Origin of the sequence: Pseudomonas putida W15Oct28, from assembly GCF_000708715.2 — a bacterium.
In the GTDB taxonomy this organism is placed as follows: domain Bacteria; phylum Pseudomonadota; class Gammaproteobacteria; order Pseudomonadales; family Pseudomonadaceae; genus Aquipseudomonas; species Aquipseudomonas putida_R.
The window spans coordinates 1-56,686 of sequence record NZ_JENB01000033.1; the positions used below are offsets into that span (position 1 = coordinate 1).

Here is a 56,686-nt window from a genome sequence, read left to right on the forward strand (position 1 = left end):
ATCCAACTGTTCGGGCTCTCGCCAAAGTGGAACGGTGAATGGCAGCTTTTGCTCCCACACGTGCTCTGGGCACCTCGGGTTATCAGCTTGCCATTCACCGCTCTCACTTCAGATTCTATTCCCTCTCCAAGACACAAGCGGGTTTACCCGCGAAGAGGCCAGCACAGGCATCATCAATCTTCTTTCTTGGTTAGGGCGAACCGGCACACCTGCCCGCCCCTGAGCATGCATTCCTCATGGCTCACCTCGGCCCCACCCAAAGCCCCGATCAGCGCCAAATCCAGCTCGCACACCACCGGGTGCGCCTTGGCCAGGTGATGGAACACGCAATTGTGCGCGACGATCTGCGGCTCCCCGGCCGAACGGAAGAACACCTGTGCCTCGTACCCGGCATTGTTCATATGCGCGACGATGCGGGCTTCATCCACCACCTCATGCTCCAGGTCTGCGGCCAACTTGCGCCCCAGCTGCCGCATCAGCGCCAGCAATGCCTCTTGGCCCAGCAAGCCCGCCACTTCACCGATCAGCAGGTTGGCCAGCAGCGGGTACTGGCGGGGGGAATGTGGCGCCGCCCGGTAGGCCGGGTAGCGCCGCGTTTGACCAGGCCATCACGCGCCAGCGCGGCCAGGTGCTGGCGCACGGCCGTGCGGGTGATGGCCAGGCCCTGCGCCAGGTCGTCGATGCTCATACCGGCTGGCTGATGCAACAACGCGTGGAGCAGGTCCTGTTGGGTACGGCCCAGGCCTTCGAGCATCAGAACTTGTCCGGGAACTGTTTGACCAGCGCTGCGGCCAGGGCGTCGGACAAGGTCAGGATATGCTCACGCATCATCCCCCAGGTACGCGCCTCGCCCGCGTAGTCCCCCGCCGCCAGCTGGTCGATCTGCGCCACATGGTGGCCGCCATGGGCACTGAGCAGCGTCAGCAGGGTCGGTTCGGGCAGGTTCGGGTTGGCCTTGGCCAGAAATGCCGCGAGGGCCTTGGCATTGCTGGTCAGCTCATCGACGGCGGCCTGTTGGCCCTGCTTGTCCTTGCCCACGGTGGCGTCGCTGTAATGCTTGATGGCACCCCAGTGGCCAGCCAGCAGTTTCAGCAACTGGTCGGCGGCGGGTTGGCCATACAACGGCGCGATGCTGTTGGCGATTCGGGTGGCGTCGCTGACGACTTCATTGGCGGCGACTTCCGCCTGTTTGGCGTTGCCGGCCTGGTTGGCGACAGCGTAGTTGCGCACCCAGAATATGTGCTCGACCCACAGGTCGCGCAGGGCCATGCGGGTGGTTGATGCGGCGGCTGATGCGGGTTGGGCGGCGGGGCTTGAGGTGGAGTAGCTCTGGCTCCATGCCGGCTGGGCGCACAGGGCGAGCAGCAGTAAGGCGGCAATCTTGATGTTCATGACGGCACCCTCCTGGAGGGGATCGACTGACAATATTAATTTAAGCATCAAAATATGTTTTTATTGCCCTGGTTTGTAGTTTCTGATCAGTGGTTTCCTTTGCCGGCCTCTTCGCAGCACAAGGCTGCTCCTACAGATACAGCACGAACCTGTAGGAGCAGCCTTGTGCTGCGAAGAGGCCCGAGCAGGCAACAAAAAAGCCACGAGGTTTCCCCCGTGGCTTCTGGTCACAACAATGGCCGATTACAGCGCCATGTCGTTCTCAGGCTTGCTTTCAACCGGCTCGCTCGCCGCGCCACCGAAGTCAACGCTGGCGTCGATCACCGGCGGTTTCTCCAGCTGCAGCACTTCAGCGGTGTAGTTCCACTCTTTCTGGGTGGCCGCCGCCGAATCGTTCAGCTTGGTGCCGTAGCTCGGCACGATCTCTTTGATCTTGGCCTGCCACTCTGGGGTAGCGACCTTTTCCTTGAACACGGTTTCCAGCACGGTCAGCATGATCGGCGCAGCAGTCGAGGCACCTGGCGATGCACCCAGCAGGCCGGCAATGGTACGGTCTTCGGACGCGACCACTTCGGTGCCCAGCTTCAGCACGCCGCCCTTCTCGGCATCACGCTTGATGATCTGCACACGCTGGCCGGCCTGCCACAGGCGCCAGTCTTCCTTCTTGGCATTCGGGAAGTAGGTACGCAGGGCTTCGAAGCGGTCATCGTCAGACAGCATCAGTTGGCCAGCGAGGTACTCCACCAGCGGGTACTGCTCGATACCGACCTTGGTCATCGGCCACACGTTGTGGGTGGTGGTGCTGCTCAGCAGGTCCAGGTACGAGCCGTTCTTCAGGAACTTGGTCGAGAAGGTGGCGAACGGGCCAAACAGGATCACGCGCTTGCCGTCCAGCACGCGGGTGTCCAGGTGCGGTACCGACATGGGTGGCGCGCCGGTCGAAGCAATGCCGTAGGCCTTGGCCATGTGCTGCATGGCCACGGTCGGGTTCTCGGTCACCAGGAACGAGCCGCCCACCGGGAAGCCTGCGTATTCCTTGGCTTCAGGAATGCCCGACTTCTGCAGCAACTTCAGTGCGCCGCCGCCGGCACCGATGAACAGGAACTTGGCGTCGGTAGCCGATTCGGTACCGTCCTTCAGGTTCTTGTACTCGACGTGCCAGGAGCCGTCCTTGTTGCGGGTGATGTCCTGCACTTCGCTGGACAGCTTCAGGTCGAACTTGTCCTGGGTCTTCAGGTGGCCAACCATCTGGCGGGTGATCTCGCCAAAGTTGACGTCGGTGCCGATTGGCGTCCAGGTCACGGCCAGCTTCTGGTTCGGGTCGCGGCCTTCCATCATCAGCGGGACCCACTTGGCGATCTGCGCGTGGTCCTCGGAGTACTGCATCGGGCGGAACAGCGGGCTGGTCTGCAGCGCGTCGTAACGCTTTTTCAGGAACTTGATGTTGTCATCGCCCCACACGAAGCTCATGTGCGGCGTGGTGTTGATGAACGAGTGCGGGTTCTTCAACACACCCTGGCGGACCTGCCAGGCCCAGAACTGACGGGAGATCTGGAAGGCTTCGTTGATTTCGATGGCCTTGGTGATGTTGACGTTGCCGTCTTTGTCTTCCGGGGTGTAGTTCAGCTCGGCCAGCGCGGAGTGGCCGGTACCGGCGTTGTTCCAGCCGTTGGAGCTTTCTTCAGCCACACCGTCCAGGCGCTCGACCATTTCCATCGACCAGCTTGGCTCCAGCTCGTGCAGCCACACAGCCAGGGTGGAGCTCATGATGCCGCCGCCAACCAGCAGCACGTCTACTTTTTTGGTTTCTGCGGCATGCGCTTGCATGAAGCTTGCAGCGACAGCCAGACCCAGCAAGGTCTTGCCAGCTTTCTTGAACATTGATCAATTCCAGTCAGGAGAACGGAGGGAGGGCCTGTGGCTGGCCCAGGTGTTCCTTGTTCTTCAGCGCAGGCTTGTTGTTGATCATTGTTCGGCAGCCAGAGAACCAGAAAACGATTCGGCCTTTTGTCGAATTGACCGACAGGGCTGAATCGTTTTTCTGATTGTATCCGAAATGCCAGCGCAAACAAATTGCCGGCCCTCGCGTCAACGTGACGGGTTGTCCCAGGGAATACCGGCAAGCTTTGCAGTGATTGCAGTATTTTCCCGGCGCCCCTACTATCGCGATCATTTCTCATTCGCACCAGTATGCGTTCGCGCCGGATGCCGCCGTGGTTTCGATCCCAGAGTTGAACACCTCGCTCCATACCCTGTACCACAGCCACTCGCGCTGGTTGCTCGGCTTTCTGTACCGCCGCCTGGGCAGCCGCTGCGATGCCGCGGACCTTGTGCAGGACACCTTCGTGCGCATCCTCAACCGCCCAAGGCAGTTCGATGGCGAACGCGGCGAGCGCTCGTACCTGGCCACCATCGCCCGCGGCCTGTGCGTGGACCACTGGCGCCGGCAGAAGCTGGAACAGGCCTGGTTGCAGCAGCTGGCCTTGCAGCCCGAGGCACTGCAGCCCTCCCCCGAACAGCGCGCAATCATTGTCGAGACCCTGCACGAGGTGGACGCCATGTTGCTGCGTTTGCCGAGCAAGGTGCGCCAGGCATTCCTGCTGGCGCAGGTCGATGGCCTGGCCTACCGCGATATTGCCGCACACGTAGGGGTGAGTGAACGCATGATCAAGAAGTACCTGGCCCAGGCGTTTCTGCATTGCGCCATTCTCGAAGCCGAACTCGACGGCTTGCTGGTGGAGTGACGCCATGACCGCGCCCGCGCAAAAACTCAGCCACGCCAGCCTGCAACAGGCCGCGCACTGGTACGTGCAGTTGCAGGACGAAAACGCCGCACCGCAGTTGCGCACACAGTGGCAGCACTGGTTTGACCAGCACGGCGACCATCAGGCGGCCTGGCACTATGTGCAACGGGTCGGCCAGCGTTTTGCCCCGCTGCAGGCCGAAGGCGCAGCGGCGGGCCGGGCATTGCGTGAGCACGACGCCCGGCGCTTCAGCCGGCGCACCGGGCTCAAGTCGCTGCTGGTGCTTGGCGCCAGCGCCCTGCTTGGCTGGCGGGGGTGGCACGGTGCCCCGTTGTCGGGCTGGGATGCCGACATGGCCACCGGCATCGGTGAAATCCGTGAAACCCGCCTGGCCGATGGCAGCCAGTTGTGGCTGGGGGCGCAAAGTGCTGTGGACATGGAATTCTCCACACTCAGCCGGGTACTGAAGCTGCGCTTTGGCGAACTGCTGGTGGAAACCGCCCACGACCCGCGCCGCCCCTTCTTCGTCGACACAGCGCAAGGGCGCATGCAGGCGCTGGGCACGCGCTTTGCGGTGTGCCAGCAGGGGGAACGCACCCGGCTGGATGTGTACGCGGGCGCCGTGGAGGTGTGCACGGCTCAAAGCGGCGAGCGCTGCATCGTGCCGGCGGGCCAGCAGGTGGACTTCAGCGCCCGGGGCATCAGCAATGCCCGCCCGGCGCAAAGCGCGGGCGAATCGTGGATTCACCGACGGCTCAATGCCGAAGACATGCCCTTGGCGCACCTGCTGCAAACGCTTGGACGCTACCGCCATGGGCACCTGGGTTGGCACCCGGACGTTGCACAGCTCTCGGTGATGGGGGCCTTCCCGCTCAACGATACCGACCGGGCACTGGAGTTGTTGCAAGCGGCGTTGCCGGTGCGGGTACAGCGGCTTACGCCGTGGTGGGTAACCGTCGAGCCAGCTTGATACCTGAACACCGGTAAAGCCATTGCCATTCACCGTGTCGCCTGATTCGCGGGCATGCCCGCTCCCACAGATCAAGCGTGAACGCGAAGGCGGCGCAGTACCTGTGGGAGCGGGCGAGCCCGCGAAGCAGGCGACGCAGTGTATGACCATTAATGAAAATTACTGCCAAGCCAGTTCCCTTTTTCCAATCTCGTTCGGTTAACCCGGCATAGCGCTTCCAACTCACCCTACCGATTCCAGAGACCCGCATGCCGACGCCCTTCCACCCCGCGTTCCGCCTGGCGCTTGCCGCGCCACTTTCGCTTTTTGCCGCCGCGCCACTGATGTTGCCGGCAACCCTGGCCCACGCCGAACAGGCGGCCAGCGCCGAAACCCGCTTCAACATCGCACCCGGCTCGCTCACCAGCGCGCTCAACCAGTTCAGCAGCCAGGCCGGCATCTACCTGGCCGGCAGCAACGAACTGGCCGCCGGCAAGGCCAGCCAAGGGCTGCAAGGCCGTTACAGCGTCGCCCAAGGCCTGGCCCGGCTGCTACAGGGCAGCGGCCTGCAAGCCGTGCCCCAAGGCAGCGCGGGTTATGTGCTGCAACCGCTTGCCGATGGCACCGCCCTGCAACTGGACGCCACCTCGATCAACGCCGCTACCCTGGTCGCCAGCAACGGCCAGGGCGATAGCGGCTACCGCGCCGTCGCCAGCGCCACCGCCAGCAAAACCAGCAGCGCCCTGGCCGACACCCCGCGCTCGGTTTCGGTGGTGACCCGCCAGCGCATGGATGACCAGCAATCGCAAACCCTTACCGAGGTGCTGGGCTATGTACCGGGCATTTTCTCCCCACCGTTTGCCGGGGGGGATGGCCAAGCGGGTGACCTGTTCTTCATCCGTGGCTTCAACGCCACCGACTATGGCTATGGCCTGTTGCGCGATGGCCTGCGGGTGCAGGGCAACCGCTACGACACCAGCAGCGAGCCCTACGGCCTGGAGCGGGTTGAAGTGTTCCGCGGCCCCACTTCGATCCTGTATGGCGAAAACGCCCCGGGTGGCGTGGTCAACCTGGTAAGCAAGCGGCCTACCGCCGAAGCGCGCGGCGAAGTGCAACTGAGCTACGGCTCGCACAACCGCCGCCAGTTGGGTGTCGACGTTTCCGGCCCGCTGACCGACGAGGGCAATGTCCTCGGCCGCCTGGTGATGATGGGCCGCAAGTCCGACACCCAGGTCGACCATCAGCCCGACGACCGCATGTACATTGCGCCGTCGCTTACCCTGAATTTCGACGACTTCAACAGCCTGACCGTGCTGGCCACCTACCAGCGCGACCGCACCTTGATGGAGCTTGGTTACCCGGCCGCCGGCACCCTGCTGCACAACCCCAACGGCAAGATCGACAAGGACCAGTTGTCCGGCAACCCGGACTGGGACAACTTCGAACGGGAAACCTGGAGCCTGGGCTACGAGTTCAGCCACCGCTTCAACGACACCTGGCAATTCCGCCAGAACTCGCGCTACATGCAGTCGCGCATCGACCGCCAGGAAATGTGGCCAGGCAGCCTGAACAACGGCGGCTTCGGCACCACCCTGGGCAACACTGCCTACGACCGCTACAACAAGTCCATCGCCTACTCGCTGGACAACCAGTTCGAAGGCCACTTCATCAGCGGTGCGTTCGACCACACCTTCCTGGTAGGGGCAAGCCTGGATCGCACCTCGTTCAACCAGGATTGGGACGCGGGCAACGGCGGCACCATCAATGTGTTCGACCCGGTCTGGAACGGCAAACCAAGCACGCCCCTGCATGTGCAGAACGCCTTGCTTGATCAGACCATGTACGGCCTCTACAGCCAGCTGCAAACCAAGGTCGACAACTGGGTGCTGCTGTTGGGCGGGCGACTGGACCGGGTCAACAGCCAGTTCCGCAACAAGGCCGGTACCCTTAACGCGCAAGCCGACATGGACAGCTGGGACAGCAAGTTCACTTGGCAGACCGGGGTGATGTACCAGTTCGAAAACGGCCTGTCGCCGTACTTCAGCTACTCCACCGCCTTTGCCCCGACCCAGCAGACCGAAAGCAAGAGCGGCCCGCTGGACCCGACCACCAGCGAGCAGTACGAAGTGGGCATCAAGTACGAACCCAAAGGCTGGAACACCGCCTTTACTGCGTCGGTGTACGACCTGCGCAAGAAAGACGATGTGCTGTTCGATTCCGCCGTGGGTGACTATCGCCAGATCGGTGCCAGCCGGGCCAAGGGCGTGGAGTTGGAACTTAACAGCGACCTGAGCGAAAACCTCAACCTCACGGCTGCCTACACCTACACCGATTCGCGCATTACCAAGGACGTGGCCGGGTCGCTGTATGAAGACCACCAGATGACCGGCGTGCCACGCAACCAGGCCTCGGTGTGGAGCACGTATCGCTTCCGTGACGGCCTGCTCAAAGGCCTGCAGATCGGTGGCGGCGTGCGCCACTTCGACAGCACCTTCGCTTATACCCCGGCGAGCCTGTACGGCAAGCTGGATACCGGCGATGTGACGCTGGTGGATGCCAAGGTCGGGTATGAGATCGACGAAAACTGGTCGGTCGAGGTCAATGCCCGCAACCTGTTCGACAAAGAATATGTAGCAGGCTGCAACAACGCCGGCCGCTGCTACTGGGGTGAAGAGCGCACGCTGCTGGGAACCGTGTCGCTGCGCTGGTAAGTGGCCCACAAACAAAAGCCCCCGGCCATTTACATGACCGGGGGCCTTGGATCACGTCGCAAGCGTCGGGATCAGGGTACCGCCAAGATTACTGCTGCTGAGGCAGTTTATCGATTGGGCCGCAGCCACCGATGATCTTGGAGATGGAAACCGAAGGGTGGAACAGGTAGTCGTAAGTGCAGTTTTTCGGTTGGTTGTAAACTTGGCCAGTGCAACCCGACAGCAGGGCAACACCCGAGACAACAGCAACGGCTACAGTGGCCTTGAACAGCTTTTTCATACAAAGTCCTTTAAATGAATCATCTTCGGCCATCTTCTGATGGCCGCGGGATGATACAGACTCCATGCATTGGATCCAAGCCACACCTGGCACAAGTTCTTTGCAATTGTGCAACAACAGGTTGAAAACCGCGCCTTTGGCGACGATAGTTCAGGGCACTGCCTTCGTCATGCCCAACAGGAACTCACCATGCTCGGCGTCACCGACTACGGCGCATTCGTCGTCGCCTTCATCATTCTTCTGGCCATCCCCGGCCCCGGCAATTTTGCCCTGATCACCGCCACCGGCAAGGGCGGTATCAAGGCAGGCCTTGCCGCGACATTCGGGGTGATCGTGGGTGACCAGGTGCTGCTGTGGCTGGCGGTAGCCGGCGTCGCCACCCTGCTGGCCACCTACCCCACGGCCTTCCACATGGTGCAATGGGCCGGCGCCGCGTACCTGGCCTACCTGGGCCTGCGCATGCTGCTGAGCAAACCGGGCGACGCACCGCGCGCCAGCCGCATGGACAACGGCCAGTATCTGCGCCAGACCATGTTGATCACCCTGCTCAACCCCAAGGCGATCATGTTCTACATGGCATTCTTCCCGCTGTTCATCGACCCGGTGAAGCATCAGGGGCTGGTGACCTTCGGCTTCATGGCCGCCACGGTGGCGGTGGTGACGTTCCTGTACGGGTTGATTGCCGTGGTGCTGACCCACCGGCTGGCCGAACGCATGCGCGCCAACCCTCGGATCACCAATATTTTCGAGCGGCTAGCCGGGGCTTGCCTGGTAGGGTTCGGCATCAAGCTGGCGGCAATGCGCTGAAACCCCTGATACGCAGAATTGAAAAAGCCCCCGGCAACTCATCGTTGCCGGGGGCTTTGTTTATCAGCGATCAACCCGTCAATTGGTTTCCAGCTGATACGCCTTGCTCACGAACAACGCCGCAAACAGGCTCTTGCCTTCCTTGAAGGTGTACTGCTCTTCAAACTTGCCATCCTCGACCAACTTCTGCCCGATGGCACATTCCGAGTCGCTGTGGTTCTTGCCCTTGGCACCGAAGTCACTGCTCCACGTCGACAGCCCGACCTGTTCACAGAAGGCGGCGAACTTCGCCTTCGGTACATTCTGCTGGTAGTCGCTGTAAGCCTGTTTTAGCGGTTTGAAGCCACTGTAGCTCAAGGTGTAATTCTCCACCTTGGCCTTGCGTGCAAAACCACTCACCGCCTCGGCCAGCACAGCCTGGCCGCTGTACGAGCTGTAGGCCCCGATCAGCATGGCGCTCAATGCACTCTTGAGCTGGGTTTCGACATCGTCGAGCTCCGGCAGGGACTGGAACTTGGCCTTGCGCACGATCTCACCCACCTTGGAACCATCGTTACGGTGGGTCACGACGAACTCCATCGAGCCCTCGCCGTCGCTGGAACGTTTGAGGGTGAAGTCCACGTCTACCGTGGTGCCGAAATCACCCGTGCTACTGACCAGAAACGCGCCGGTCATTGGCTGGCGCACCGCCATGTTGCTACCCCAGTCGAAGTCCGACTGGGTGGCCCGGCCATTGGCGGCCAACTCGGCACGCGGCTGGATTTCGTCGCTGACATCTGACACCAGCACCACCTCGGCGCCCTTGTTGGCAACGAAGGGGTTGGCCATCTGCATGCCGAGCAGCTGAATGTGAATGGTACCGTCCTTGCTGTCACCGTCGTGGGACAGCTTCAGCGCATCGGCCTTCAGGTAGATGCCGGCAACATTGCGGCTGACGTTGAGCTGGTACTTGGCCCAACCCGCAAGGCCCTCTTCGGGCGAGCCACCGCGCGCCGATTCCATCAGGCTCGTCAGGCCGCGCATGAACTGCTGGGCGCCATTGGTCTGCGCCGCAGCGACGCGGATCTCGGGGTCGGCGACGGTCAGGTTGCCCGAGAACGCCGAATAGGAAATGTCGCCCTCAGACAGCACGTCCTCGAGGAAGTAGCGCTCCTTGAAGTCGTCGTAGTAGGCCAGCGCAGCCTTCTTGCCCGAGCTGGACAGCATCGCGTAACCACCGCCGAGCACCAACACCGCTGCGGCCACACCGCCAATCAGCAGCTGCTTCTTGTTCATCTGTTTGATCATGGTGTTTGCCTCACTGGACCATGGCGGAAGCGTTGTTCCAGTCGTTCACGTACTTTTGGGAGACCTCGGGGGTCCAGCTGAAATCGATACCGGCGTTGGGGAATTCCTTGGCCAGCACGGCGCCGAACGACACGAGGTCGGCGCACTTGTCCTGCTTGCACGCCTGGGGCTCGCCCGCGTTGTAGGCGCGGTAAGTCGGCACGGCGCGGCCATCGTCCAGCGGGTAGTACGGCGTGGCGTTGGCCACTTGGGCCACGTACCAGCCTTCGCTGTATTCCTCGTCCGCCACCAGGCGGCCTTTGCTCGGGAAGTCGATGGCGTAGAAGTCGCCCTTCTTGCCGGTGACATGCACCATCATCGGCGCCACGCGGGCCGAGCTTGCCGGGTCTTGCTGTTCCAGCGGCGAAGCGAAGCGCACCTTGATGCCGGCCATTTGTGCAAGGGCTTCGGTTTCGCGCCCCTTGAACTCGCTCATGCCGTCCTGCAACTGCTGGTAACGCTCCAGCACCCGGGTGTGAACGCTGGCCAGTTCTTGCTGACGCCGGCGCGCCTCACGTACGCGTTGCTCTTCGCGCTGAACGGCCCAGTTCGCGCCTTCTCGCACATCGAAGAACAGGCCTTGGCGACTGATGCCAATGCGGTTGCGGGTGATCTTCTGCGCGTCGTTGCCCCACATGTTGCTCGTAATCGCCGAAATATCTTTGACGATGAGCAGGTTGGCCACATCGGTGGTGGTCGGCGAGGTGGTCTTGATCAGGTCAAAGATTTCCAGCGCAGCGTCCTTGTACTTGGCCGCATCCAGGGCGAACGACTCGTCCGGGGTTACTGCCACGTAGTAAGGGTCGCTGCCGAACGGGCGCAGCACGCCGTAGCTGCCGCGGGTGAAGGTCAAATACACCTTCATCTGCCGGCTGGGGATCTCGCCAACCAGGAATGCGGCTTGGCCAGCGTCTGCCGTGAGGTAGGAAACGGCCTTGTCCTTGACCGCAGGCTCTAAGGTCTTGTTGAAGATCAAGCCACTCGGGTGAACGTATACGCGGTTCCAGTTATCGCCACGGTAAGTACCCACGGCCTTCCAGCTGATTTTTTCGAAGTTGCCTTCGCCAAAGCCAGACGCCGGGCATGGCATGGCCGGGGTGGTGCCGAACGACAGGGTGTCACCGTTGCTGATGACCTCGCGGCTGAGTACCCATTTGCAGCCTGAACCGTCCGTTACCTGCATCAGGTTGCGGTTTTCCAGGACCACGGCGCGGCCGAAGTCCGAGGTGGGGGCCGCGGCTACAGCGGCGGCAGGGGCCGGGACGGGCGGAGCGACAGGTGCCGCGGCCGGGGTTTCGGCTGCCGGTGCTGGTGCGGGCTCTGCGGCAACGGCCGGGGCTGGCGCAGGAGCAGGAGCAGGAGCAGGAGCAGGAGCAGGTGCTGCTTCTACTTTCGCGGGTGCGGATTCAACTACCGCAGGAGCCGGCTCAGGTGCTGGGGCCGGAGCAACGGCCGCCGGGGCTTCTGCAGGTGCAGGTGCAGGTGCAGGTGCAGGTGCCGGAGCTGGCGCAGCCGGAGCGGGTGCCGGGGCAGCCGCGACAGCAGCAGGTGCAGCAAGTGCAGCAGGTGCAGCAGGTGCAGCAGCCAGGGTCACCAGGCCCAGGTTGCTGGCATTGCCCGAACCGCTGGCATAGAGGTTGCCTTTGGCATCCACGGCTTTCCAGCTCACCTTGGCGGTCGAGCAGTCCTTGGCGAACACGAACGGCAGCTTGGTCAGCAGGCCAGACAGCAGCTCCTGGTTGTCCCAGGCCGGACGGGTGATGGTCATCTCGACCTCGGGTTTACACCAGGTGGTGGCGTCCCCAGGTACTTCGACCTTGATGTTTTCTTTCTTCGAGAAGGCCAGCTCATGGGCGAACGCCTGCGGTACCAGACCACAAGCGCCGATCACAGCCAGCGCGAGCGCGTGCTTTTTCATGGAGTTCCTCAGATCAGTTCCCAGGTGCCGTTGGCTTGTTTGCAGAAGGTGTTCTGCTCTTGCTCGGTCTGCCCGCTTTGTGATTTCAGGCTGACAGTGACCGGGCGGCAGGCGGCTTCGGCGGCGACCGTTTCGGTCGGCAGCGACTGCACCGAATCCAGGTCGAAGCCTTGGGTTTCCTTGCTGGCGGCAACGTCCAGGTCGTCCAGGTTCACCGCCGGTGTCACGCGTTTGGCCACGGCCTGGGCCTTGGGCTCGACGTAGTTCTTGTGCACGTAACCCACGGTCACGCCCTTGCGCCCGACCAGGATCCAGTCACCGGTGGACCCCACCGCGGTGAACTCGGTGTGGTTTTTCAGGCTGCCGACTTTTTCGCCGCTCTGGTTGGGTGCGGCGCGCACGTTCAGGTTGTCGCTGACAGTCACGTAGGGCTCGTTGATCAGCTTCATCGACGGCACTGCCTGGATCTTCGGCGCGCGCTTGACCTCAACCTTCTTGGTCTGGGTGTATTCCTTACCCGGCACGATCTGCGCGGTGGCGCCCGAGTGGTCGGACTTCCAGGTCACCGGCTGGGCGCTGGCGGTAGCCTGCTGCTGGCTCAGCACCTCCTGGGTGCGCAGCGCCAGGGCCTGCTGGTCCTTCTCGTCCAGCATGTGGCCGATGCGGTTGCCCACATAGGCACCAATGCCACCGGCGATCAGGGCTGCGGCGATCTTGCCGTTGCCGCTGCCCATGGTCGAACCAATGGCCACACCGGCCAGGCCACCGATCACGGTGCCCGCTTGCTCTTTGCTGATCCCGAGCTGTGCACAGGCCGTGGTGGAAGCGATGGCGACCGCCAGTAGGGACGCGACGAATTTCTTACGCAAGTGGAGCACTCCATTTTCGGTGGGGCGCACAGCCGCGTACCGCAGCCAGGACCTGGCGACAGCATTCGACGTTGTGCGGTTTTATGAGTGAGCGGGCAGCACTGGTCGCAAACGGCAATTTAGCCGTCGAACGAAGGGCGTAGAGGAAGACCAGTACGGCGCGAAGCATCCAACGAATCCATGTCAGGAAGAGGTCATCGCCCAGCGCACGTAATCATTACGGCGTTTGGCCTGGGCGTGAGAGGCGTATTAGAGGAGCGCATTGTAGCGCAAGGTGCCATTGACAGTTCAAGACAAAATGTTGCGAGAAACTGCTCTACTTCAGGCTTGGCACGAGCCCCACATGTGGGAGCGCTGTGAGATCCCATGGCGGGGGTATAGCAATAGATAGCGAAGTCTAGCGATTTTCGCTATCTATCAGTAGATTTCGCTAGCGCTCACCATTTTCTACCCACCAAGCCTGTTCGCCCGACAGCTTGAGCTCAGAATTATCCCCTTCCTTGTAGGGCGTTTCCCAAACATACTGCCAAACCGCTCAAACGCTTGCGACGGATTATGTCGCGCTCTAGTCTCGGCTTGTCGTTGCTAACCCAATGACCGGCTTTGACAGGCCGACTACTCAAGTTTCCGTTGCAGCGCTTAATGGCAGCTGTACATGGGGCACATTCGTGTGCGCCGGGTCCTTGGGTACCGGTCTGTCAACCCATGTATAGCTGCCTCCATTCGTTTGACAGCGTTGCCAGGCAGCTCCACTACCCAAGGAGCTTACATGCGCAAGATAGTCCCCGATCCGCCCTACTCCCTCGATTCCACTCAGGCATTGCAAGACACCCTGGTCCAGTCCTCAGAGTACGTACTCTGCGCCCTTTCCGTCGCCCGCCAATCGGTGCAACTCAAGCCTACAGCCCACAGCTCGATCGTGATGCAGGCCGTGATCCATGAAATGGAGGAGGTACAGAGCCTGGTCGAGTCGGCCTTGATGCAATTGCAGATGCGGCCGTACTTACCCACTGAGCCTTACACCTTGCACTAGCAGTGCCGGGCCTCTTCGCGGGCACGCCCGCTCCCACACGGTTATCACAGCTCTCAAGCACTGCACAGTACCTGTGGGAGCGGGCATGCCCGCGAAGAGGCCAGCCCAGACAATCAAGATTCCAGGGAGAGAACACAATGCCCACCGACGACACAGAAGAACCCACCACGGTCGGCAAGACCTGCTTCTACCAAGGCGAAAACAGTACCCACCCGCTGTTCCGCATCGAACCCGGCATCCCCTGCCAGGACGCCCGCGAACAGGCATCCGAACTGATGGGCTACGTCCGCGACCTGATCATCACCGGCCTGATGGACGGCGACCAGAAATTGATCTGGGCTTCGCACTACCTGAGCGCGATGGCCAAGGCGCTGCTGGATGATGCTGAATTGGGGATGATGAAAAAATGAGCACCGAGATGCCAATACTCGACTTGGATTTGAGCAACACGAAACGCTTCAAAGCTTCTCGGTTTCTCGATAGCCCAGAAACGATCAAGGCGTTTCTGCAAGAAGCCATGAAGGCCAACGATGATCAGGTTATGAAGCAAGCGTTGAGAGCAGCCTTGAAGGTAACACGCGTGAGGTAACCGACCATTCGTGGTATGCACACGCCAAGCGTGGAAGTATGCAGAAACGAAAAAACCCCGCAGATCTTAATCTGCGGGGCTTTTCGATGTATGGCGGAGAGATAGGGATTTGAACCCTAGGTACTGTTGCCAGTACAACGGATTTCGAATCCGTCCCGTTCGACCACTCCGGCATCTCTCCAATGCCGCGCATCATACCAGCGTTCTTTTAAAACGCAAACCTTTTTTTAAAAAAAATCGCGTGGTATCAGGCGCTTGCGTGAACGTGCCGCTTACAGCGGCACGCCCAGGCGCTTGGCAACTTCTTCGTAGGCTTCGATCACGTCGCCCAGGCCCTGGCGGAAGCGGTCCTTGTCCATCTTCTTGCGGGTTTCTTTGTCCCACAGGCGGCAGCCGTCCGGGCTGAACTCGTCGCCCAGCACGATCTGGCCGTGGAATACACCGAACTCCAGCTTGAAGTCGACCAGCAGCAGGCCGGCGTCATCAAACAGCTTGGTCAGCACTTCGTTGACCTTCAGCGACAGCTTTTTCATTTCGACCAGCTGCTCGGCGGTGCCCCAGCCGAACGCGACAACGTGGGATTCGTTGATGAAGGGGTCGCCCTTCTCGTCGTTCTTCAGGAACAGTTCGAAGGTGGACGGCTCCAGCTTGATGCCCTCCTCCACGCCCAGGCGCTTGACCAGGCTGCCGGCAGCGTAGTTACGCACTACGCACTCGACCGGAATCATGTCCAGCTTCTTCACCAGGCACTCGTTGTCGCCCAGCAGCTTGTCGAACTGGGTCGGCACGCCGGCTTCTTCCAGTTTTTGCATGATGAAGGCGTTGAACTTGTTGTTCACCGTGCCTTTGCGGTCAAGTTGTTCGATGCGCTTGCCGTCGAACGCCGAAGTGTCGTTACGGAACAGCAGGATCAAGCGGTCAGCGTCGTCGGTCTTGTAAACCGATTTGGCCTTGCCGCGGTAGAGTTCGTCGCGTTTTTCCATGATTGGGCTCCGCTTGCTTGAGGTGTTGGGCTAGGCGATTTCGCGCCAGTCGAGCCCGTGTTCCTGATTCGCCACCTGGAGCCAGTCCGGGTCGCACCCTAAGGTGTCGACGAAGCACTGGCGGGCCAAGTGTGGCAGGTTGTTCTTGCTGCTGAGGTGGGCCAGCACCAGGTGTTGCAGGTTGCTCCAGCCCAACTCGTGTACCAGGCGCGCGGCCTGGTGATTGTTCAAATGCCCTTGCATGCCCCCTACCCGCTGCTTCAGGAAGACCGGGTAGTGACCGCGTGCCAGCAGGTCGCGGCAGTGGTTGGCCTCGATCAGCAGTGCATCCAGGCCCTGGTAACGTTCCAGCAACAGCGCGTCGTACGAGCCCAGGTCGGTCAGCATGCCGAAGCGCCGCTGGCCGTCGCTGATCACGTATTGCAGCGGCTCGTAGGCGTCGTGCTCGACCCGCGCTGCGGTCACTTCCAGGCTGCCGATACGCAGGTTTTGGCCACACGCGAGAAAACCGGCCACCTCCACCGGCTTGCGCATACCGCGCAAGGTGCCTTGGCTGAGGTAGACCGGTACATTGTAGCGCCGTGACAGCAAGCCGACCCCATGCACGTGGTCGGCATGTTCGTGGGTGACCAGCACCGCGCTGAGCTGGGCCGCCGAGACGCCGAGCAACGCCAGGCGCCGCTCGGTTTCACGCAGGGAAAAGCCGCAATCGACCAGGATGAACGTGTCACCACTGGCGATCAGCGTGCCGTTCCCTTGGCTGCCGCTTCCGAGTACCGCGAAGCGCACTTAGCCCAGGTGGTCCTGAATGGCGCTCAGCACGCGGCGGGCGACATCGGCCGGAGCCACGGTGTTGATGTTTTTCTCGACCGTGACCTGCACGCTCTCACCCACCTTGCTCAGGCGAACCTGATAGCGATCGGCACGGGCTTCACGCTCTTCCTTGGTCGGCTCGCTGCCGAACAGGCGGCCGAAGAAGCCAGGCTGGTTCTGCTTGTCGTCAGGCTTTTCCGACAGGTTGATGTAGTACAGGCCCAGGCTGCGGTTGATGTCTTCGACACGCCACTCGCCACCCTGCTCCAGCGCACGGCCCACGCCAGACCAGGCGCGGTCCAGGTCGGAGCCCAGGTACAGCACCGGGTTGCCGCTGCCGTCTTCGCTGAGGCTGACGCGGCTTGGCGCGTCGAAATCACGCGCGGCCAGCAACGACACCGAACCGCCCTTCTCGGCGCTGCGGTTCATGCTGGCAAGCATTTCGTCGACCAGCAGGGCATCGGCGCCAGTGTTGCTGGACGTGGACGGGAACCCTGGCTCGGCAGTGCTGCCGGCCGGGCGCTCGACGCTGACCACGTACACTTCGGAGGTGTTGCGCTGCACGCCAGGCTCCATGCGCACACGGACGCGCACTTCGCTGTCACCGCTGCTGGCGGTGCTGGCCAGACGCTGGCCAAGCGATGCCGACAGTTCGTCGAAACGCTGCCAGGTGGTGTTGAATTCACCGGTCTGCGGGCGCTCTTCAGCAATGCGGAAGCCGTTGTCCTCGAAGAACTGGCGGGCCACTGGCCACACCTCGGCAGGCGAATGCTGGGCCAGTACCCAACGGCTGCTGCCGCTGCGTTGCAGGCTGTAGTCGGTGACCTGCGCAGCACCACCGGTCAACGGCTGCGGGCGCGGCACTTCGAACTCGCCAGCGACGTTGTCGTCAGCGACGTTACGCGGAATGGGCAGCAACGGGTCAAGGCGCTTGACGTTGCTGGCGTCCTGCGGCAGCTGCATGGGCGCGGTCGGGTGCGCCTGCAGGTAGTCGCTGCCGCGGTCGCGGAAATAGCCATCCTCGCCCCACAGCCAGCCACACCCACTGGTGCTGGAGATAATCAGGGCAAGGGCGGAAAGACCAGCCAGTCGCTTCATGCGGTGTACTTCCTCTTAAACCAGTACGCCGGACTGGCGCAAGGCAGTACGGACTTTTTCGTGGCAGCCTTCGCTCAGCCAGGTCAGTGGCAGGCGAATACCTTTGTGCATCAGGCCCATTTCAACGAGCGCGAACTTCACCGGGATCGGGTTGGCTTCGCAGAACAGGTCTTTGTGCAGCGGCATGAGTTTTTCGTTGATCGCGCGGGCCTTCTCGGCATTGCCCTCAAGGGCAGCCTCGCACAGATCGGCCATTTCGCGCGGGGCGACGTTGGCAGTAACGGAGATGTTGCCCTTGCCGCCCATCAGGATCAGCTCGACGGCAGTCGGGTCATCGCCGGACAGGACGATGAAGTCCTTGCTGACGCCATCGAGGATGGCCTTGGCGCGGACCAGGTCGCCGGTGGCTTCCTTGATGCCGATGATGTTCGGCACGGTCGACAGGCGGATCACGGTCTCGGCCTGCATGTCGCAGGAGGTGCGGCCGGGTACGTTGTAGAGGATCTGCGCAATGTCGACGGCTTCGGCAATGTGCTTGAAGTGCTGGTACAGGCCTTCTTGCGTCGGCTTGTTGTAGTACGGCACGACCAGCAGGCAGGCGTCGGCACCGGCGCTCTTGGCGTTCTGGGTCAGGTGCACGGCTTCGGCAGTGGAGTTGGCACCGGTGCCAGCGATGACCGGTACGCTGCGGCTGCTGCGCTTGACGCGCTCGACCACGTGCTTGATGACCAGGATGTGTTCTTCGACATCCAGCGTGGCGGACTCACCGGTGGTGCCGACAGCGACGATCGCATGGGTGCCGTTTTCCAGGTGGAAGTCTACAAGTTTGTCGAGGCTGCCCCAGTCAACACGCCCTTGTGCATCCATGGGTGTGACCAATGCCACCATACTGCCCGCAATCATGTAACTGCTCCTGCCGGAAAAAGAGAGCGGTAATGGTACTGGGGGCATCGACCTTGCACAAGCGAAGCAGGCGGGCGGAGCATTCCCCTCGGCGCCTTATTTCGCTACCCTTGACCCTTTGATCGGTGCAGCGCGGCCCGCCGGGCCGTCGACCTTGCTCCCCGCCAGCGTCCAAGACCTCGCATGCGAGCCCCGGGCCCTGCCGACAGGAGGCTTTTGACCGTCCTGCACCGACCGCTCATCGCTTTAGGAATGCTGCATGTCCACCCCCACCACTGTCCGCGAACAATTCCTTGTCATCAGTGCCCTGGGACCGAATCCCATGGAACTGGCCAACGTCCTCAGCCGCGCTGCCGTCGAAAACCGCTGCGCGGTGGTCACCTCGCGCCTGAGCCGCCATGGCGAGACCAGCGCCCTGGTGCTGCAGGTGGGCGGCAGCTGGGACGCCCTGGCGCGCCTCGAATCCACCCTGCCGGGCCTGGGCAAGAAGCACGGCCTGACCCTGGACGTGGTGCGCAGCGCCGACCAGGAAGTGCGCCCGCAGGCCCTGCCCTACGTGGCTTATGTCAGCGCCGCCTACCGCCCGGACATCATCAACGAGCTGTGCCAGTTCTTCCTCGATCACCGCGTCGAGCTGGAAGCCATGACCTGCGACACCTACCTGGCGCCGCAGACTGGCAGCAGCATGCTCAACGCCCAGTTCACCGTGGTCCTGCCGGCCGGCACCCAGATCAGCTGGCTGCGTGACCAGTTCCTGGACTTTGCCGACGCCCTGAACCTCGATGCGCTGATCGAGCCATGGCGTCCACAGAACCCAATGTAAGGAAACCGACCATGGCTGTAGCACTCGACCAACCCGTTGCCGACTTCCAGGCCCAGGCCACCAGCGGGCAGACCGTCAGCCTGGCCGAGCTCAAGGGCCAGCAAGTGGTGGTGTACTTCTACCCGAAGGACAGCACGCCGGGCTGCACCACCCAAGGCCAGGGGTTCCGCGACCAGCATGACGCCTTTGCCGCAGCCAATACCGTGGTGTTCGGGGTATCGCGCGATGGCATCAAGTCGCACGAGAACTTCAAGGCCAAGCAAGGCTTCCCGTTCGAGCTGATCAGCGACAAGGACGAGGCCCTGTGCCAGCTGTTCGACGTGATCAAGCTGAAGAAGCTGTACGGCAAGGAATACATGGGCGTTGACCGCAGCACCTTCCTGATCGACAAGGACGGTGTGCTGCGCCAGGAATGGCGTGGGGTGAAGGTGCCCGGGCATGTGGATGCCGTGTTGGCGGCTGCCCAAGCCTTGAACAAGGCTTGAGATTGATGGGGGCGCTTTGCGCCCCTATCGCGACACAAGGCCGCTCCCACAAGGTCTTGCGTCCGCCGGTCGATGTGGGAGCGGCCTTGTGTCGCGATGGGCTGCAAAGCAGCCCCAGAAATTACAGCAGCGGCGAAACGCTAGGCTCCTGCCGCGGCCAGGCATCCAGCACGGCCTTGATCAGCGTCGCCAGCGGGATGGCGAAGAAGATCCCCCAGAACCCCCACAACCCGCCAAACAGCAATACCGCGCAAATGATCGCCACCGGGTGCAAGCTCACCGCCTCGGAGAACAGCAGCGGTACCAGCACGTTGCCATCCAGCGCCTGGATGATCGCGTACACCGTCATCAGGTAAATGAACTGGTCGCCCCAGCCCCACTGGAACAGCGCAATCAGCGTCACCGGTACCGTCACCACCACCGCGCCCACATACGGCACCACCACCGACAGCCCCACCAGCAGCGCCAACAGCGCGGCGTAGTTGAGCCCCAGGCTGATGAAGGCGATGTAGGTGGCAATGCCGCAGATCAGGATTTCGATGCCCTTGCCGCGAATGTAGTTGGCGATCTGCCGGTTCATCTCGCTGCCCACCCGGTTCAGCAAGGCGCGCTGGGTGGGCAGGTAGCCACTGACCCAACGGCCGATCAGTTCGCGGTCCTTGAGGAAGAAGAACACCAGAATCGGCACCAGCACCAGGTAGATCATGGCGTTGACCAGCAACGGCAGGCTCGACAGCGAAAAGGTCAACGCCCACTGGCCAAACTTGCCGATTTCCCCGCGCACCGACTCGATGGCGTGCAGTACCTGCTCGTCCGACACCAGGTGCGGGTAGCGCTCGGGCAGCAGCAACAGCAACGACTGCCACTTGCCGAGCATGCCCGGCAGCTCGTTGAACAGGGTAATCAGCTGGTGCCACAGCAGCGGCACCAGCACCAGCATGAACACCGCCAGCGCGCCCATGAACAAGGCGAAGACCAGCATTACCGCCAGACGGGTCGGTACCCGCAGCCGCTCCAGGGCATTGACCAGCCCCTGCATCAGGAACGCCAGCACCATGCCCGCCAGCACCGGCGCGAGCATGCCGCCCAGGGTGAGCACCGCGGTAAAAGCCAGGAACAACAGGACCGCCAGCACCACCGCCTCCTCATCGGAAAAGTAGCGCTGCATCCAGTCGCGAAGCACTTTGAACATTGACGATCCTTGGAAAAGACTCAGGCCTTGCGCAGCCAGTAGGTATAGGTGCCGGCGTCAGCCGTTTCCTGCAGCAGGGTATGACCGGCCAGCTTGGCGAAAGTGCGGAAGTCGCGCTGCGAACCGGCATCGGTGGCGATCACCTTCAGTACCGCGCCACTGGCCAGGCGATTGAGTTCCATCTTGGCCTTGAGCAGCGGCAAAGGGCAATTCAGCCCGCTGGCGTCCAGTTCGGCGTCGCAGGTCAGGGTGTCACTCATCGCGGGGCTCTCCAAAGGCATTGCCGGGTTGCTGCTTGACAGGGTCGGCTAGGATAGCGCCACTGGTCGCCAACGTGTGAGCCCGCTACAGTAGGTATCTTTGACCGACGCGAGCTTCATGCATGAATCTACTGCGCCCTACCCTGCTGACGCTGGCCTGCCTGATGGCCCTTCCCGGCCATGCTGACGACCTGCCATCACTGGGTGACGCCAGCTCTGCGATCGTCTCGCCGCAGCAGGAGCACCAACTTGGCCGTGCCTGGCTGAGCCTGCTGCGTGGCCAGGTCAACCAGTTGAACGACCCGCAGCTCAAGGACTACGTCGAGACTACCGTGTACCGCCTGGCCGAAACCAGCCAGCTGCAGGACCGGCGCCTGGAATTCATCCTGATCGACAGCCGTGAACTCAACGCCTTCGCGGCCCCCGGCGGCATCGTCGGGGTCAACGGCGGCCTGTTCCTCAATGCCCGCACGGAAGGCGAGTATGCCTCGGTGCTGGCGCACGAACTGGCGCACTTGTCGCAACGCCACTTCGCCCGCGGTGTCGAAGCCCAGCAACGCATGCAGCTGCCGATGATGGCGGCTTTACTCGCGGGTATCGTGCTGGCTGCCGGTGGCGCTGGCGATGCGGGTATCGGCATGATTGCCGGCACCCAGGCCGCGGCAATCCAGGAACAACGGCGCTTCTCGCGGCAGAACGAACAGGAAGCCGACCGCATCGGTATCCAGAACCTGGAAAAGGCCGGTTACGACCCGCGCAACATGCCCACCATGTTCGAACGCCTGGCGCAGCAGTACCGCTACGGCGCCAAGCCGCCGGAATTTCTGCTGACTCACCCGGTGACCGAATCGCGTATCGCCGACACCCGCAACCGTGCCGAACAGGCGCCCAAGGGCGGTGTCGAGGACAGCCAGCGCTATCAGCTGATTCGCGCGCGCGTGGCCCTTACCTACGAAGAAACGCCAGGCCTGGCAGCCAAGCGCTTCCGCTCCCAGCTCGACGAAGACCCGAAACTTGACGCTGCACGCTATGGCCTGGCGCTGGCGCAGATCAAGGGCGGCCAGTTGAACGAAGCGCGCGAAAACCTGAAGCCGTTGCTGACCAAGGCCCCCAACGACATCACCTACAACCTGGCGCAGATAGACCTGGACATCACCAACAACCGCCTGGCCGACGCGCAGCAGCGGGCCGAGCGGATGCAGGGGCTGTACCCGGGCAACTACCCGCTGAAACAGGTGCGTGCCGACTTGCTGGTGAAGCAGAACAAGCCGGCCGAGGCGGAGAAGATTTTGAACGAGCTGATCAAGAGCCGGCCGGATGACCCGGACGTGTGGTACGACATGGCTGAAGTGCGGGGCTTGTCGGGCAATACCATCGGCTTGCACCGGGCGCGGGCCGAGTACTTCACCCTGGTGGGGGACTTTGACCAGGCGATCCAGCAGCTGGACTACGCCAAGCGCCGGGCGGGCGGCAACTTCCCGCTGGCGTCGCAGATCGACCAGCGCCAGCGGGAGATCCTGGAGCAGCAGCGTATGGTTCGGGAGATGATGGGGCGCTGAGGGCCCTTTCGCGGGCACGCCCGCTCCCACAGGTTCTCCACCGTCGTTGAAAGCGGTGCTGTCCCTGTGGGAGCGGGCGTGCCCGCGAAGAATACGACGCGGTCTGGCGTCAGGCGTTACCGGACAGCTTCAGGCGCGCCGCCTGGGTGAAGTCCAGCATGCGGTTCAGCGGTTTGATCGCCTTGGGCACCAGCGCCGGGTCAACGAAAATCTCATCGCCCCCTTTGCGCAGGCAATCCAGCACCCGCTCCAGGGTGTTCATCGCCATCCACGGGCAGTGCGCACAGCTGCGGCATGCCGCGCCGTTGCCGGCGGTGGGGGCTTCGACGAATTCCTTGTCCGGGCACAGCTGCTGCATCTTGTAGAAGATGCCGCGGTCGGTGGCGACGATGAAGGTCTTGTTCGGCAAGGTCTGCGCCGCCTTGATCAGCTGGCTGGTGGAGCCCACCGCGTCGGCCAGTTCGATCACCGCTTCCGGCGACTCGGGGTGCACCAGGATCGCTGCGTCCGGGTACAGCGCCTTCATGTCGGCCAGCTGGCGCGACTTGAACTCTTCGTGAACGATGCAGGCACCGTCCCACAGCAGCATGTCGGCACCGGTTTGCTTCTGGATGTAACGACCCAGGTGCTGGTCCGGGCCCCAGATGATGGTTTCGCCGTTGTCCATCAGGCTTTCGACGATTTCCAGCGCGCAGCTTGAAGTCACCACCCAGTCGGCACGGGCCTTCACGGCAGCGGAAGTGTTGGCGTACACCACCACGGTGCGCTCAGGGTGCTGGTCGCAGAAGGCGGAGAAATCTTCCACCGGGCAGCCCAGGTCGAGCGAGCAGGTGGCCTCCAGGGTCGGCATCAGCACGCGCTTTTCCGGGGTGAGAATTTTCGCGGTCTCGCCCATGAAGCGCACACCGGCCACGATCACCGTTTCAGCCGGGTGATTCTTGCCGAAGCGGGCCATTTCCAGCGAGTCGGACACGCAGCCGCCGGTTTCTTCAGCCAGGGCCTGGATGACCGGGTCGCAGTAATAGTGGGCAACCAGCACGGCATTCTGAGCCTTGAGCTCTGCAGCGATGGCCGCACGGTATTCGGCCTCCTGCTCGGCTGTCAGCGGGTTGGGCTGCTTGGCGTCGAGGTGAGCCTGAACCAACAGGCGTTCGGAAATCTGGGTCATGATCGCTGGACCTGCAGGCGCGTGTGCGCGTCAAATCGAGTGTATCACCCGGCCCTGGCAGATCGGCTAAGGGTGCCGGACGGCACGCAGGCCGCCACGACCCTCTGCGGGCGCGGATTATTATCGGAGGCCGAAGGCTACAGACAATCCAGCGATTACTAAAGTGGTTTTTGTGTTGCCTGCACCGGCCTCTTCGCGGGCACGCCCGCTCCCACAGGTACTGCGCTGCCCTCAGGGGCAAGGCCGGCACAGGTTCAATCAATCACCCCTGCGGCGACAGGGCTGCCAGGTGCGCAGCGATGAGCATGGCGAACTCTTCCACGGTCATTTTCTTGCCGTTGAAATCAACCATGCCATCGGCATAGTGCAGGCTGCTGACCACATCATTACCTTCGACGGTGGCCAAGCCACTCTGCAGCGCCATCATGCCGACCATCTCCCCCGCCTGGCTCGACTGCATGGCAATCGCCTGGGCGTCGGTCTGGCCATCCAGCAGCGCCTGCAAGGTCGCCAGGTCACCCATCATGGGCTTGGACAGCGACAGCTTGCTCTTCACCTCGGAGATCAGCTGCTTGCTCAACTGGTCCGGCGGCAAATCGAAGCTGGCCGGGGCGGCGAAGTCCATCGACAGGTTGAAACGGCTCTCGCCATTGGCGGTCTTGAACGACAGGTTTTCTATCGCCACCTTGGGCTTGGCGGCCAGCAGTTGCCGCAGGTCACCCTGGAACCGGGCCTTCTCTGCGTCGTCCATCTGGATCTGCGGTACAGGCTGGCCGGCTGCAGCGGCCGCCTCGAACTCCGGCAGGTGCGACTGGTACCACTTCGACAACGCCTGCAATGCCGGTGCGTTGACCGAATTGACACTGACCAGCATGTGCGCCTTGCCCACCGCACGGCCATCCCAGGTGATGTCGCCGACCTTGTACTCCACGCGACCGCCCACGTTATCCGGGCCATCCAGGGTTTGCAGAGCATTCTGCTCCAGGCCGTTGATCAGCAGCACCTGCTGTTTCGGCCCCAGGGTGACCTTGGTTTCGGCCAGCGCCAGGTCGACGTTGCCCACATAGATGGCGTCGTGCGCGGTGGCCTGAAGGTTGCCGCCAACCTTGAGGCCTTTGAGTTCGAACGTGGCAGGCGGCTGGTCATCGCGCACAAGCTTCATCACGAAACGGTCGGCCTGGCCGTGGAACTTCGAAGCCTTGCCTTCCTTGTCGCCACTGACCTCCAACTGCATGCCTGAGAAGTCGAGGCTGTTGCCGTCAGCCTCGTCGAGCTTGACCGGCGCCAGCCGGACCTGGCTGACCACACTGCCTCCGTAACCCAAGGCGGTCTGTGCGCTGACCGGGGCCTGCTCGCCTGCGGCAGCGAACCACGCTGCGGTGGCATCGTCCTTCTGCAGGGTGCTGTTGCTGACCGCCATCACCGGCATCAGCTTCAACGCCTTGACCCGCGACCAGGGAAACGGGCCGTGCTCGATCTGGTCGGTCACGCCCACATCGAAACTCACCACCTCGCCCTCACCCACGTTGATGTCGCGGGCCTTGAGCCGATACTGGGCGGTACTGCTGAAGAAATGCTGCTCCAGCGACACGCGCTCGATGCTCATGCTGCCGCCGGTGGTCACCAGGGCCTTCTTGAGTTCGGCATTGCTGCGGGCAACGGCGTTGTCCAGCTCGGCAGGCAGCTGCTTGCCGGTGTACCAGGCACCAGCGGTGGTTGCGACGGCAATGGCGATCGCCAGGCCGGAAAGGATGCCAACTGATTTCTTCATGAATAGAACCGATTGTCCGTAAGGGCTTCTTGGGCGACAAAGGCCACGCAGGAGGCGAAGAGTACCACTGCGACAGAACACGATGGCCGCTTCGAAAAGAGAAAACACATTTTTCAGAGGCGTCTGAAACCCTTCAAGGGCAGGCACCATTCGTTAATTTTTACGAACATTCAAATTGATCAAAACCGCAAAAAACCGCGCAAAAACCGAACAAAAGCCCCTATAAACCGATAAATATTTCAATTTCGTAACATCTTGTCATGTTTAACTTGACACTAACCTACCCATCGTTTTTTATTTTCACCACTTAGCGCGTCTCCCCCCGCGCCTTCCGCCGCTCCTACAAAAAAGGTGAACAACATGGAGCCCACCCGCTCGCCCTTGCCGCATGCGCAATACACCGTGCCCGCCGTTTACGCCCAGCACCAGGAGCCATGCCAGCATGCAGCCTGATCACAGCGCTTCCGGCAACGGCCAACTGCGCAAAACCCTGCGCCTCTGGCACGTGATCATCATCGGCCTGGCCTACCTGACCCCGATGACCGTGTTCGACACCTTCGGCATCGTCAGCGGGATCACCGCCGGCCATGTGCCCAGTGCCTACATCCTGGCGCTGGCGGGCATCCTGTTCACCGCCGTGAGCTACGGCACCTTGGTAAAGCGCTTCCCGCAGTCGGGCTCGGCGTACACCTACACCCAACGTGCGATCAACCCGCATGTTGGCTTCCTGGTCGGCTGGTCGTCGCTGCTGGACTACCTGCTGCTGCCGATGGTCAACGCGCTACTGGCCAAGCTGTACCTCTCGGCCATGTTCCCCGAAGTACCGGAGTGGATATGGGTAGTCGGCTTCGTCAGCCTGATCAGCCTGATCAACATGCGCAGCGTGAACCTGGTGGCGCACTTCAACCTGCTGTTCGTGGGCGTGCAGGTGGCAATCATCGCCGTGTTCATCTACCTGTGCGTGCGCGGCCTGGGCCAGGGTGAAGGGCTGGGCACCACCTGGAGCCTGCTGCCGTTCGCCGACAACCAGACCCACCTCAGCGCGCTGGCCGCCGGTGCGACCATCCTGTGCTTCTCGTTCCTGGGCTTCGACGCAGTCACCTGCCTGTCCGAAGAAACCCGCGACCCGGCCAAGACCATCCCCCGGGCGATCTTCCTCACCGCACTGATCGGTGGCGTGGTGTTCATCACCGTGTCGTACTTCATCCAGGCCTACTTCCCGACCATGGCGCGCTTCCACGACCAGGAAGCGGCCCTGCCGGAAATCGCCCTGTATGTTGGCGGCAAGCTGTTCCAGTCGATTTTCATCGCCTGCACCGTGATCAACACCATCGCGTCGGGCCTGGCCTCGCAAACCAGCGTGTCGCGCCTGCTGTACGTGATGGGCCGCGACAACGTGATCCCGGCCAGCCTCTTTGCCCGCCTGCACTCGCGCTACAAGACGCCGGTGCTGAACATTCTCGTGGTGGGGCTGGTTGCGCTGTCGGCGATCTTCTTCGACCTGGTTACCGCCACCTCGATCATCAACTTCGGTGCGCTGGTCGCGTTCAGCTTCGTCAACCTGTCCGTGATCAACCACTGCTACCTGCGCGAAGGCAACCGCCGGGGCCTGGCCAACCAGCTGAAGTACCTGGTGCTGCCAACCATTGGCTTCTGCATCATCGTCTCGCTGTGGCTGGACCTGAACGCGCATTCGCTGATGTTCGGCGGCATCTGGGCTGCGGTCGGATTGATCTACCTGGGTTGGCTGACCAAAGCCTTCCGGTCGGCGCCGCCCAACTACGTCGCCGAATGACCCACGCTGCCAACAACGCCCGCGCATGACCGCGGGCGTTGTACTTGATCGAAAAGGAAAGCCCTCATGCCGCTGCGTCGCCTCTCCATCCAGTGGAAGATCACCCTGCTAGCCGGCCTGTGCCTGCTGGCCATCGTTGCCCTGCTGGTGGCCACGTCACTGACCCAGGCGCGGCGTAGCGCTGCCCTGGTCAACCAGGCCAACACCGCCATGCTCGACAGCAGCGCGCGCCAGCGCCTGCAGGCCCACGCCGAGACCCAGGCCCTGCGGGTACAGCGCTACTTCATGGACGCCTACCAGTACGGCAACGGCTTTGCCCGCATGGTGCAGGTGCTCAAGGCCCGAGGCGGTAGCGACCTGCGCGCCGAGCTGACACGCCAGGCCCGTGCCAGCCTGGCCGGCAACCCGGATGTGATCGGCCTGTACCTGGTGTTCATGCCCAACGCGCTGGACCAGCAGGACAGCCAGTACCTCGGCCAGGAGGCCGTGGGCAGCAATGAAAGCGGGCGCTTCTCGTTGTACTGGTCGCAGCCGAGCCCCGGCACCCTGGAACTTGAAGCCATGCCGGAGGCAATGCTCGGCGATGCCAGCATCGGCAGCAACGGCGCGGCGAAGAACCGCTGGCTGACCTGCCCGCAGGACACCGCCCGTACCTGCATGCTCGAGCCGTACCTCGACGAGGTCAATGGCCGCCAGGTGCTGATGACCAGCATTGCCCTGCCGCTGCTGGAGCATGGCAAGGTGGTCGGCGTGGTCGGCCTGGACATCGGCCTGAGCAATCTGCAGCAACTGAGCCTGGACGGCCGTCGCGAGCTGTTCGATGGCCAGGGCCATGTCAGCATCGCCAGCGCAGCCGGCCTGCTGGCAGGCAACAGCCGCGATGCCAGCGCGCTCGGCAAGCCCATGGACAATACGGTGGCCGACGGCCTGCTGCGCGTGGCACACCCCTTCGCCCCCATCCCTGACGCCGCCCCGTGGCAGGTGTTGCTGGAACTGCCAGAAAGCGTGCTGCAGGCACCTGCCGTGGCCCTCAACCAGCGCCTGGATGCCCACAACCAGAATGCCAACCTCACCAGCCTGCTGATCGGCCTTGGCGCCGCCATCGCAGGTTTGCTGCTGGTGTGGCTGACCGCACGCGGCGTTACCCGGCCAATCCTGGCCGTGGCCGCACGCCTGGAAGACATCGCCAGCGGCGAAGGCGACCTCACCCGCCGCCTGGACTACGCCCGCCAGGACGAACTGGGCCAGCTCACTCACTGGTTCAACCGCTTCCTCGACAAGCTGCAGCCGGTCATTGCCCAGGTCAAAGGCTCGCTGCAGGAGGCCCGTGGCACCGCCGACCAGTCGGCCGCCATCGCCAGCCAGACCAGCAATGGCATGCAGCAGCAGCACCGTGAAATCGAGCAAGTGGCCACGGCAGCCAACGAGATGAGCGCCACCGCCCTGGATGTCGCCCACAATGCCTCGCAGGCGGCCCAGGCCGCACGCGCCGCCGACCAGGCCAGCCGCGAGGGCCTGCAACTGATCGACAGCACCCGCCAGGGCATCGATAGCCTGGCTGCCGGCATGAACACGGCCATGGACGAGGCGCGAGCACTGGAGGGCCGCAGCGGCCAGATCGGCTCGGTGCTGGAGGTGATTCGCACCATCGCCGAGCAGACCAACCTGTTGGCACTCAATGCGGCCATCGAAGCCGCCCGCGCTGGCGAAGCCGGGCGTGGTTTTGCCGTGGTCGCCGATGAGGTGCGCGGCCTGGCCCAGCGCACGCAGGTGTCGGTGGAGGAAATTCGCCAAGTCATCGAAGGCCTGCAGCAGGGTACCCAGGATGTAGTGGGGGCCATGCACGAAGGCCAGCGTCAGGCCCAGGCCAGTGCGGCGCACATGGAACAGGCGCTGCCTGCGCTGCAGCGTATTGGCGAGGCGGTGACCGTGATCAGCGACATGAACCTGCAGATTGCCTCGGCGGCCGAAGAGCAGAGCGCGGTGGCCGAGGAAGTGAACCGCAACGTGGCGGGCATCCGGGATGTGACAGAATCACTGGCTGGCCAGGCCGACGAATCGGCGCGCATCAGCCAGGCCCTGAACAGGCTGGCCAACCAGCAACAGGCGCTGATGGAGCAATTTCGCGTGTAGCCTGTAAAGGCCTCTTCGCGGGCACGCCCGCTCCCACAGGTACATCGTCGCCTTCGAGGCCGGCACAGAGCCTGTGGGAGCGGGCGTGCCCGCGAAGAGGCCGGTACAGACACCCCGGCATTATCGTTTTTACTGAGCACAAGTCATGCAAACCGCAACCAGATCCACCTTCTTCGACATCACCAGCGAACAGGGCCTGTTACGCACCTCGATTGCCGTCACCCTGTTCATCGCCACCATCGGCATCGCCTTCGGCCTGGCCTCCGGCTCGTTCTCCATCGTCTTCGACGGCGTGTACTCGCTGGTCGACGCCAGCATGAGCGGCCTGTCGCTTGTCGTGGTCAAGCTGATCACCTCGCACACCACCAGCGTGCAAATGTCGCGCAAGCTGCGCGAGCGCTTCACCATGGGCTTCTGGCACCTGGAACCGATGGTGCTGGCACTCAACGGCATCCTGCTCAGCGGTGTGGCCATCTACGCGCTGATCAACGCCGTCAGTAGCCTGCTGCAAGGCGGGCGCCACCTGGAGTTCGGCATTGCCATGGTCTATGCCGTGCTGACCGTGATCACCTGCGTGACCATCGCCGTCGTCGAAGCCCGCGCCAACCGCAAGCTGAAGTCAGACTTCGTGCGCATGGACGTCAAGGGCTGGGTGATGTCGGCCAGCATCACCGCCGCGCTGCTGATCGCCTTCTGCTTCGGTTACGCGGTGCAGGGCACGTCGCTGGAGTGGGTGTCGCCGTACATCGACCCGGCGGTGCTGGCGCTTGTGTGCCTGGTGATCGTGCCGCTGCCGATGTCGGTGGTGCGCCAGGCACTGTCGGAAATATTCCTGGTCACCCCCGGCGACCTCAAGCTGCATGTAGATGAAGTGGCCAAGGCCTTCGTCGCCCGCCACGGGCTGCAGTCGTACCGCGCCTATGTCGCCAAGGTCGGGCGCTCACGGGAGATCGAGCTGTACTTCATCGTGCCAAAGACCATGGCTGCGAAGACCATTGATGAATGGGATACGTGGCGCAACGAGATTGGTAATGCGGTAGGCGGCGAAGGGCCGGACCGCTGGATCACCGTGGTGTTCACTGGCGACCCGGAGTGGGCTGAGTAAGCTGGGGGCGCAAAGCGGCCCCAGAATCCCGAAAACGAAAAAGCCCGCGGCCATTTCTGGCCGCGGGCTTTGACGTACTGCGTATGGTGGGTCGTGTAGGATTCGAACCTACGACCAATTGGTTAAAAGCCAACTGCTCTACCAACTGAGCTAACGACCCGTTTGATGGCGCGTATAATACTGATTTCTAACGAGAAATCAATACCCCATCAAGGTTTTTTCAAAAATACCGGGTCGGGTCTGTTACGCCGGCCGCCTTGAAGCCGTCGGCGCGCAGGCGGCAGCTGTCGCATTTGCCACAGGCGCGGCCATCATCGTCGGCCTGGTAGCAGGAAACGGTCAGGCTGTAATCCACGCCCCGGGCCATACCGGCCTGCACGATCTGCGCCTTGCTCAGGTTTTGCAGCGGCGCCTGAATACGGAAGCCCTGCCCTTCTACCCCGGCCTTGGTCGCCAGGTTGGCCATGCGCTCGAAGGCTTCGACGAACTCGGGGCGGCAATCGGGGTAACCGGAGTAATCCACGGCATTGACGCCGATGAAGATGTCACGCGCTTCCAGCACTTCAGCCCAACCCAGGGCCAGCGAAAGGAACACGGTGTTACGCGCAGGCACGTAGGTAACCGGGATGCCTTCACTCGGGGCTTCCGGCACGTCGATGCTGCTGTCGGTCAACGCCGAACCCCCGATACCGTCGAGGTTCAGGCCGATCACCTTGTGCTCGACTACACCCAGGTCGCGGGCGACGCGGGCAGCAGCATCCAGCTCGGCGCGGTGGCGCTGGCCATAGTCAAAGCTCATGGTGTAGCAGCTGTAGCCTTCGGCCTTGGCCATGGCCACCACGGTGGCCGAGTCCAGGCCGCCGGACAACAGGATTACTGCGCGCTTGTCTGTCATGTGTGCTTGCTCCTCAATCAACGTCCGGGTTCGTCGTTCCACAGCAGCTTGTGCAGCTGCATCTGGAAACGTACGGGCAGGTTGTCAGCGACGATCCAGTCCGCCAGGTGGCTGGCGTTTACCTGGTGGTGGCTGGGTGAGAACAACACCTCACCAGCACGCTCGGCCAGGTTGTACTGGATCAGCTTGGAAACCGCCCAGTCATAGTCCTCACGCGAACAGATGACGAACTTGACCTGGTCGTTGCGGGTCAGCTGCTCGATGTTCTCGTAGCGGTTACGGTGCGATTCTTCGGAACCCGGGGTCTTCAGGTCGACCACGCGGCTGACGCGGGTGTCGGTACCCGCGATATCCAGCGCGCCACTGGTCTCCAGCGATACCTCGTAGCCAGCGTCACACAGGCGCTGCAGCAACGGCAGGGCGTTGGGCTGGGCCAATGGCTCACCACCGGTCACACAGACGTAGCGGGGCTTGAAGCCGGCAACCTGCTCAAGGATCGAATCGAGGGTACGAATGGTGCCGCCAGTGAAGGCATAGGCACTGTCGCAGTACTGGCAGCGCAGGGGGCAACCGGTAAGGCGCACGAATACGGTGGGCAGGCCAGCCGTTCGCGTTTCACCCTGCAAAGAGTAAAAGACTTCTGTGATGCGTAATGTGTCTTGCATGATCGCCACGGGCGTGACAGCTAAACAGGCTGCCCGCCTCCGTCAGGCACTGTCGCGGACTCGACATGGCGTTATCCGCAGCAGCGTGTTTACGAAAAAAGGGCAGTGATTCTAACGAAAAAACCCGCGACTGGCGCGGGTTTCTTTCGAGCGGTACAGCTACAACGCTCAGAGCTTCTGCAAGTCACGCTGTGCCAGCTGCGCGGCAGAGGTGCCGGGGTACTGGGTGATGACCTGCTGCAGGATGCCCTTGACCTTGTCGGTATGGCCCATGCGGCGCTCGACGTCGGCCAGTTTGTAGAGCGAATCCGGCACTTTACTGTGCTTGGGATACTTCTGGCTGACTTGGGCGAAAGCCTGACTGGCACCCGGCAGATCGCCTTTGGCCAGGTTCACTTCACCCAACCAGTACTGCGCGTTGCCGGCGTACTGGCTGTTGGGGTACTTGCGCAGGAAGGCATTGAACGCCTGGCTGGCCTTGTCAAAGTCTTTCTGTTTGATCAGGTCGAAAGCAGCATCGTAGTAGAGCTTCTCTTTCGCTGGATCACCGGGCTCGCTACTGGCGGCCGGTTGTTGCGCAGCAGCACCAGCTGCTGCACCCGGGGCGGCATTTGAAGCACCACCACCGGAGGAATTGTCAGGGGTCGCGGCAGGTGCGGCGCCACTGTTGATGCGACGGTCCAGGTCCTGGTATCGCTCCAGGTTTTCCTGCTTCATGCGCGACACATCGTTCTGCAGCTCTTCGATGATGCCTTGCTGGCGGGAAAGCTGGTCCTGCATCTGTTGCAGCTGCATGAACAGCTGGCCTTGTGCAGAGGCAGGGGCCGAAGCCCCTGACCCGGCATAGGCGCCGCTCGTGCCATAACCCACAGGCGGATAGCTGCCTGCGTTGTCATCTACTACAGGGACCTCAGCCCAGGCCGCGAGCGGCAGGCTGAGTGCGAGGACGGTTACTACACGGCGGCACATACGCATAAGAACTTACTTACGCAGTTCTACGCGGCGGTTCTGAGCCCAGGATTGCTCGTCGTTGCCAGTGGCAACAGGACGCTCTTCACCGTAGGAGACCAGTTCCAGCTGAGCAGGGGAAACGCCCTGCAGAACCAGGTAACGCTGAACGGCCTTGGCACGGCGCTCACCCAGAGCCATGTTGTACTCGCGGGTGCCGCGCTCGTCGGTGTTGCCTTCCAGAACAACGCGGCTGCCGTTGGACTTCAGGTCCTTGGCGTGAACGTCCAGAGCGCGCATGGCTTCTGGCTTCAGGTCCGAGCTGTCGTATTCGAAGTAGAAGGTGGTGATTGCGCGCAGGGCGGCTTCTTCGCTCAGGGAACCGTCAACAGCGCCAGTGTTGGCACCGTAGCCAGCGTTCGGATCTACAGCAGCGCCTTCGCCTGCGTTGTCACCGCCCTTCGAGGAGCAACCTACAGCTACAGCCATGGCCAGAGCCAGCGCAGCGAATTTACCAAACTTCAGCATTTCCATCGTGAAACTCCTAATGAAACCCCAGTGTGTTAAGCAAAACGTATTACGCCGCAATCAGTTCAGGTAAGGGGACCAGGACGGTTCTCTGACTTCGCCTTGAGCGGTAGGAAGTGGGAGCCTCACGCGGCCATTAAGCGACACGAGCATCAAGACTCCCCGGCCCTGCTGGCGGGTGGCGTAGATTAGCATGGTGCCGTTTGGCGCAACAGTGGGAGACTCATCAAGACTTGTTTCCGAGAGAATCTTTACACTTCCGCGTTGCAAGTCCTGTGCCGCCACTTTGAAGTTGGTAAAGCCCTGTTGGCGATGGATCATCACCAGGGTCTTTTCGTCAGCGGACAGTTTCGGGTTGGCGTTGTAGTTGCCAACGAAGGTTACGCGCTCGGCCCCCCCACCGCTGACCGACTGTTTGTAGATCTGCGGTTTGCCGCCACGGTCAGACGTGAAGTAAAGGGTATTGCCATCTTTACCCCAGAACGGCTCGGTGTTGATACCTGGGCCTGCGGTAACCCGGTTGATCTGGCGCGACGCCACGTTCATCACGTAGATGTCCGGGTTGCCGTCTTTCGACAGCACGAACGCCAGGCGCGAACCATCCGGCGACCAGGCTGGCGCGCCGTTCAGGCCTTCGAAGTTGGTCACCTGCTCGCGGCGGCCGGTATCGATGTTCTGAATGAAGATGCGCGGGCGTCTCTGCTCGAACGACACATAGGCGATACGCTTGCCATCCGGCGCAAAGCGCGGCGACAGGATCGGCTCACGCGATTGCAGCAGGGTGACCGCACGCGCACCGTCGTAGTCCGAACGCTGCAGCGTATAGCGGGTGTTGTTGGTGGAGAAACGCTCGGCCGTCACGTACAGCATACGGGTAGAGAACGCACCCTTGATGCCGGTGAGCTTCTCGAACGATTGGTCAGCAATGTAGTGCGCCATGTCACGCAACTGGTCGGTGCTGCCCGCGACGCTGCCGGTCAGCACTTGCTGCTCGGTGGCGACGTTGAACAGCGCGTACTGCACCTGCAGGCGACCGCCCGACGGCACGATGCTGCCGACCATCACGTACTGGGCACCCAGCGCTTTCCAGTCACGGAAGATGACTTCGCTGGCCTGCGACGGCTGGCTGATCATGTTCTGCCGTGGAATCGGCGAGTAGTAGCCGGAGTTGCGCAGGTCGTTGCCAATGATGTCGGCAATGTCCTCGGGCAGCACGCTGCCACCTTGCAGGCCGAACGGCACTACCGCGATTGGCGTTGCCCGGTCGCTGCCACTGGTGACCAGGATGTTCTTTTCCTCTGCCACCGCCATGCCTGCCACGCAGCACAGCATGACCAGCAGTCCTCTCAGACGTTTAATCACAACGCTAGATCCTCAGGTGTAAATGTCATCTTGAACGAACGATATCGGTTGAAATCGCTCGGCTTCATACCCTGCATCTCGGTCAAACGACCAATGTTCTTCACCGCAGCCACCGCCGAACTGTCATACGGGCCGTCACCACTGGAACGGGCCACGCTGACACTGGTGATGGTACCGTCCGGCAACATGTTGACCTGCAGGATCACCGTCATGCCCTTGCGCGCGGAAGGCGGACGCGCCCAACCTTCAGCCGCACGTATTTTAATCAGGTCGTCGAAGTCGCCAGCCGTCTGGTCACCCTGCTCATCCGCCAGCGCCTGCTGCCGCTCCGTGTCATCGGACAACAGCTCGGCCAGGGCCTGGGCTTTCTTGTCTTCTGCCGCCTTGCGGGCCGCTTCCTGTGCCTTTTTCTTCTGGGCGTCTGCAGCGGCCTTTTTCTTGGCCTCTTCAGCTGCCTTCTTCTTCGCGTCCTCGGCCGCCGACTTCTTCTTGGCGTCCTCGGCTGCTTTCTTCTTGGCCTCTTCGGCTGCCTTTTTCTTGGCGTCCTCGGCGGCTTGTTTCTTCGCCTCGTCAGCGGCCTCTTTCTTGGCCTCTTCTTCGGCTTTTTTCTTGGCTTCGTCCTCGGCCTTCTTCTTGGCGATGTCGGCCTGCTGCTTCTCGGCGGCCTTCTTCGCCTCATCGGCCTTCTTGGCTTCTGCGGCTTTCTTGGCTTCGGTAGCCTTGGCGGCATCGGCAGCCTTGGCAGCGTCCTCGGCTTTCTTCGCCTCGGCGGCTTCGCGAGCCTCCTCGGCCTTTTGAGCGGCGTCGGCCTTCTTTTGTTCCGCGGCCTTCACGGCCTCCTGCTCGACCTTCTTCTGTTCCAGCTGCTCGACCTCGGTCTGGCGCGAAGCGGTTTTCTTCGCTTCCCCGGCAATCTTCTGATTGGTCTGGGTGGTCGCCTGGCTCTTGGACTTGAGCTGGTACAGGGTAGCCTGAACGATCGGCTTGGAAGGCGGCAGTTCAGGCGTCATGGCGAAACTGACGAACAGCATGGCGAACACCAGCACATGCAGGCCAATGGCCCAGACACTGGGCCAGAAGTAGCTTTCCGAGGCGGATGGCTCTCGCTGTTGCATCAGGGCGCCTCGGTAATCAGGCCAACGTTACCGACACCGGCCTTCTGCAACCCGCCCATGGCACCCATGACCGCGCCATAGTCGACAGCCTTGTCGCCACGAATGAATACCTGGGTCTGCTTGCCCTGGTCACGGCCGGCAGCAATGATCTTGGTCACTGCATTGGTCATGTCTGGCAAGGTCATGGCCTTGTCCATCTGCTTGTCGGTATCGACTTCGCTGCCAAGGTTCCAGTAGTAGGTCTTGTCGGCCTTGATGGAGATGGTGAGGATCTGGACGTTGTTGTCCTGCGGCAAGGCTTCACTGGAAACCTTGGGCAGGTCGACTTTCACGCCCTGGTTGAGCATGGGCGCCGTCACCATGAAGATGACCAGCAGCACCAGCATCACGTCGATGTAGGGCACCACGTTCATCTCGGCGACGGGCTTGCGTTTGTGGCGAACTCGGGCCATGGGCTTCTACCTGATTACTCTTCGCTGGTGTGCACTTTGCGGTGCAGGATCGCCTGGAACTCGTCGGCGAAGGTGTAGTAACGACCGATCAGCACTTCGCTGCGCGCGGCAAAACGGTTGTAGGCGATTACCGCCGGGATTGCTGCGAACAGGCCGATGGCGGTGGCGATCAGCGCTTCGGCGATACCCGGGGCAACAGTGGCCAGGGTGGCCTGCTGGGCGCTGGCCAGGCCGCGGAAGGAGTTCATGATCCCCCATACGGTACCGAACAGGCCGATGTACGGGCTGGTGGAACCGACGGTGGCCAGGAACGGCAGGCTCTGCTCGAGCTTTTCTTCCTCGCGCGAAATGGCTACGCGCATGGCACGGCCAACACCTTCCATGACGGCGTCCGGGTCAACACCCGGCTGCTGACGCAGGCGCGAGAACTCCTTGAAGCCGGCACGGAACACCTGCTCGACGCCGGAATCCGGGTCTGGGTTGCTGCCTGCCTGACGGTACAGCTTGGACAGGTCGATGCCCGACCAGAAACGCTCCTCGAAGGCATCCAGTGCACGACGACCGGCGCGCAGCATGGTGCTGCGCTGGAAAATCATGATCCATGAGGTGACCGAGGCGGCCACCAGGATCAGCATTACCAGCTGTACCACTACGCTGGCATTGCTGACCAGACTCCACATGGAGGTATGGTCGACGACGTTAGCTTCCACGCTTATTCTCCTGCATTCGATTGATTACCCGAGCCGTCCGCCGCCAAGGCGTCGCGCAGCTGGGGGGGTATGGCTCGGGGTTTGAAAGTGTCGGCGCGCACGGCGGCCACCAGGAACTGCCCTTCGCAGAGCAGCGTTTCATCCTTTTCCCGCCAGACCTGCTGTACAAAACGCAGGCTGGCGCGATTGAGTTCAAGTACTTGCGCGGTTACCCGCAACGCGTCGTCCAGCCGCGCCGGCGCGTGGTAGCGCGCTTCGCTGGAATGGACCACGAACAGCAGGTTGTCTTCGGCCAACTGCGACTGGGAAAAACCCAGGTGCCGCAGGCGTTCGGTGCGCGCGCGCTCCATGAATTTCAGGTAGTTGACGTAATACACCACGCCGCCCGCATCGGTATCTTCGTAATAGACGCGACAACGGTGGGCGAACGTTTCGAGCTGATTTTGCGCGCGCATACTCTAGTGCTTACTCCTCAGCTTGCCAATCCGCTGTGGCAACTGTTTTTTCTTCATTAATGTCTTATTGCCAGCGCACCCTTGGCATGCCAGCGGTAGGACCACGAAAAGTCGCTTTTGATCTGTCATTCATCGCCTGGCTCGGAAAAATCACCGCCCTCCCCCAAACGCCCGGGAATATTCAGGCCAAAGTGCAGGTAGGCATGCCGGGTGACTACGCGGCCGCGCGGCGTGCGCATGATGTAGCCCTGCTGGATCAGGTACGGTTCCAGCACATCTTCGATGGTATGACGCTCTTCGCTGATGGCCGCAGCCAGGTTGTCCACGCCCACCGGGCCGCCATCGAACTTCTCGATCATGGTCAGCAGCAGGCGGCGGTCGGAATGGTCGAAACCGCGTTCGTCGACGTCCAGCAGGTTCAGCGCCATGTCGGCCACGGCTTTGGTGATCTGGCCCTTGCCGCGCACCTCGGCGTAGTCGCGCACGCGGCGCAACAGGCGGTTGGCGATACGCGGCGTACCACGGGCACGTCGGGCAATCTCGTAGGCGCCCAGGTCTTCGATGACCAGGCCCAGGATATTGGCCGAACGGCTGACGATGGTGGCCAGGTCCTTGTCGCTGTAGAACTCCAGGCGCTGGACGATACCGAAGCGGTCACGCAACGGGTTGGTGAGCATGCCGGCACGGGTGGTAGCCCCCACCAGGGTAAACGGTGGCAGGTCGAGCTTGATCGAACGGGCTGCCGGCCCTTCGCCGATCATGATGTCGAGCTGGAAGTCCTCCATGGCCGGGTACAGCACCTCTTCGACGACCGGCGACAGCCGGTGGATCTCGTCGATGAACAGCACGTCGTGCGGTTCGAGGTTGGTCAGCATGGCCGCCAGGTCGCCGGGGCGCTCCAGGATCGGCCCCGAAGTGCTCTTCACCGACACGCCCATTTCATGGGCAATGATGTTGGCCAGGGTAGTCTTGCCCAGCCCCGGCGGGCCGAAGATCAAGGTGTGGTCGAGCGACTCGCTGCGGCCACGGGCGGCCTGGATGAACAGCGCCATCTGCTCGCGCACCACCGGCTGGCCGATGTAGTCGTCCAGGCTCAGCGGGCGAATCGCACGGTCCTGGACCTCTTCGCGGTCGCGGCCACTGGCGGCGATCAGGCGGTCGGCTTCGATCACTTGGTAATCATCCCTTTAAGGCTGCGGCGGATCAGTTCTTCACTGCTCAGGCCGGCCTTGTCTTTGATCGCGGCGATCGCCTTGCTGGCTTCCTGCGGCTTGTAGCCCAGCGAGACCAAGGCGCTGACGGCATCAGCCTCGGCGCTGGACTCGCTGGCGGCCGGCAGCGGGCCATCGGACACCAGGGTGAACATGGCCGGGGAGGTTTCCCAGGCCTTGAAGCGGTCCTTGAGCTCGACCAGCAGGCGTTCGGCGGTTTTCTTGCCGACACCGGGCACGCGCACCAGGGCCGAGGTGTCCTGGGCCTGCACGCAGCGCACCAGCTCGTCGACTTCCAGGCCGGACATCAGCGCCAGTGCCAGCTTCGGGCCCACGCCGTTGAGGCGGATGAGCTCGCGGAACAGCTCGCGCTCGCGCTTTTCGGCAAACCCATAGAGCAAGTGGGCGTCTTCGCGCACGACCAGATGGGTATGCACGGTGACGGGTTCGCCCAACTTGGGCAGACGGTACAGCGTGGTCATGGGAACTTCCAGTTCGTAACCCACGCCGTTGACGTCGATAATCAGGTGCGGCGGCTGTTTCTCCGCCAGGGTGCCGCGCAAACGTCCAATCACGTTCCGATCCTTCCTCTCGGGGAGCCGGTCAAAGACCGCTCAACCCTATCAGCAAATGCAACGGGTGAACGTATCACCCGAACAAAATGTGTATCAGCGCATGAAGCGCCTACAGACGCAAGCGCCCGCCGCGTCGCCGTGCCGTGGCCAGGCCATGGGGCACCAGGCTGGAACGGGTGTGGGCGTGGCACAAGGCGATGGCCAGGGCGTCGGAGGCGTCGATCTGCGGCTTTTGCGTCAGTTTCAGCAGGTGCATGACCATCATCATCACCTGCTCCTTGTTGGCCCCACCGGTGCCGGCCACCGCTTGCTTGACCTGTGTGGCGCTGTATTCGGCAATCTCCAGGCCGGCCTCGGCAGCAGCAACGATGGCCGCGCCGCGGGCCTGGCCGAGCTTGAGCGCCGAGTCGGCGTTACGCGCCATGAACACGCGCTCGATGCCCATGGTCACCGGTTCGTGCTGGGCGATGATTTCACAGACACCACGAAAAACGATCTGCAGCCGCTCGTGCAGCTCGCCGCTGCCGGTGCGGATACAACCCGACGCCACGTACTCGCAACCACGGGCGGTCTGGCGTACTACGCCGTAGCCGGTGATGCGCGAACCGGGGTCGATACCAAGAATCAGAGTCATAGTGCCTGTCGTTCAAAGCTCACGGATCAAGACCATTGGGGCCGCTGCGCGACCCATCGCCGGCAAGCCAGCTCCCACAAGTACAGTGCAGACCTGAATAAATGCACTGTACCTGTGGGAGCTGGCTTGCCGGCGATGGGCTGCGCAGCGGCCCCAATAGCAGCCTTGACTCGAAGGGTCAGGAGACCTTAGCCGATATTTTCCATGATCTCGTCGGAAATCTGGGCGTTGGAGTAGACGTTCTGCACGTCATCCAGGTCTTCGAGCATGTCGATCAGCTTGAGCACCTTTTCGGCACCGTCCTGGTCAAGCTCGGCACTGGTGGTCGGCTGCATGACGATTTCCGCGTCATCGGCCTTGAAACCGGCCTCTTCCAGAGCGTTACGTACCGCATAGAAGCTGTTGAACGAGGTGAACACGTCGAACGAGCCGTCATCGTTGGCCACCACGTCGTCGGCATCGGCCTCCATCGCCGCTTCCATCAATGCGTCTTCATCCACGCCCGGGGCAAAGCTGATCTGGCCTTTGCGCTCGAACAGGTAGGCCACCGAACCGTCGGTACCGAGGTTGCCGCCACACTTGGTGAAGGCATGGCGCACGGCGGCGGCGGTGCGGTTGCGGTTGTCGGTCATGGTCTCGACCATGATCGCCACGCCACCCGGACCGTAACCTTCGTAGCTGAGCTCTTCGACGTTGTCGCTTTCGTTGGTGCCAGCACCACGGGCCACGGCGCGATCGATGATGTCGCGGCTCATGTTGGCGCCCAAGGCCTTGTCCAGCGCCAGGCGCAGGCGCGGGTTGGATGCCGGGTCAGCACCACCCTGCTTGGCAGCCACGGTCAGCTCGCGGATCCACTTGGTGAAGACCTTGCCTCTCTTGGCATCCTGGCGCTCTTTGCGGTGCTTGATGTTCGCCCACTTGGAATGACCAGCCATAACGACTCCGAATCCTTTGAATCACAAACAGCCCCGCCCCTGTACGGGGCGGGACGGGAAAATACCTGCGCCGAAACGCAAAGGCGCATCCATGTGGATGCGCCCGGGGACCGCTTACTCGACCTTGGTCTGTTCGCGCAGTCGGATGTGCAGCTCGCGCAGGGCCTTGGCGTCGACCAGGCCAGGGGCCTGAGTCATGACGCACGCGGCGCTCTGGGTTTTCGGGAAGGCGATCACTTCACGGATCGACTGGGCGCCGGTCATCAGCATGACCAAGCGGTCCAGGCCGAAGGCCAGGCCACCGTGAGGCGGTGCACCGAACTTCAGGGCGTCGAGCAGGAAGCCGAACTTCTCTTCCTGCTCCTCTGCTTCGATGCCCAGCAGGCGGAACACAGCCTGTTGCATCTCTTTGCGGTGGATACGGATCGAACCGCCACCCAGCTCAGTACCGTTCAGGACCATGTCGTAGGCACGGGACAGGGCTGTGGCCGGGTTGGCCTCGAGCTCTTCCGGCGAGCACTTCGGCGCGGTGAACGGGTGGTGCAGCGCGGTGAAGCTGCCGTCTTCGTTCTCGTCGAACATCGGGAAGTCGACGACCCACATCGGTGCCCACTCGCAGGTGTGCAGGTTGAAGTCGTTGCCAACCTTGATGCGCAGTGCGCCCAGGGCCTCGCTGACCACCTTGAACTTGTCGGCACCGAAGAAGACGATGTCGCCATCCACCGCGCCAACGCGATCGAGGATCACATTGAGGTTGGCTTCAGGGATGTTCTTGACGATCGGCGACTGCAGGCCTTCAACGCCCTTGGCACGCTCGTTGACCTTGATGTACGCCAGGCCTTTGGCACCGTAGATGCCGACGAACTTGGTGTACTCGTCGATCTTGCTGCGGGGCATGCTGGCGGCGCCTGGCACGCGCAGGGCGGTAACGCGGCACTTCGGATCGTTGGCCGGGCCAGCGAATACCTTGAAGTCGACATCCTTCAGCTGGTCGGCAACGTCGACCAGTTCCAGCGGGTTACGCAGGTCTGGCTTGTCGGAGCCGTAGCGGCGCATGGCTTCTTCGAAGGTCATGTGCGGGAATTCGCCGAATTCCAGGTCCAGCACTTCCTTGAACAGCTTGCGGATCATGCTCTCGGTCAGGCCCATGATCTCGCTTTCATCGAGGAAGCTGGTCTCGATGTCGATCTGGGTGAATTCCGGCTGGCGGTCGGCACGCAGGTCTTCGTCACGGAAGCACTTGGCGATCTGGTAGTAGCGGTCGAAGCCGGCGACCATCAGCAGCTGCTTGAACAGCTGGGGCGACTGCGGCAGGGCGAAGAAGCTACCGGCGTGGGTACGGCTTGGCACCAGGTAGTCACGCGCGCCTTCCGGGGTGGCACGGGTCAGAATCGGCGTTTCGACGTCGAGGAAGCCGTTTTCATCGAGGAAGCGACGGATGCTGGTGGTGATGCGCGAACGCAGACGCAGCTTCTCGGCCATTTCCGGGCGACGCAGGTCGATGAAGCGGTAGCGCAGACGGGTTTCCTCGCCGACGTCGGAGTATTCGTTCAGCGGGAACGGCGGGGTTTCCGCTTCGTTGAGCACGGTCAGCTGGTAGCCGAGGATCTCGATGGCACCGGAGGCCATGTTGGCATTCACCGCACCGTCAGGGCGCTTGCGCACCTTGCCGGTGACCTGCACGACGTACTCGCTGCGCACGCGGTCGGCGGCGGCGAAGGTTTCGGCGCGATCCGGGTCGAACACGACCTGGGCCATGCCTTCGCGGTCACGGATGTCGAGGAAGATCACCCCGCCGTGGTCGCGGCGACGATGGACCCAGCCGCAAAGGGTGACTTCCTGGCCGTCCAGGCTCTCGTTCAGTTGGCCGCAATAATGGCTGCGCATCATGATGGTGGTTTCGCTTCTCGTGATTCGTGTATTCGGTGGAGGCCTTGGCCGCCCGGAGGGCTAATACTGCAAGACCCGGTCACAGCATTCAACTCAGTCGGCCTTGTCGCCGCCTGCAAGATTCTTTTTCGCCCCGGTCTTGAAGTCGGTTTCGTACCAACCATTACCGCTCAGGCGGAAGCCAGGCACCGACAGCAGCTTCTTCAGCGCCGGCGCCTGGCAGGCCGGGCAATCGGTCAGCGGCTCGGCGCTGATCTTCTGCAGTGCTTCCATGCGGTGCTCGCAGGCTGCACATTGATAGTCATAAAGGGGCATGGGTGTCTCTCGTCAACCATAACGCTGGCTGCCGGGGCAGCAAAAAGCGGGATTATATATGGTTAGCAAGCACTGCGCAGCCCGCCAGGCGATCAGCGCACACTTGGCGGGTCTTGCAGCCAGGCAACGCAGATTACCCGAATCAGCCCACTGAAGTTGCGCACCCCACCCTGGCGCAGGTGCACTTCGCGGTCCACGTAGGACAACACCGCACTGACCGAGCAGCGGTTGGCGGCGGCGATGCGCTCCAGGATGCCCCAGTAGACGGCCTCCAGGCGCAGACAGGTGGAAAAACCGTTGAGCCGCACCGAACGTGACACCGGCTGCGTCTGCAACATGTCGAAATCTGCCTTGAACGGATCAATGCACTGTTTTCCTGGCCAAGTCCCCTGGCCAGCCACACGCTTGCTCGCTTGCATCATGCGCCCTACTTCCTCGTCACCGGTAACAGGCGACCAATGAAGCGCTGGGCAGCAGGTTTAAAGCAGCAGCAAAGTCTTCCCGCACAAACACTCGATTCCGGAGCGCGAGGAAAACACTGTGGGAGCGGGCTTGCCCCGCGAACACCGGCAAAGCCGGTGCCATACACCGCGCGGCCTCATTCGCGGGACAAGCCCGCTCCCACAGGTTTTTGTCACAGCTCTGGGGTATTTATTTCCCGTCGAGCAACACGCGCAGCATCCACGCGGTTTTCTCGTGAACCTGCATGCGCTGGGTCAGCAAGTCGGCAGTCGGCTCGTCACTGACTTTGTCCACCACCGGGAAAATGCTGCGCGCAGTACGCACCACGGCCTCCTGACCCTGGACCAGCTGACGGATCATCTCGTCCGCCGGGGGTACGCCTTCCTCCTCCTTGATAGAGGAATGCCGTGCATAGAATGCATAAGACCCCGGCGCAGGGAAGCCCAGGGCACGAATGCGCTCGGCAATCGAATCGACTGCCAGCGCCAGTTCGGTGTACTGCTCTTCGAACATCAGGTGCAGGGTGCGGAACGACGGACCGGTGACGTTCCAGTGAAAATTATGGGTTTTCAGATACAGCACATAGGTATCCGACAACAGGCGGGACAGCCCATCGACGATGGACTTGCGATCTTCTTCACTGATACCGATATCGATTGCCATTGAAGTTCCCCTTTCCATAAGGCTTGAGACTCAAGCGGACGCCGACCACTGTAGCAACACTTGACCCACACCGCCTGTGACATGGCGCAACACATCGCCCTCCGCGGCCTGCGGTTTGAGTAGCCTTCGGCTTTGCTGTTAAATAGGCACCGTGCCACCCGTGCGGACTGTCATTGCCGGGTGCATAGGCTGGCTTTTCACGTGTTCGCGCTCTACACCTCATGCGCACCGTGCTGCCAGCTCTTCCTGTGATCTGCCTTATCAACTGTGAGCCAACCCCATGTTCAAGATCGTCCATCTGGTGACGGGCGTGGCAGCCTTGCTGCTATCGCTCATACCCAGCCTGAAAACCGATGCGACACCCTTCCTGCAGCAACCCGACGCGGTCTACCTTGCGCTGCTCGGCCTGCTCAACCTGGTCCTGGCCCCAGTCGTGCCGCTGTACTACCGCGGCGCCCGCCAGCAGTTGCAGCACCTTGCCTGCGCCCTGCTGGTGGTGGCTGTGGTGCTGCAGACCCTGACGTTGCTGGCCCGCCCGGAAATGGGCAACCTCGCGGCGCTGGTCTGCGCGGCACTGGCCGTGGCCCTGCACCTGGCGGTGGGCTTTGCCCGCAGCCCGCGCAAGGCACGCAGCAGCCAGCATACCGCCCAGGATGGCGGCAACCGTGATACCGGCACCGTGAAGTGGTTCAACACCTCGAAAGGCTTTGGTTTCATCTCCCGCGATTCGGGTGATGACATCTTCGTGCACTTTCGCGCCATTCGCGGCGAAGGCCACCGCATTCTGGTCGAAGGCCAGCGCGTGGAGTTTTCGGTGATGCACCGCGACAAGGGCCTGCAGGCCGAAGACGTGGTGGCTGTTACCCGCCGCTGATTTTCTTGCAATAGCCCTCCCTGTGGGAGCGGGCATGCCCGCGAATCAGGCAACCCGATGCATGGCACCGGCTTCGCCGGTGTTCGCGGGCATGCCCGCTCCCACAGGATTCGTGCTCCAGTAATACAGGCACTCCGGCCAATTGGATCAATAATGGGGCGGCGGGGCCTCTTCCCCTTCGCTGCCGTACTGGCCGACCATCTCTTCATGCCGCTTGATCAATTCGGCCACCTGTAATTTCAGCCGTTCGATCACCTGCGCCTGCTCGACTACCACATCATTCAGCGCCTGCAGGGTGTCATCCTGGAACGCCTGCCGGGTTTCCAGTTCGACGATACGCAATTCCAGCGACATGTCAGGCCTCCTGATAGCCAGCAAGTTGCAGCCCACGCAGGCGCTGGCGAATGGCTTGCAACTGGTCGTCGCTATAGGCCACAGCCGGGCACTTGCCCCATACCGGTGCAGGCCAGGCGGCGTCGTCACGCTGGCGTACGATCACGTGCATGTGCAGCTGGCTGACCACATTACCCAAGGTGGCCACATTCATCTTGTCAGCGCCGTAGCTGGCCTTCAGCGCTTCAGCCAGAAGGGTGGTTTCCTGCCACAACTGCTGCTGCTCCGCCGTATCCAGCTCGAACAGCTCGCTGATCCCGGCGCGCTTGGGCACCAGGATGAACCATGGGTAGTTGGCATCCTTGCTCAGCAGAAGCTGGCACAACGCAAACTCCCCCAGCAACAGGGAGTCCTGCTGCAAACGCGAATCCAGGACGAACACGGCATATCTCCTTCAGGCAAAAACAACCCGCTTCAAGCGGAAAACAGGCCTGCAAGGATACCTTGCACATTCCCGGTAACACAGCGCTACTTTTCGCACCAAAATGAGGCCGCCTGCGCATCATCGCCACACTCGTCACCCCACAAATGACTCTGGATGAACAAGTTGCGGTAACACATTGACTTTCATGACAGCTTTTTAAATTTTAATGATTCTCGACTCCAACACGCCCCCAGACAGCCTTCGCCCCGTGTTTACGGCACTTTCCGACCCTCGGTAGCAGGTTTTGTGAAAATTTCATGAACTGTTGCGAATTTTGAGCACGCTTGTTGCATTCCCTTCACGCCAAGTCGGCACGACATCTGCAATGGCCGGTGTACGCGACAAATAACAACAGCGGCATTGGTTACCAGGGAGTTTCCTTAGCCAGAATCCGTAGTTACAGATTCGTTACGGCGAAAGGCACAACGCTGGCGTTATACGGCCCATAACCCGGGGCGTGATTTGCGACATGGAAATACCTAAAAGCGACATGGTGAAAAAGTTCCGAAAAGAGTCTTTATAGCCATATCGCCAACAACAGTCAGCGTGCTATACATTTTCGCCGACATAACAAGAAAGAGCTGCACCCTATAACTAAAACACTTGGGCGCAGCGGTACTCTTCCTAAAAACCAAAGGAGCAAATCACGATGCGCGTGATGAAGTGGAGCATGATCGCCCTGGCCGTTGCGGCAGGGACCTCGCAGTTGGCAATGGCCTCGGCACAAGACGAGTCCAAAGGTTTCATCGAAGACAGCAAGCTGAACGTCAAGACCCGCATGCTGTACTTCAGCCGTGACTTCCGGAACGTCCCGAATGGCGCCCAGAGCCGCGTTGAAGAAACCGGCCTCGGCTTCCTCGGTACCTTCGAATCGGGCTTCACCCAGGGCACCGTAGGCTTCGGCGTCGATGCCATCGGCATGCTGGGCATCAAGCTGGACAGCGGCAAAGGCCGCGCCGGCACCGGTCTGTTCCCACAAGGTTCCGACGGTCGCTCGCAGGATGACTACTCCGAAGGCGGCGGCGCAGTGAAAATGCGCATTTCCAACACCGTGCTCAAGTTCGGCGACCAGTTCACCGCACTGCCAGTACTGGCTACCGACGACAGCCGACTGCTGCCGGAAGTTGCTGAAGGTGGCTTGATCACCAGCAACGAAATCGATGGCCTGACCCTGCATGCCGGTCACTTCACCGCGCTGAATGCCCAGGCCCAGACTTACCACGACAGCCTGAACCTGACCGAGGCCAATGTCTTCGGTGGCACCTACGCCATCAACGACAACCTCAGCACCAGCGTTTACTACTCGCACATCGAAGATCACTTCCGCAAGTGGTACGGCAACATCAACTGGGCGCTGCCGATCAGCGACAAGCAAGGCCTGGTGTTCGACTTCAACATTTATGACACCAAGTCGATCGGCAACAACCTGACCGGCGCATTCGTCAGCAAGGCCGACGGCAGCAACGAACTCGACAACATTGCAGCCAGCCTCTCGGCCGCCTACAACATTGGCGCCCACACCTTCACCCTGGCCTACCAGAAAGTCAGCGGCGACGGCGACTACGCCTACGGCGTCGACGGTGGCGGTACGATCTTCCTGGCCAACTCCGTGGCCCGCTCCGACTTCAACGCCGAAGACGAGAAGTCCTGGCAGGCACGCTACGACCTGAACTTCGCCGAATACGGCGTACCAGGCCTGACCTTCATGACCCGTTACGTTCGCGGTACCGGTGCAACCACCCGCACCACCGACGACGGCAAGGAATGGGAACGCGACATCGACGTGAAGTACGTGCTGCAAAGCGGCCCGGCCAAGGACCTGAGCTTGCGCGTACGTCAGGCCACCTACCGTTCGGGCGATGGCGTTTACTACGGCTCCCCATCGATCGACGAACTGCGTCTGATCGTGGAGTACCCGCTGAGCATCCTGTAAGCCTGGCTTGCAGTGCCCCGCACCTGAAAAAGCCCGGCGATCTCGCCGGGCTTTTTCTTGGCTGACAAGCGGCCCGCCCTGGGGCATCCTGTACGCCTTCGTTTCGCCCCCGTACAATGCGGGGCTATTTCAACGTCTTAGGCAATCGACACGGCTAACCATGCGCACCAGTCAATATTTGCTCGCCACCCAGAAAGAAACCCCTGCCGACGCAGTGGTCATCAGCCATCAGCTCATGCTGCGTGCCGGCATGATCCGCAAACTGGCCTCCGGCCTGTACACCTGGCTGCCGATGGGCCTGCGGGTAATGCGCAAGGTCGAGGCCGTGGTGCGTGAGGAAATGAACGCCGCCGGCGCCCTGGAAGTGCTGATGCCAAGCATCCAGCCTGCCGAGCTGTGGCAGGAGTCTGGCCGCTGGGAGCAGTACGGCCCTGAGCTGCTGCGCCTGAAGGACCGCCACCAGCGCGACTTCTGCGTTGGCCCGACCCACGAAGAAGTCATCACCGACCTGGCCCGTAACGAGCTGTCCAGCTATAAACAGCTGCCGCTCAACATGTACCAGATCCAGACCAAGTTCCGTGACGAGATCCGCCCGCGCTTCGGCCTGATGCGCGGCCGCGAGTTCATCATGAAGGACGCCTACTCGTTCCATGCCGACCAGGCTTCCCTGCAGGAAACCTACGACCGCATGCACCAGGCGTACAACAACGTATTTACCCGCCTGGGCCTGGACTTCCGCCCAGTGCAGGCTGACACCGGCTCGATCGGCGGCAGCTACTCGCACGAGTTCCACGTACTGGCCGACTCCGGCGAAGACGACGTGATCTTCAGCGACAGCTCCGACTACGCCGCCAACATCGAGAAGGCCGAGGCCATCCCGCGTGAAACCGTGCGCCCTGCCCCTACCGAGGAGCTGCGCCTGGTCGACACGCCAGAGGCCAAGACCATCGCACAACTGGTGGAAAACCATGGCCTGGCGATCGAGAAGACCGTCAAGACGCTGATCGTGCGCGGTGCTGAAGAAGGCAAGCTGATTGCCCTGATCGTTCGCGGCGACCACGAGCTGAACGAAATCAAGGCCACCAAGCTGGAACAGGTTGCCGACCCACTGGTCATGGCCTCTGAAGCCGAATTGCGCGACGCCATTGGCGCCGGCGCCGGTTCGCTCGGCCCGCTGAACCTGCCGCTGGAATGCATCATCGACCGTTCGGTTGCCCTGATGAGCGACTTCGGCATCGGCGCCAACATCGACGACAAGCACTACTTCGGCGTGAACTGGGAGCGCGACCTGCCGGTTCCACAGGTCGCCGACCTGCGTAACGTGGTCGAAGGCGACCCAAGCCCGGACGGCCAGGGTACCCTGGTGATCAAGCGCGGCATCGAAGTAGGCCACATCTTCCAGCTGGGCACCAAGTACAGCGAGGCGCTGAAGTGCCAGGTACTGGGCGAGAATGGCAAGCCGGTCGTACTGTCGATGGGCTGCTACGGCATCGGCGTGTCCCGCGTGGTCGCCGCTGCCATCGAGCAGAGCTATGACAACAAGGGCATCATCTGGAACGACGCCCTGGCACCGTTCCAAATCGCTCTGGTACCGCTGCGCTACGAAACCGACGTGGTCCGCGAGGCCACCGACAAGCTGTACGCCGAACTGACCGCCGCCGGCTTCGAAGTGCTGCTGGACGACCGCGACAAGAAGACCAGCCCAGGCATCAAGTTTGCCGACATGGAGCTGATCGGCATCCCACACCGCATCGTCGTCAGCGATCGCGGCCTGGCCGAAGGCAACCTGGAGTACAAGCACCGCACCGAGCAAGACGCCCAGGCGTTGCCGCTCAATGAAGTGCTGAGCTTCCTGCAGGCCCGCGTTCGCCGCTGATAACCAATGCACGAGTGATCATGTTCAAGCGAAGTACCTTTACCCTGGGGGGCGCCGCACTGTGCGGCGCCCTGCTCGTCAGCGGCTGCGCCAACCAGATGTCCCAGCGCAGCGACCATGAGGAGCGCGTCGAGCGCAAATTGCTCGAGCACACCCTGCAGATCGATGTCGGCGAGCCGAAGGTGATGGAGCTGCCGCAACGACGTGTGCGCGTGCATGAGCAGAAACGCTTCGAAGTCACCGAGTTCGAAGTCACCCGTCGCTATGACCGCTACACGCCTTACCAGCCCTGGCGGGAGGTCTACGAGATCCCGCTGGGTGCAGTGGCCGTGGTAGCGGGCGTCGGCGCCAACGTGGTCAACGTCTTTGCCTTGGGCAACCTGCCGGAAAGCATCACCCATGACTGGCTGAGCTATGGCGTGGACGGGCTCAACCCGTTCATGAACGTGCCGTCCAACGGGCGTGCCCAGCAGAACCTGGCCGGGATCAGCGAAGTGCAGAAAGGCAAGCGCGAAGAATCCACGAGCGTGCCCTGGAGCGAACGCCTGGTCGAGGTCAAGGCCGGCAAGATGACCCACGAACTGACCACCGACAGGAACGGCGTGCTGCGCCTGAACCTGCTCGACAGCCCGTTCTCCGAGCAGAACCTCAACCACGTCGGCACTTTGCACCTCCAGGTACTCGACGAGGACAACGCGGTTCGGGGTGATGCCAGCCTGCTGGTCAGCGCCACCCTGCGCAACAAGCTGCTCGAAGCCCATGAGCTGATCTTCGACGACCTTGAAGATGACGATGTTGGCCAATGGGTACATCGGGTCAAGCGCCTGTCGGAGCTGGGCCTTGAAGAAGAAGCCAGCGAAATGGAACAAAGCCTGATCGAGCTGACCCGCAACGATCCGGAGCTGCAGCAGGAGTTTCTGCAATCGCTGACCAAGGCCACCGGCCGGTTGGTGGCAGATCCCGGCGCGCAGTAACCCGCCTGTGCAAGCAACTGTCTTGTGCTGCTTGCTCTGGCCCCATCGCTGGTAAGCCAGGCCCCATAAGTACGGCGCATTGCTTGAAGGCCTTGCGATCAATGTGGGAGCGGCCTTGCGTCGCGAAAGGGCCGCACAGCGGCCCCAGGACTTCAGCAGTGATGCATGAATTGCTGGGGCTGCTTTGCAGCCCTTTCGCGACGCAAGGCCGCTCCCACAAAGGCCGTGCAGCCGCGCCCCGCCTGTCTAAACTGGCGGGAACAGCTCCAACTGTTCATGCGCTCCGCGCAAATCGCGCAGCCTCACCCCTACCCCCAGCAAGCGCACCGGCTTGCCACCACGGGCGAACGCCTGCCCCAGCAGCTGTCGATAACTTTCAAGGTCCCGCCCGGCCCCTGCCTGCTCCATCGTGGTCTGGCTGAAGTCATGGAACTTGACCTTGACGAACGGTTTGTCCGGCCGATAACTGCTGTCCATACGGGCGATGCGCTCGTTCAGGCTTTCCAGCAGCTCTGGCAGCCGCGCCAGGCAACTGGCCAGGTCCGGCAGGTCGGTATCGTAGGTGTTTTCCACGCTGACCGACTGCCTGCGGCTGTCATTGTGTACGGCGCGGTCATCAATACCCCGCGCCAGCCCCCACAAGCGCTCGCCAAAGCTGCCAAACTCACGCACCAATGCCAGGCGCGACCACTCACGCAGGTCAAGGCAGGTTTCAATGCCCAGCCGCGTCAGTTTATCTGCCGTCACCTTGCCCACCCCATGCAGCCTGGCCACCGGCAACGCGGCGACAAAAGCCTCTACCTCGCCCGGGGTAATCACGAACAGCCCATTGGGCTTGCGCCAATCACTGGCAATCTTGGCCAGGAACTTGTTTGGCGCCACGCCTGCCGACACGGTGATATGCAAGGTGCGGGAGACACGCCGACGGATATCCTCGGCGATGCGCGTGGCACTGCCCGAATACCACTGGCTGTCGCTCACATCCAGGTAGGCTTCGTCCAGCGACAAAGGCTCGATCAGCTCGGTGTAGTCGCGGAAGATCGCGTGGATTTCCCGCGAGGCCTCACGGTAGGCCTCGAAGCGCGGTTTGACGATCAACAGGTCGGGGCACAGCTTCAGCGCATGGCGTGACGACATGGCGGAGCGCACACCATAGGCACGCGCCTCATAGTTGCAGGTGGCGATCACCCCGCGGTGCTCGGGCGAGCCCCCAACCGCCATGGGCCGCCCGGCCAGGCGCGGGTCGTCACGCATCTCGATCGCGGCGTAGAAGCAATCGCAGTCGACGTGGATGATCTTGCGCAAGGACATGGATGGCCGTCAGCACTGTAAATTCATACAGATAGTATCGCATGCGACCTACCTGAAACACCTCACCCGCTGCATCACCCGACAATCTGCCTGAAAGCCCCGTCGCGCCTGAGCCGCTTGCTGCTGGCGAGCGCTAAGGGTTTGAACAAAAAAGGGTTTTTCAATGAAACTGCTTGACACCGTGGCGTAAATCCGTAGAATTCGATCTCACAGACGCGGGATGGAGCAGTCTGGTAGCTCGTCGGGCTCATAACCCGAAGGTCGTCGGTTCAAATCCGGCTCCCGCAACCAAGTTCAAGAAAAGGCCACTGTTCATACAGTGGCCTTTTTCTTTGCCTCAAAAAAAGTAAAACCGAAAAACCTTTGATAAATCAAAGCTTAGCGCTTGACACACCCTCAGCAAACTGTAGAATGCGCCCCACAGACGCGGGATGGAGCAGTCTGGTAGCTCGTCGGGCTCATAACCCGAAGGTCGTCGGTTCAAATCCGGCTCCCGCAACCAAGTTCAAGAAAAGGCCACTGTTAACACAGTGGCCTTTTTCTTTGTCCGCTGAAAAGTATTGTCGAAAAAACTTCGACAAATCAAAGCTTAGCGCTTGACATACAAACCACACGCTGTAGAATCCGCCCCACTGACGCGGGATGGAGCAGTCTGGTAGCTCGTCGGGCTCATAACCCGAAGGTCGTCGGTTCAAATCCGGCTCCCGCAACCATATTCGTCAGAACAAACCCCGCCTGTGTAACAGCAGCGCGGGGTTTGTTGCTTCTGCCCTTCCTGCTTTTCGTCGCCTCGTTTTCCCCTACCCTCCAGCCAACCCACAGGCTTGAGGCATCGTGCCCTGGATGAACTATCTTTAACCCTGCCAAGCCGCTGAAAGCGTCTGAGGCCGGAGTAACATTGGATACGTTTTCCTAAGGGACTTTCACTTGGCCGTACCTCCCCTCTACCTCGCGCTGTATGCCCGAGGCAATCCATGACTTCACACACCCCCGAACCTCCGGTGCCACTCGCCTCGGCGCTACCCGGTGCCGTACAGCGTCTGCCCTTGCTCGAACGCGTCAGCCGCTACCGCCAGCCCATCGGCCTGGCAGTGACCCTGGTGCTGTTCACCATGGCGTTGATTGCCTGCCGCCACTTGCTGAGCGAGCTGGACATCTATGCCTTGCACGATGCCATGCTCAGCGTACCGGCCCAGTCAGTGCTGGGGGCCCTGATTGCAACCGTGATCGGCTTCGTGATCTTGCTGGGGTACGAGTGGTCGGCCAGCCGCTATGCCGGCGTGAAACTGCCAGCACGCAGCCTGGTGCTGGGTGGCTTCAGCGCCTTTGCCATCGGCAACGCCATTGGCCTGTCAATGCTTTCGGGCGGTTCGGTACGCTACCGCCTGTATGCACGCCAGGGGCTGGGTGCTGGCGAAGTCGCACGCATGACCGTGTTTGCCAGCCTGTCGCTGGGCTGCGCGCTGCCACCCCTGGCCGCCTTGGCAACGTTGAGCGACCTGCCGGCAGCCTCGACCGCACTGGGGTTGGCGCCAGGCCTGCTGGCAGGTATCGCCGCCGCCGTGCTGGTGGCGTCCGCCTTGCTGGTGTTCGGCTTGTACCGCCGGCGCCTCGCCGAACAGCCACTGGCCAATAACCTGCTGGTGCAACTGGGCCGCCGCACACTGCGCCTGCCCGGCGCACGCCTGGCCGCCCTGCAATTGCTGATTACCGCGCTGGATGTGGCAGCCGCCGCCACCGTGCTGTACCTGCTGCTGCCCGAAGCACCACCCTTCGGCGCGTTTGTGCTGGTGTACCTGCTGGCCTTGGCCGCAGGCGTGCTCAGCCACGTACCGGGCGGCGTCGGGGTGTTCGAAGCCATCCTGCTGGCGGCCTTTGCCGACCAGCTCGGCGCTGCGCCACTGGCGGCCGCCCTGCTGCTGTACCGGCTGATCTACGTGGTGCTGCCACTGCTGCTGGCCTGCGTGCTGCTGCTGGCCAATGAAGCCCGGCGCCTGCTGTTCGCACAGCAGGCCATCAAGGCCGCCTCCGGGATGGCCGCACCCATCCTGTCGATACTGGTATTTCTGTCCGGGGTGGTGCTGCTGTTTTCCGGCGTCACGCCCGAGATCGACACGCGCCTGGAGCACATGGGCTTTCTGGTGCCACACCGGCTGATCGATGCCTCGCACTTTGGCGCCAGCCTGATCGGCGTGCTGTGCCTGCTGCTGGCCCAAGGTCTGCGCCGGCGCCTGTCCGCGGCCTGGCTGCTGACCACCGTGCTTCTCTTGGTCGGCGCCCTGCTGTCGCTGCTCAAGGGCTTTGACTGGGAAGAGGCTTGCCTACTGACCCTCACCGCGGCCCTGCTGGCCCTGTTCCGGCGCTCGTTCTACCGCCCCAGCCGCCTGCTGGAGCTGCCATTTTCGCCGGTGTTCCTGGTGGCCAGCGCCTGTGCGGTCGGCGCATCGGTGTGGCTGCTGCTGTTTGCCTACCAGGATGTGCCCTACAGCCATCAGCTGTGGTGGCAGTTCACCCTTGATGCCGATGCCCCGCGCGGCCTGCGCGCCGCCATGGGCAGCGCCTTGCTGCTGGCTGCCTTGGCGCTGACCTGGCTGCTGCGCACCGCGCCGCCGGTGATCCACTTGCCCAACGAGGAAGAACTGCAGCGCGCCAACCGTATTCTGTTGGCCTCCGACCAGCCCGACGGCGGCCTGGCCCTGACCGGCGACAAGGCGTTGCTGTTCCACCCGCGCGACAATGCCTTCCTTATGTACGCCCGTCGCGGCCGCAGCCTGGTGGCCCTGTACGACCCGATCGGCCCGCCCCAGGAGCGCGCCGAAATGATCTGGCAGTTCCGGGACCTGTGCGACCTGCACCACGCCCGACCGGTGTTCTACCAGGTGCGCGCCGAAAACCTGCCGTTCTATATGGACATTGGCCTGACCGCACTGAAGCTGGGCGAAGAAGCCCGGGTCGACTTGCGCCGCTTCGACCTCGAAGCCAAGGGCAAGGAGATGAAGGACCTGCGCTACACCTGGAACCGCGGCGGCCGCGACGGCCTGAGCCTGGAAATCCACGAGCCCGGCCACGCCCCACTGGCAGAGCTAAAGGAAATTTCCGACGCTTGGCTGGGCGGCAAGAACGTGCGCGAGAAAGGCTTTTCGCTGGGGCGCTTCAGCCCGGAGTACTTGCAGCACTTCCGCATTGCCCTGATTCGCTTCCAGGGCCGGCCGGTGGCCTTCGCCAACCTGCTGGAGACCCACAGTAACGAACTGGCCAGCCTCGACCTGATGCGCGCGCACCCCGAGGCACCGAAGCTGACCATGGAGTTCATGATGATCGGCCTGATCCTGCACTATAAAAGCCATGAGTATTCCCGCTTCAGCCTGGGCATGGTGCCGCTTTCCGGCCTTCAGCCGCGGCGTGGTGCACCCCTGACCCAGCGCCTGGGCTCGATGGTGTTCCGCCGTGGCGAGCAGCTTTACAACTTCCAGGGGCTTCGACGCTTCAAGGACAAATTCCAACCGGATTGGGAACCCCGCTACATGGCCGTGCCGGCCGGGCTCGACCCGCTTGTGGCACTGGCCGATACTGCCGCCCTGATTGCAGGCGGCCTGACTGGATTGGTGAAACGTTGATGACCCGACGCTTTTGGCTGTACCTGCTGGTTCCCCTGCTGCTGGCCGCACTGGGCGGTGTGTTGGCGTTCTGGCTGTGGACGCGCCCGGCCCCCGAGGCGCGTCTGGAGCAATTGAGCAGCAATGGCACCAGCATCACCCGCGTGACCCCCGGTGTGCACCCCAAGGCCCGGGTGGCCATCGGTGTGCCACAGGATCAGGCGCTGACGGACAAGCAACTGCTCGACCTGAGCCAGGCCGGCGAAGCCCAGCTGGTGCAGGTGATTTTGCCGCCCAATGACTGCAGCAAGCAGCAACAGGTCATGGACCAGGCCCTGGCCGAGCTGCCGGAAAAGCCGACGCTGGTAGCCGGTATCGGCCCTGGCGCCGCCCAGGCCTGGCGCTGGCTGGCCAGCCAGAACGATGACAAGGCCCGGGCCATTTCTGTGGACTTCACCGTCGAGCAACCCGGCTGCCAGGCACCGCTGCCCAAATCGGCTGCCCACGGCCACTGGAATGTCGCCTGGAACGACAACCCGGATGACACCAGCGCCGCTTTCGTGCGCGATCAAGCCAATGCCGAAACCAGCATCAGCGACTACGACATCCACCTGCCACAAGTGCTCAAGGCCCAGCTGACCCAGGCCCTGATAGGCCACGACGGCAACGCCTTGGCCATCCCTGTGGTTGAAGTGCCGGCCGGGCAGACCACCGACACGGTCACCCTGTTCCTCTCCGGTGACGGCGGCTGGCGTGACCTGGACCGCGATGTCGCCGGGGAAAT

General features: G+C 62.2%; 52 protein-coding genes, 5 tRNA genes and 3 pseudogenes (1 of these 60 cut by a window edge). 23 read left to right on the forward strand and 37 right to left on the reverse strand.

The features are described from left to right. Nucleotides 1–173 precede the first annotated feature (173 nt). From AK81_RS20335 to mqo, 3 genes and pseudogenes are all read right to left on the reverse strand, one after another. Nucleotides 174–754, reverse strand: a pseudogene (locus tag AK81_RS20335) (helix-turn-helix transcriptional regulator). Continuing rightward, complete coding sequence (locus AK81_RS20340) at nt 754–1,392, reverse strand: hypothetical protein (protein ID WP_043201866.1); 639 nt, start codon at nt 1,390–1,392, stop codon at nt 754–756. The pseudogene AK81_RS20335 and the gene AK81_RS20340 overlap by 1 nt, the downstream one beginning before the upstream one ends. A gap of 243 nt (nt 1,393–1,635) precedes the next feature. Next, nucleotides 1,636–3,273, reverse strand: a complete 1,638-nt coding sequence (gene mqo, locus AK81_RS20345; protein ID WP_043201867.1) for a malate dehydrogenase (quinone) — start codon at nt 3,271–3,273, stop codon at nt 1,636–1,638. 332 nt (nt 3,274–3,605) lie between these two features. On the opposite strand from mqo, the gene AK81_RS20350 reads away from it, so the two are divergent. The 3 genes from AK81_RS20350 (at nt 3,606) to AK81_RS20360 (ending at nt 7,796) form a co-directional block, all read left to right on the forward strand. Next, on the forward strand, nt 3,606–4,136 hold the full coding sequence (locus AK81_RS20350) for a sigma-70 family RNA polymerase sigma factor (protein WP_043201868.1): 531 nt from the start codon (nt 3,606–3,608) through the stop codon (nt 4,134–4,136). A 4-nt stretch (nt 4,137–4,140) separates the two neighbouring features. Next, nucleotides 4,141–5,106: a FecR domain-containing protein gene (locus AK81_RS20355; RefSeq protein ID WP_043201870.1), complete on the forward strand. Its 966-nt coding sequence runs from the start codon at nt 4,141–4,143 to the stop codon at nt 5,104–5,106. Between the two features lie 248 nt (nt 5,107–5,354). Continuing rightward, the gene (locus AK81_RS20360) at nt 5,355–7,796 is read left to right on the forward strand and encodes a TonB-dependent siderophore receptor (RefSeq protein ID WP_043201871.1); all 2,442 of its coding nucleotides are present in this window, start codon (nt 5,355–5,357) and stop codon (nt 7,794–7,796) included. A gap of 88 nt (nt 7,797–7,884) precedes the next feature. Here the strand turns inward: AK81_RS20360 and AK81_RS20365 are convergent, their stop codons facing one another. Beyond that, nucleotides 7,885–8,076: a YhfL family protein gene (locus tag AK81_RS20365; protein ID WP_003254720.1), complete on the reverse strand. Its 192-nt coding sequence runs from the start codon at nt 8,074–8,076 to the stop codon at nt 7,885–7,887. Nucleotides 8,077–8,265: 189 nt separating this feature from the next. Here AK81_RS20365 and AK81_RS20370 point away from each other — a divergent pair, with 189 nt between their 5' ends. Then, nucleotides 8,266–8,883 (forward strand): LysE family transporter, encoded by a 618-nt coding sequence (locus AK81_RS20370; protein WP_043201872.1) that lies wholly within the window; start codon nt 8,266–8,268, stop codon nt 8,881–8,883. 78 nt (nt 8,884–8,961) lie between these two features. Here the strand turns inward: AK81_RS20370 and AK81_RS20375 are convergent, their stop codons facing one another. From AK81_RS20375 to AK81_RS20385, 3 genes are read right to left on the reverse strand one after another with little or no spacing between them, the layout of a single operon-like run. Continuing rightward, nucleotides 8,962–10,170, reverse strand: coding sequence for a hypothetical protein (locus AK81_RS20375; RefSeq protein ID WP_043201874.1), 1,209 nt, complete (start codon nt 10,168–10,170; stop codon nt 8,962–8,964). A gap of 10 nt (nt 10,171–10,180) precedes the next feature. Continuing rightward, on the reverse strand, nt 10,181–12,127 hold the full coding sequence (locus AK81_RS20380; RefSeq protein WP_043201875.1) for a hypothetical protein: 1,947 nt from the start codon (nt 12,125–12,127) through the stop codon (nt 10,181–10,183). Nucleotides 12,128–12,135: 8 nt separating this feature from the next. Next, entirely contained in the window at nt 12,136–12,996 is an 861-nt protein-coding gene (locus AK81_RS20385) for an SH3 domain-containing protein (protein WP_043201877.1), read from the reverse strand. 769 nt (nt 12,997–13,765) lie between these two features. Between AK81_RS20385 and AK81_RS20390 the strand changes: the two genes are divergently transcribed. From AK81_RS20390 to AK81_RS20400, 3 genes and pseudogenes are all read left to right on the forward strand, one after another. Beyond that, nucleotides 13,766–14,029, forward strand: coding sequence for a hypothetical protein (locus AK81_RS20390; protein ID WP_043201879.1), 264 nt, complete (start codon nt 13,766–13,768; stop codon nt 14,027–14,029). Between the two features lie 137 nt (nt 14,030–14,166). Continuing rightward, nucleotides 14,167–14,439 (forward strand): DUF3077 domain-containing protein, encoded by a 273-nt coding sequence (locus AK81_RS20395; RefSeq protein ID WP_043201881.1) that lies wholly within the window; start codon nt 14,167–14,169, stop codon nt 14,437–14,439. Continuing rightward, a pseudogene (locus tag AK81_RS20400) lies at nt 14,436–14,612 on the forward strand (addiction module antidote protein); the annotation flags it as partial. The gene AK81_RS20395 and the pseudogene AK81_RS20400, both read left to right, overlap by 4 nt. Nucleotides 14,613–14,709: 97 nt before the next feature. Here the strand turns inward: AK81_RS20400 and AK81_RS20405 are convergent. From AK81_RS20405 to dapA, 5 genes are all read right to left on the reverse strand, one after another. Further along, nucleotides 14,710–14,799: transfer RNA gene (locus AK81_RS20405), tRNA-Ser, on the reverse strand. A gap of 91 nt (nt 14,800–14,890) precedes the next feature. Next, the gene (gene purC, locus AK81_RS20410) at nt 14,891–15,601 is read right to left on the reverse strand and encodes a phosphoribosylaminoimidazolesuccinocarboxamide synthase (protein ID WP_016498342.1); all 711 of its coding nucleotides are present in this window, start codon (nt 15,599–15,601) and stop codon (nt 14,891–14,893) included. Nucleotides 15,602–15,631: 30 nt separating this feature from the next. Continuing rightward, a complete protein-coding gene (locus tag AK81_RS20415) occupies nt 15,632–16,390 on the reverse strand; it encodes an MBL fold metallo-hydrolase (protein ID WP_043201883.1) in 759 nt (252 codons plus the stop codon). After that, nucleotides 16,391–17,512 (reverse strand): outer membrane protein assembly factor BamC, encoded by a 1,122-nt coding sequence (gene bamC, locus AK81_RS20420; RefSeq protein ID WP_043201885.1) that lies wholly within the window; start codon nt 17,510–17,512, stop codon nt 16,391–16,393. A gap of 15 nt (nt 17,513–17,527) precedes the next feature. Next, complete coding sequence (dapA, locus tag AK81_RS20425) at nt 17,528–18,415, reverse strand: 4-hydroxy-tetrahydrodipicolinate synthase (protein ID WP_043201887.1); 888 nt, start codon at nt 18,413–18,415, stop codon at nt 17,528–17,530. A gap of 259 nt (nt 18,416–18,674) precedes the next feature. Here dapA and AK81_RS20430 point away from each other — a divergent pair, with 259 nt between their 5' ends. Together AK81_RS20430 and AK81_RS20435 are read left to right on the forward strand one after the other, a co-directional pair. Then, nucleotides 18,675–19,238, forward strand: coding sequence for a glycine cleavage system protein R (locus AK81_RS20430; RefSeq protein ID WP_043201888.1), 564 nt, complete (start codon nt 18,675–18,677; stop codon nt 19,236–19,238). 11 nt (nt 19,239–19,249) lie between these two features. Further along, entirely contained in the window at nt 19,250–19,723 is a 474-nt protein-coding gene (locus AK81_RS20435) for a peroxiredoxin (RefSeq protein WP_019473798.1), read from the forward strand. A 121-nt stretch (nt 19,724–19,844) separates the two neighbouring features. Here the strand turns inward: AK81_RS20435 and AK81_RS20440 are convergent, their stop codons facing one another. Then, nucleotides 19,845–20,915 (reverse strand): AI-2E family transporter, encoded by a 1,071-nt coding sequence (locus AK81_RS20440; RefSeq protein ID WP_043201891.1) that lies wholly within the window; start codon nt 20,913–20,915, stop codon nt 19,845–19,847. A gap of 20 nt (nt 20,916–20,935) precedes the next feature. Continuing rightward, nucleotides 20,936–21,175, reverse strand: coding sequence for a sulfurtransferase TusA family protein (locus AK81_RS20445; protein WP_016488641.1), 240 nt, complete (start codon nt 21,173–21,175; stop codon nt 20,936–20,938). Nucleotides 21,176–21,297: 122 nt separating this feature from the next. Between AK81_RS20445 and AK81_RS20450 the strand changes: the two genes are divergently transcribed. Further along, entirely contained in the window at nt 21,298–22,734 is a 1,437-nt protein-coding gene (locus AK81_RS20450) for a M48 family metalloprotease (RefSeq protein ID WP_043201893.1), read from the forward strand. 109 nt (nt 22,735–22,843) lie between these two features. Here AK81_RS20450 and nadA read toward each other — a convergent pair whose 3' ends face one another. Both nadA and AK81_RS20460 read right to left on the reverse strand, forming a co-directional pair. Next, complete coding sequence (nadA, locus tag AK81_RS20455; protein ID WP_043201894.1) at nt 22,844–23,902, reverse strand: quinolinate synthase NadA; 1,059 nt, start codon at nt 23,900–23,902, stop codon at nt 22,844–22,846. Between the two features lie 262 nt (nt 23,903–24,164). Further along, a complete protein-coding gene (locus AK81_RS20460; protein ID WP_043201896.1) occupies nt 24,165–25,673 on the reverse strand; it encodes a YdgA family protein in 1,509 nt (502 codons plus the stop codon). A gap of 442 nt (nt 25,674–26,115) precedes the next feature. Here AK81_RS20460 and AK81_RS20465 point away from each other — a divergent pair, with 442 nt between their 5' ends. From AK81_RS20465 to AK81_RS20475, 4 genes and pseudogenes are all read left to right on the forward strand, one after another. Next, nucleotides 26,116–27,468: an APC family permease gene (locus tag AK81_RS20465; protein WP_043201898.1), complete on the forward strand. Its 1,353-nt coding sequence runs from the start codon at nt 26,116–26,118 to the stop codon at nt 27,466–27,468. A 321-nt stretch (nt 27,469–27,789) separates the two neighbouring features. Further along, nucleotides 27,790–28,743 (forward strand): annotated as a pseudogene (locus AK81_RS30855) (HAMP domain-containing protein); the annotation flags it as partial. A 102-nt stretch (nt 28,744–28,845) separates the two neighbouring features. Next, complete coding sequence (locus AK81_RS30860) at nt 28,846–29,601, forward strand: methyl-accepting chemotaxis protein (protein WP_430298472.1); 756 nt, start codon at nt 28,846–28,848, stop codon at nt 29,599–29,601. 145 nt (nt 29,602–29,746) lie between these two features. Continuing rightward, a complete protein-coding gene (locus tag AK81_RS20475; RefSeq protein ID WP_043201905.1) occupies nt 29,747–30,706 on the forward strand; it encodes a cation diffusion facilitator family transporter in 960 nt (319 codons plus the stop codon). An 84-nt stretch (nt 30,707–30,790) separates the two neighbouring features. On the opposite strand, the gene AK81_RS20480 is transcribed toward AK81_RS20475, so the two are convergent. From AK81_RS20480 to AK81_RS20565, 18 genes are all read right to left on the reverse strand, one after another. Continuing rightward, nucleotides 30,791–30,866: transfer RNA gene (locus AK81_RS20480), tRNA-Lys, on the reverse strand. Between the two features lie 60 nt (nt 30,867–30,926). Beyond that, nucleotides 30,927–31,601: a 7-cyano-7-deazaguanine synthase QueC gene (gene queC, locus AK81_RS20485; RefSeq protein WP_043201907.1), complete on the reverse strand. Its 675-nt coding sequence runs from the start codon at nt 31,599–31,601 to the stop codon at nt 30,927–30,929. A gap of 17 nt (nt 31,602–31,618) precedes the next feature. Further along, nucleotides 31,619–32,266, reverse strand: coding sequence for a 7-carboxy-7-deazaguanine synthase QueE (queE, locus tag AK81_RS20490; RefSeq protein WP_043201974.1), 648 nt, complete (start codon nt 32,264–32,266; stop codon nt 31,619–31,621). A 168-nt stretch (nt 32,267–32,434) separates the two neighbouring features. Beyond that, nucleotides 32,435–33,241, reverse strand: coding sequence for a tol-pal system protein YbgF (ybgF, locus tag AK81_RS20495; RefSeq protein WP_043201911.1), 807 nt, complete (start codon nt 33,239–33,241; stop codon nt 32,435–32,437). Nucleotides 33,242–33,247: 6 nt separating this feature from the next. Continuing rightward, nucleotides 33,248–33,748 carry a peptidoglycan-associated lipoprotein Pal gene (gene pal, locus AK81_RS20500; RefSeq protein ID WP_043201913.1) on the reverse strand — a complete coding sequence of 167 codons (501 nt, stop codon included), beginning with the start codon at nt 33,746–33,748 and terminating at the stop codon, nt 33,248–33,250. A 54-nt stretch (nt 33,749–33,802) separates the two neighbouring features. Next, the gene (gene tolB / locus AK81_RS20505) at nt 33,803–35,074 is read right to left on the reverse strand and encodes a Tol-Pal system beta propeller repeat protein TolB (protein ID WP_041167621.1); all 1,272 of its coding nucleotides are present in this window, start codon (nt 35,072–35,074) and stop codon (nt 33,803–33,805) included. 26 nt (nt 35,075–35,100) lie between these two features. Continuing rightward, the gene (tolA, locus tag AK81_RS20510; protein ID WP_043201917.1) at nt 35,101–36,219 is read right to left on the reverse strand and encodes a cell envelope integrity protein TolA; all 1,119 of its coding nucleotides are present in this window, start codon (nt 36,217–36,219) and stop codon (nt 35,101–35,103) included. Beyond that, on the reverse strand, nt 36,219–36,671 hold the full coding sequence (gene tolR / locus AK81_RS20515) for a protein TolR (RefSeq protein WP_012273765.1): 453 nt from the start codon (nt 36,669–36,671) through the stop codon (nt 36,219–36,221). Before tolR ends, tolA begins: the two co-directional genes overlap by 1 nt. 14 nt (nt 36,672–36,685) lie before the next feature. Beyond that, nucleotides 36,686–37,381 carry a protein TolQ gene (tolQ, locus tag AK81_RS20520; protein ID WP_008090219.1) on the reverse strand — a complete coding sequence of 232 codons (696 nt, stop codon included), beginning with the start codon at nt 37,379–37,381 and terminating at the stop codon, nt 36,686–36,688. A 2-nt stretch (nt 37,382–37,383) separates the two neighbouring features. Next, entirely contained in the window at nt 37,384–37,836 is a 453-nt protein-coding gene (ybgC, locus tag AK81_RS20525) for a tol-pal system-associated acyl-CoA thioesterase (protein ID WP_043201921.1), read from the reverse strand. A gap of 125 nt (nt 37,837–37,961) precedes the next feature. Beyond that, entirely contained in the window at nt 37,962–39,008 is a 1,047-nt protein-coding gene (ruvB, locus tag AK81_RS20530) for a Holliday junction branch migration DNA helicase RuvB (protein ID WP_043201924.1), read from the reverse strand. Continuing rightward, nucleotides 39,005–39,622, reverse strand: coding sequence for a Holliday junction branch migration protein RuvA (ruvA, locus tag AK81_RS20535; protein ID WP_043201926.1), 618 nt, complete (start codon nt 39,620–39,622; stop codon nt 39,005–39,007). Before ruvA ends, ruvB begins: the two co-directional genes overlap by 4 nt. A gap of 109 nt (nt 39,623–39,731) precedes the next feature. Beyond that, nucleotides 39,732–40,256 carry a crossover junction endodeoxyribonuclease RuvC gene (gene ruvC / locus AK81_RS20540; protein ID WP_043201929.1) on the reverse strand — a complete coding sequence of 175 codons (525 nt, stop codon included), beginning with the start codon at nt 40,254–40,256 and terminating at the stop codon, nt 39,732–39,734. A gap of 188 nt (nt 40,257–40,444) precedes the next feature. Further along, entirely contained in the window at nt 40,445–41,191 is a 747-nt protein-coding gene (locus tag AK81_RS20545; protein ID WP_043201932.1) for a YebC/PmpR family DNA-binding transcriptional regulator, read from the reverse strand. Between the two features lie 114 nt (nt 41,192–41,305). Beyond that, nucleotides 41,306–43,081 carry an aspartate--tRNA ligase gene (aspS, locus tag AK81_RS20550; RefSeq protein WP_043201935.1) on the reverse strand — a complete coding sequence of 592 codons (1,776 nt, stop codon included), beginning with the start codon at nt 43,079–43,081 and terminating at the stop codon, nt 41,306–41,308. 93 nt (nt 43,082–43,174) lie between these two features. Further along, on the reverse strand, nt 43,175–43,396 hold the full coding sequence (locus AK81_RS20555; RefSeq protein ID WP_043201938.1) for an FmdB family zinc ribbon protein: 222 nt from the start codon (nt 43,394–43,396) through the stop codon (nt 43,175–43,177). A 92-nt stretch (nt 43,397–43,488) separates the two neighbouring features. Beyond that, nucleotides 43,489–43,818, reverse strand: a complete 330-nt coding sequence (locus AK81_RS20560; RefSeq protein ID WP_043201941.1) for a ribbon-helix-helix domain-containing protein — start codon at nt 43,816–43,818, stop codon at nt 43,489–43,491. A gap of 229 nt (nt 43,819–44,047) precedes the next feature. Beyond that, a complete protein-coding gene (locus AK81_RS20565; protein WP_043201944.1) occupies nt 44,048–44,521 on the reverse strand; it encodes a Dps family protein in 474 nt (157 codons plus the stop codon). Nucleotides 44,522–44,801: 280 nt separating this feature from the next. Here AK81_RS20565 and AK81_RS30630 point away from each other — a divergent pair, with 280 nt between their 5' ends. Next, a complete protein-coding gene (locus AK81_RS30630) occupies nt 44,802–45,395 on the forward strand; it encodes a cold-shock protein (RefSeq protein ID WP_043201946.1) in 594 nt (197 codons plus the stop codon). A 147-nt stretch (nt 45,396–45,542) separates the two neighbouring features. Here the strand turns inward: AK81_RS30630 and AK81_RS20575 are convergent, their stop codons facing one another. Together AK81_RS20575 and AK81_RS20580 are read right to left on the reverse strand one after the other, a co-directional pair. After that, entirely contained in the window at nt 45,543–45,749 is a 207-nt protein-coding gene (locus AK81_RS20575) for a SlyX family protein (RefSeq protein ID WP_043201947.1), read from the reverse strand. Nucleotide 45,750: 1 nt separating this feature from the next. Next, nucleotides 45,751–46,170 (reverse strand): HIT family protein, encoded by a 420-nt coding sequence (locus AK81_RS20580; protein WP_043201949.1) that lies wholly within the window; start codon nt 46,168–46,170, stop codon nt 45,751–45,753. A gap of 691 nt (nt 46,171–46,861) precedes the next feature. On the opposite strand from AK81_RS20580, the gene AK81_RS20585 reads away from it, so the two are divergent. The 3 genes from AK81_RS20585 (at nt 46,862) to AK81_RS20595 (ending at nt 50,995) form a co-directional block, all read left to right on the forward strand. Further along, nucleotides 46,862–48,145, forward strand: a complete 1,284-nt coding sequence (locus AK81_RS20585) for an OprD family porin (RefSeq protein ID WP_043201951.1) — start codon at nt 46,862–46,864, stop codon at nt 48,143–48,145. A 160-nt stretch (nt 48,146–48,305) separates the two neighbouring features. Further along, complete coding sequence (locus AK81_RS20590) at nt 48,306–50,021, forward strand: proline--tRNA ligase (RefSeq protein WP_043201953.1); 1,716 nt, start codon at nt 48,306–48,308, stop codon at nt 50,019–50,021. A gap of 20 nt (nt 50,022–50,041) precedes the next feature. Next, nucleotides 50,042–50,995, forward strand: a complete 954-nt coding sequence (locus AK81_RS20595) for a lipoprotein (RefSeq protein WP_043201955.1) — start codon at nt 50,042–50,044, stop codon at nt 50,993–50,995. Between the two features lie 246 nt (nt 50,996–51,241). Here AK81_RS20595 and dinB read toward each other — a convergent pair whose 3' ends face one another. Beyond that, complete coding sequence (gene dinB / locus AK81_RS20600; RefSeq protein WP_162491983.1) at nt 51,242–52,300, reverse strand: DNA polymerase IV; 1,059 nt, start codon at nt 52,298–52,300, stop codon at nt 51,242–51,244. 220 nt (nt 52,301–52,520) lie between these two features. On the opposite strand from dinB, the gene AK81_RS20605 reads away from it, so the two are divergent. The 5 genes from AK81_RS20605 to AK81_RS20625 form a co-directional block, all read left to right on the forward strand. Further along, nucleotides 52,521–52,597: transfer RNA gene (locus AK81_RS20605), tRNA-Met, on the forward strand. Between the two features lie 134 nt (nt 52,598–52,731). Continuing rightward, nucleotides 52,732–52,808: transfer RNA gene (locus tag AK81_RS20610), tRNA-Met, on the forward strand. Between the two features lie 134 nt (nt 52,809–52,942). Continuing rightward, a tRNA-Met gene (locus AK81_RS20615) sits at nt 52,943–53,019 on the forward strand. Nucleotides 53,020–53,280: 261 nt separating this feature from the next. Further along, complete coding sequence (gene mprF, locus AK81_RS20620) at nt 53,281–55,923, forward strand: bifunctional lysylphosphatidylglycerol flippase/synthetase MprF (RefSeq protein WP_043201959.1); 2,643 nt, start codon at nt 53,281–53,283, stop codon at nt 55,921–55,923. Continuing rightward, nucleotides 55,923–56,686, forward strand: partial view of a virulence factor family protein gene (locus AK81_RS20625; RefSeq protein ID WP_043201961.1) — the 5' portion only. It continues 529 nt past the right edge of the window; the window shows 764 of its 1,293 coding nt (coding positions 1–764); its start codon is at nt 55,923–55,925; its stop codon lies beyond the right edge, outside the window. The genes mprF and AK81_RS20625 overlap by 1 nt, the downstream gene beginning before the upstream one ends.

Coding starts and splice junctions, on each gene's coding strand:
- AK81_RS20340 (WP_043201866.1), bottom strand. CDS start 1,392: ATGAACATCAAGATTGCCGCCTTACTGCTGCTCGCCCTGTGCGCCCAG.
- mqo (WP_043201867.1), bottom strand. CDS start 3,273: ATGTTCAAGAAAGCTGGCAAGACCTTGCTGGGTCTGGCTGTCGCTGCA.
- AK81_RS20355 (WP_043201870.1), top strand. CDS start 4,141: ATGACCGCGCCCGCGCAAAAACTCAGCCACGCCAGCCTGCAACAGGCC.
- AK81_RS20360 (WP_043201871.1), top strand. CDS start 5,355: ATGCCGACGCCCTTCCACCCCGCGTTCCGCCTGGCGCTTGCCGCGCCA.
- AK81_RS20365 (WP_003254720.1), bottom strand. CDS start 8,076: ATGAAAAAGCTGTTCAAGGCCACTGTAGCCGTTGCTGTTGTCTCGGGT.
- AK81_RS20370 (WP_043201872.1), top strand. CDS start 8,266: ATGCTCGGCGTCACCGACTACGGCGCATTCGTCGTCGCCTTCATCATT.
- AK81_RS20375 (WP_043201874.1), bottom strand. CDS start 10,170: ATGATCAAACAGATGAACAAGAAGCAGCTGCTGATTGGCGGTGTGGCC.
- AK81_RS20380 (WP_043201875.1), bottom strand. CDS start 12,127: ATGAAAAAGCACGCGCTCGCGCTGGCTGTGATCGGCGCTTGTGGTCTG.
- AK81_RS20390 (WP_043201879.1), top strand. CDS start 13,766: ATGCGCAAGATAGTCCCCGATCCGCCCTACTCCCTCGATTCCACTCAG.
- AK81_RS20395 (WP_043201881.1), top strand. CDS start 14,167: ATGCCCACCGACGACACAGAAGAACCCACCACGGTCGGCAAGACCTGC.
- purC (WP_016498342.1), bottom strand. CDS start 15,601: ATGGAAAAACGCGACGAACTCTACCGCGGCAAGGCCAAATCGGTTTAC.
- bamC (WP_043201885.1), bottom strand. CDS start 17,512: ATGAAGCGACTGGCTGGTCTTTCCGCCCTTGCCCTGATTATCTCCAGC.
- dapA (WP_043201887.1), bottom strand. CDS start 18,415: ATGATTGCGGGCAGTATGGTGGCATTGGTCACACCCATGGATGCACAA.
- AK81_RS20430 (WP_043201888.1), top strand. CDS start 18,675: ATGTCCACCCCCACCACTGTCCGCGAACAATTCCTTGTCATCAGTGCC.
- AK81_RS20435 (WP_019473798.1), top strand. CDS start 19,250: ATGGCTGTAGCACTCGACCAACCCGTTGCCGACTTCCAGGCCCAGGCC.
- AK81_RS20440 (WP_043201891.1), bottom strand. CDS start 20,915: ATGTTCAAAGTGCTTCGCGACTGGATGCAGCGCTACTTTTCCGATGAG.
- AK81_RS20445 (WP_016488641.1), bottom strand. CDS start 21,175: ATGAGTGACACCCTGACCTGCGACGCCGAACTGGACGCCAGCGGGCTG.
- AK81_RS20450 (WP_043201893.1), top strand. CDS start 21,298: ATGAATCTACTGCGCCCTACCCTGCTGACGCTGGCCTGCCTGATGGCC.
- nadA (WP_043201894.1), bottom strand. CDS start 23,902: ATGACCCAGATTTCCGAACGCCTGTTGGTTCAGGCTCACCTCGACGCC.
- AK81_RS20460 (WP_043201896.1), bottom strand. CDS start 25,673: ATGAAGAAATCAGTTGGCATCCTTTCCGGCCTGGCGATCGCCATTGCC.
- AK81_RS20465 (WP_043201898.1), top strand. CDS start 26,116: ATGCAGCCTGATCACAGCGCTTCCGGCAACGGCCAACTGCGCAAAACC.
- AK81_RS30860 (WP_430298472.1), top strand. CDS start 28,846: ATGCAGCAGCAGCACCGTGAAATCGAGCAAGTGGCCACGGCAGCCAAC.
- AK81_RS20475 (WP_043201905.1), top strand. CDS start 29,747: ATGCAAACCGCAACCAGATCCACCTTCTTCGACATCACCAGCGAACAG.
- queC (WP_043201907.1), bottom strand. CDS start 31,601: ATGACAGACAAGCGCGCAGTAATCCTGTTGTCCGGCGGCCTGGACTCG.
- queE (WP_043201974.1), bottom strand. CDS start 32,266: ATGCAAGACACATTACGCATCACAGAAGTCTTTTACTCTTTGCAGGGT.
- ybgF (WP_043201911.1), bottom strand. CDS start 33,241: ATGCGTATGTGCCGCCGTGTAGTAACCGTCCTCGCACTCAGCCTGCCG.
- pal (WP_043201913.1), bottom strand. CDS start 33,748: ATGGAAATGCTGAAGTTTGGTAAATTCGCTGCGCTGGCTCTGGCCATG.
- tolB (WP_041167621.1), bottom strand. CDS start 35,074: ATGCTGTGCTGCGTGGCAGGCATGGCGGTGGCAGAGGAAAAGAACATC.
- tolA (WP_043201917.1), bottom strand. CDS start 36,219: ATGCAACAGCGAGAGCCATCCGCCTCGGAAAGCTACTTCTGGCCCAGT.
- tolR (WP_012273765.1), bottom strand. CDS start 36,671: ATGGCCCGAGTTCGCCACAAACGCAAGCCCGTCGCCGAGATGAACGTG.
- ybgC (WP_043201921.1), bottom strand. CDS start 37,836: ATGCGCGCGCAAAATCAGCTCGAAACGTTCGCCCACCGTTGTCGCGTC.
- ruvC (WP_043201929.1), bottom strand. CDS start 40,256: ATGACTCTGATTCTTGGTATCGACCCCGGTTCGCGCATCACCGGCTAC.
- AK81_RS20545 (WP_043201932.1), bottom strand. CDS start 41,191: ATGGCTGGTCATTCCAAGTGGGCGAACATCAAGCACCGCAAAGAGCGC.
- aspS (WP_043201935.1), bottom strand. CDS start 43,081: ATGATGCGCAGCCATTATTGCGGCCAACTGAACGAGAGCCTGGACGGC.
- AK81_RS20555 (WP_043201938.1), bottom strand. CDS start 43,396: ATGCCCCTTTATGACTATCAATGTGCAGCCTGCGAGCACCGCATGGAA.
- AK81_RS20560 (WP_043201941.1), bottom strand. CDS start 43,818: ATGATGCAAGCGAGCAAGCGTGTGGCTGGCCAGGGGACTTGGCCAGGA.
- AK81_RS20565 (WP_043201944.1), bottom strand. CDS start 44,521: ATGGCAATCGATATCGGTATCAGTGAAGAAGATCGCAAGTCCATCGTC.
- AK81_RS30630 (WP_043201946.1), top strand. CDS start 44,802: ATGTTCAAGATCGTCCATCTGGTGACGGGCGTGGCAGCCTTGCTGCTA.
- AK81_RS20575 (WP_043201947.1), bottom strand. CDS start 45,749: ATGTCGCTGGAATTGCGTATCGTCGAACTGGAAACCCGGCAGGCGTTC.
- AK81_RS20585 (WP_043201951.1), top strand. CDS start 46,862: ATGCGCGTGATGAAGTGGAGCATGATCGCCCTGGCCGTTGCGGCAGGG.
- AK81_RS20590 (WP_043201953.1), top strand. CDS start 48,306: ATGCGCACCAGTCAATATTTGCTCGCCACCCAGAAAGAAACCCCTGCC.
- AK81_RS20595 (WP_043201955.1), top strand. CDS start 50,042: ATGTTCAAGCGAAGTACCTTTACCCTGGGGGGCGCCGCACTGTGCGGC.
- mprF (WP_043201959.1), top strand. CDS start 53,281: ATGACTTCACACACCCCCGAACCTCCGGTGCCACTCGCCTCGGCGCTA.